54 protein-coding genes, 1 tRNA gene and 1 pseudogene (1 of these 56 running past the window's edge) are annotated in these 57,671 nt (G+C 55.1%); 28 read left to right on the top strand and 28 right to left on the bottom strand.

Going from position 1 to position 57,671, the window contains the following annotated elements:
* From ACRQU7_RS00280 to ACRQU7_RS00250, 7 genes are all read right to left on the bottom strand, one after another.
* Window positions 1-449, bottom strand: partial view of a zinc-dependent alcohol dehydrogenase gene (locus ACRQU7_RS00280; protein WP_444642797.1) — the 5' portion only. The gene continues 568 nt to the left of window position 1, outside the view; only the first 449 of its 1,017 coding nucleotides appear in the window; the start codon lies at window positions 447-449; the stop codon falls past the left edge of the window.
* Between the two features lie 222 nt (window positions 450-671).
* Complete coding sequence (locus ACRQU7_RS00275) at window positions 672-1,937, bottom strand: PTS transporter subunit IIC (RefSeq protein ID WP_444642795.1); 1,266 nt, start codon at window positions 1,935-1,937, stop codon at window positions 672-674.
* Window positions 1,938-1,965: 28 nt separating this feature from the next.
* Window positions 1,966-2,262 (bottom strand): PTS sucrose transporter subunit IIABC, encoded by a 297-nt coding sequence (locus ACRQU7_RS00270; protein WP_444642793.1) that lies wholly within the window; start codon window positions 2,260-2,262, stop codon window positions 1,966-1,968.
* A gap of 4 nt (window positions 2,263-2,266) precedes the next feature.
* Complete coding sequence (locus ACRQU7_RS00265) at window positions 2,267-2,740, bottom strand: PTS sugar transporter subunit IIA (protein WP_444642791.1); 474 nt, start codon at window positions 2,738-2,740, stop codon at window positions 2,267-2,269.
* 65 nt (window positions 2,741-2,805) lie between these two features.
* Window positions 2,806-4,539, bottom strand: coding sequence for a phosphoenolpyruvate--protein phosphotransferase (gene ptsP, locus ACRQU7_RS00260; protein WP_444642789.1), 1,734 nt, complete (start codon window positions 4,537-4,539; stop codon window positions 2,806-2,808).
* A complete protein-coding gene (locus ACRQU7_RS00255) occupies window positions 4,539-4,799 on the bottom strand; it encodes an HPr family phosphocarrier protein (RefSeq protein WP_444642787.1) in 261 nt (86 codons plus the stop codon). Before ACRQU7_RS00255 ends, ptsP begins: the two co-directional genes overlap by 1 nt.
* A gap of 361 nt (window positions 4,800-5,160) precedes the next feature.
* Window positions 5,161-5,586: a VOC family protein gene (locus tag ACRQU7_RS00250; RefSeq protein ID WP_444642785.1), complete on the bottom strand. Its 426-nt coding sequence runs from the start codon at window positions 5,584-5,586 to the stop codon at window positions 5,161-5,163.
* A gap of 224 nt (window positions 5,587-5,810) precedes the next feature.
* Between ACRQU7_RS00250 and ACRQU7_RS00245 the strand changes: the two are divergent.
* A pseudogene (locus tag ACRQU7_RS00245) lies at window positions 5,811-6,569 on the top strand (IS30 family transposase); the annotation flags it as partial.
* 161 nt (window positions 6,570-6,730) lie between these two features.
* Here the strand turns inward: ACRQU7_RS00245 and ACRQU7_RS00240 are convergent.
* The 3 genes from ACRQU7_RS00240 to ACRQU7_RS00230 all read right to left on the bottom strand — a co-directional run bounded on the left by ACRQU7_RS00240 (window position 6,731) and on the right by ACRQU7_RS00230 (window position 11,278).
* Window positions 6,731-6,807: transfer RNA gene (locus tag ACRQU7_RS00240), tRNA-Arg, on the bottom strand.
* Between the two features lie 61 nt (window positions 6,808-6,868).
* Window positions 6,869-8,788 carry an alpha-amylase family glycosyl hydrolase gene (locus ACRQU7_RS00235; protein ID WP_444642783.1) on the bottom strand — a complete coding sequence of 640 codons (1,920 nt, stop codon included), beginning with the start codon at window positions 8,786-8,788 and terminating at the stop codon, window positions 6,869-6,871.
* Window positions 8,789-8,815: 27 nt separating this feature from the next.
* Entirely contained in the window at window positions 8,816-11,278 is a 2,463-nt protein-coding gene (locus tag ACRQU7_RS00230) for a glycogen/starch/alpha-glucan phosphorylase (RefSeq protein ID WP_444642781.1), read from the bottom strand.
* Between the two features lie 642 nt (window positions 11,279-11,920).
* Here ACRQU7_RS00230 and ACRQU7_RS00225 point away from each other — a divergent pair.
* From ACRQU7_RS00225 to ACRQU7_RS00095, 27 genes are all read left to right on the top strand, one after another.
* A complete protein-coding gene (locus ACRQU7_RS00225; RefSeq protein ID WP_444642779.1) occupies window positions 11,921-12,442 on the top strand; it encodes a cell division protein ZapA in 522 nt (173 codons plus the stop codon).
* Entirely contained in the window at window positions 12,429-14,495 is a 2,067-nt protein-coding gene (locus ACRQU7_RS00220; protein ID WP_444642777.1) for a DUF3656 domain-containing U32 family peptidase, read from the top strand. Before ACRQU7_RS00225 ends, ACRQU7_RS00220 begins: the two co-directional genes overlap by 14 nt.
* 10 nt (window positions 14,496-14,505) lie before the next feature.
* On the top strand, window positions 14,506-14,967 hold the full coding sequence (dut, locus tag ACRQU7_RS00215; RefSeq protein ID WP_444642776.1) for a dUTP diphosphatase: 462 nt from the start codon (window positions 14,506-14,508) through the stop codon (window positions 14,965-14,967).
* Window positions 14,964-15,230: a DUF4321 domain-containing protein gene (locus tag ACRQU7_RS00210; RefSeq protein ID WP_038322360.1), complete on the top strand. Its 267-nt coding sequence runs from the start codon at window positions 14,964-14,966 to the stop codon at window positions 15,228-15,230. The genes dut and ACRQU7_RS00210 overlap by 4 nt, the downstream gene beginning before the upstream one ends.
* Window positions 15,231-15,240: 10 nt before the next feature.
* Window positions 15,241-15,813: a Maf family protein gene (locus ACRQU7_RS00205; RefSeq protein WP_038322361.1), complete on the top strand. Its 573-nt coding sequence runs from the start codon at window positions 15,241-15,243 to the stop codon at window positions 15,811-15,813.
* A 120-nt stretch (window positions 15,814-15,933) separates the two neighbouring features.
* Window positions 15,934-16,947 carry a rod shape-determining protein gene (locus ACRQU7_RS00200; protein WP_444642775.1) on the top strand — a complete coding sequence of 338 codons (1,014 nt, stop codon included), beginning with the start codon at window positions 15,934-15,936 and terminating at the stop codon, window positions 16,945-16,947.
* Window positions 16,948-17,033: 86 nt separating this feature from the next.
* Entirely contained in the window at window positions 17,034-17,963 is a 930-nt protein-coding gene (gene mreC / locus ACRQU7_RS00195) for a rod shape-determining protein MreC (protein WP_141826764.1), read from the top strand.
* A gap of 1 nt (window position 17,964) precedes the next feature.
* On the top strand, window positions 17,965-18,477 hold the full coding sequence (gene mreD, locus ACRQU7_RS00190) for a rod shape-determining protein MreD (protein WP_444642773.1): 513 nt from the start codon (window positions 17,965-17,967) through the stop codon (window positions 18,475-18,477).
* A gap of 42 nt (window positions 18,478-18,519) precedes the next feature.
* Complete coding sequence (locus ACRQU7_RS00185) at window positions 18,520-20,688, top strand: penicillin-binding transpeptidase domain-containing protein (protein WP_444642771.1); 2,169 nt, start codon at window positions 18,520-18,522, stop codon at window positions 20,686-20,688.
* Between the two features lie 117 nt (window positions 20,689-20,805).
* A complete protein-coding gene (locus tag ACRQU7_RS00180) occupies window positions 20,806-21,552 on the top strand; it encodes a nucleotide-binding protein (RefSeq protein WP_038322366.1) in 747 nt (248 codons plus the stop codon).
* 34 nt (window positions 21,553-21,586) lie between these two features.
* On the top strand, window positions 21,587-21,991 hold the full coding sequence (locus tag ACRQU7_RS00175; protein ID WP_038322367.1) for a methylglyoxal synthase: 405 nt from the start codon (window positions 21,587-21,589) through the stop codon (window positions 21,989-21,991).
* 274 nt (window positions 21,992-22,265) lie between these two features.
* Window positions 22,266-23,558, top strand: a complete 1,293-nt coding sequence (gene hisS / locus ACRQU7_RS00170) for a histidine--tRNA ligase (protein ID WP_444642768.1) — start codon at window positions 22,266-22,268, stop codon at window positions 23,556-23,558.
* Between the two features lie 141 nt (window positions 23,559-23,699).
* A complete protein-coding gene (aspS, locus tag ACRQU7_RS00165; RefSeq protein WP_444642766.1) occupies window positions 23,700-25,484 on the top strand; it encodes an aspartate--tRNA ligase in 1,785 nt (594 codons plus the stop codon).
* 733 nt (window positions 25,485-26,217) lie between these two features.
* On the top strand, window positions 26,218-26,892 hold the full coding sequence (locus ACRQU7_RS00160; protein WP_444642764.1) for an epoxyqueuosine reductase QueH: 675 nt from the start codon (window positions 26,218-26,220) through the stop codon (window positions 26,890-26,892).
* Window positions 26,893-26,970: 78 nt separating this feature from the next.
* Window positions 26,971-28,119: an MFS transporter gene (locus ACRQU7_RS00155; RefSeq protein WP_444642762.1), complete on the top strand. Its 1,149-nt coding sequence runs from the start codon at window positions 26,971-26,973 to the stop codon at window positions 28,117-28,119.
* 160 nt (window positions 28,120-28,279) lie between these two features.
* Entirely contained in the window at window positions 28,280-28,687 is a 408-nt protein-coding gene (locus ACRQU7_RS00150; RefSeq protein ID WP_444642760.1) for a winged helix-turn-helix transcriptional regulator, read from the top strand.
* Window position 28,688: 1 nt separating this feature from the next.
* Window positions 28,689-29,702 (top strand): L-glyceraldehyde 3-phosphate reductase, encoded by a 1,014-nt coding sequence (mgrA, locus tag ACRQU7_RS00145; RefSeq protein ID WP_444642758.1) that lies wholly within the window; start codon window positions 28,689-28,691, stop codon window positions 29,700-29,702.
* A gap of 355 nt (window positions 29,703-30,057) precedes the next feature.
* A complete protein-coding gene (locus tag ACRQU7_RS00140) occupies window positions 30,058-32,391 on the top strand; it encodes an anaerobic ribonucleoside triphosphate reductase (protein ID WP_444642756.1) in 2,334 nt (777 codons plus the stop codon).
* Window positions 32,381-32,902, top strand: a complete 522-nt coding sequence (nrdG, locus tag ACRQU7_RS00135; RefSeq protein ID WP_444642754.1) for an anaerobic ribonucleoside-triphosphate reductase activating protein — start codon at window positions 32,381-32,383, stop codon at window positions 32,900-32,902. The genes ACRQU7_RS00140 and nrdG overlap by 11 nt, the downstream gene beginning before the upstream one ends.
* 128 nt (window positions 32,903-33,030) lie before the next feature.
* Window positions 33,031-34,245 (top strand): BTAD domain-containing putative transcriptional regulator, encoded by a 1,215-nt coding sequence (locus ACRQU7_RS00130; RefSeq protein WP_444642752.1) that lies wholly within the window; start codon window positions 33,031-33,033, stop codon window positions 34,243-34,245.
* 33 nt (window positions 34,246-34,278) lie between these two features.
* Entirely contained in the window at window positions 34,279-35,349 is a 1,071-nt protein-coding gene (locus ACRQU7_RS00125) for a transglutaminase-like domain-containing protein (protein WP_444642750.1), read from the top strand.
* A 49-nt stretch (window positions 35,350-35,398) separates the two neighbouring features.
* A complete protein-coding gene (locus ACRQU7_RS00120) occupies window positions 35,399-36,469 on the top strand; it encodes a type II secretion system F family protein (RefSeq protein WP_141826750.1) in 1,071 nt (356 codons plus the stop codon).
* 18 nt (window positions 36,470-36,487) lie between these two features.
* Window positions 36,488-36,814 carry a hypothetical protein gene (locus ACRQU7_RS00115; RefSeq protein WP_444642748.1) on the top strand — a complete coding sequence of 109 codons (327 nt, stop codon included), beginning with the start codon at window positions 36,488-36,490 and terminating at the stop codon, window positions 36,812-36,814.
* Window positions 36,815-36,830: 16 nt separating this feature from the next.
* On the top strand, window positions 36,831-37,295 hold the full coding sequence (locus ACRQU7_RS00110; protein ID WP_444642746.1) for a DUF4860 domain-containing protein: 465 nt from the start codon (window positions 36,831-36,833) through the stop codon (window positions 37,293-37,295).
* A 13-nt stretch (window positions 37,296-37,308) separates the two neighbouring features.
* The gene (locus ACRQU7_RS00105; RefSeq protein ID WP_444642744.1) at window positions 37,309-37,752 is read left to right on the top strand and encodes a hypothetical protein; all 444 of its coding nucleotides are present in this window, start codon (window positions 37,309-37,311) and stop codon (window positions 37,750-37,752) included.
* A gap of 12 nt (window positions 37,753-37,764) precedes the next feature.
* The gene (locus ACRQU7_RS00100; RefSeq protein ID WP_444642742.1) at window positions 37,765-38,382 is read left to right on the top strand and encodes a hypothetical protein; all 618 of its coding nucleotides are present in this window, start codon (window positions 37,765-37,767) and stop codon (window positions 38,380-38,382) included.
* 18 nt (window positions 38,383-38,400) lie between these two features.
* The gene (locus tag ACRQU7_RS00095; RefSeq protein ID WP_444642740.1) at window positions 38,401-39,483 is read left to right on the top strand and encodes a type IV pilus twitching motility protein PilT; all 1,083 of its coding nucleotides are present in this window, start codon (window positions 38,401-38,403) and stop codon (window positions 39,481-39,483) included.
* Between the two features lie 42 nt (window positions 39,484-39,525).
* Here the strand turns inward: ACRQU7_RS00095 and ACRQU7_RS00090 are convergent, their stop codons facing one another.
* The 18 genes from ACRQU7_RS00090 to dnaA all read right to left on the bottom strand — a co-directional run bounded on the left by ACRQU7_RS00090 (window position 39,526) and on the right by dnaA (window position 57,671).
* Window positions 39,526-40,968, bottom strand: coding sequence for a DUF4340 domain-containing protein (locus ACRQU7_RS00090; RefSeq protein WP_444642738.1), 1,443 nt, complete (start codon window positions 40,966-40,968; stop codon window positions 39,526-39,528).
* Between the two features lies 1 nt (window position 40,969).
* Window positions 40,970-42,670 (bottom strand): Gldg family protein, encoded by a 1,701-nt coding sequence (locus ACRQU7_RS00085; protein WP_444642736.1) that lies wholly within the window; start codon window positions 42,668-42,670, stop codon window positions 40,970-40,972.
* 12 nt (window positions 42,671-42,682) lie between these two features.
* The gene (locus ACRQU7_RS00080) at window positions 42,683-43,387 is read right to left on the bottom strand and encodes an ABC transporter permease subunit (protein WP_444642734.1); all 705 of its coding nucleotides are present in this window, start codon (window positions 43,385-43,387) and stop codon (window positions 42,683-42,685) included.
* Window positions 43,384-44,367: an ABC transporter ATP-binding protein gene (locus ACRQU7_RS00075; RefSeq protein ID WP_444642732.1), complete on the bottom strand. Its 984-nt coding sequence runs from the start codon at window positions 44,365-44,367 to the stop codon at window positions 43,384-43,386. The genes ACRQU7_RS00080 and ACRQU7_RS00075 overlap by 4 nt, the downstream gene beginning before the upstream one ends.
* A gap of 291 nt (window positions 44,368-44,658) precedes the next feature.
* The gene (locus ACRQU7_RS00070; RefSeq protein WP_038322383.1) at window positions 44,659-44,913 is read right to left on the bottom strand and encodes a hypothetical protein; all 255 of its coding nucleotides are present in this window, start codon (window positions 44,911-44,913) and stop codon (window positions 44,659-44,661) included.
* Between the two features lie 10 nt (window positions 44,914-44,923).
* Window positions 44,924-45,469: an NUDIX domain-containing protein gene (locus ACRQU7_RS00065; protein ID WP_444642730.1), complete on the bottom strand. Its 546-nt coding sequence runs from the start codon at window positions 45,467-45,469 to the stop codon at window positions 44,924-44,926.
* Between the two features lie 353 nt (window positions 45,470-45,822).
* Window positions 45,823-46,458, bottom strand: a complete 636-nt coding sequence (locus ACRQU7_RS00060; protein ID WP_444642728.1) for a lysozyme inhibitor LprI family protein — start codon at window positions 46,456-46,458, stop codon at window positions 45,823-45,825.
* Between the two features lie 15 nt (window positions 46,459-46,473).
* Window positions 46,474-49,020: a DNA gyrase subunit A gene (gyrA, locus tag ACRQU7_RS00055; RefSeq protein WP_444642726.1), complete on the bottom strand. Its 2,547-nt coding sequence runs from the start codon at window positions 49,018-49,020 to the stop codon at window positions 46,474-46,476.
* On the bottom strand, window positions 49,020-49,571 hold the full coding sequence (locus tag ACRQU7_RS00050; protein WP_038322386.1) for a YcxB family protein: 552 nt from the start codon (window positions 49,569-49,571) through the stop codon (window positions 49,020-49,022). The genes gyrA and ACRQU7_RS00050 overlap by 1 nt, the downstream gene beginning before the upstream one ends.
* Window positions 49,572-49,583: 12 nt before the next feature.
* Window positions 49,584-50,150, bottom strand: a complete 567-nt coding sequence (locus ACRQU7_RS00045) for a YcxB family protein (protein WP_038322387.1) — start codon at window positions 50,148-50,150, stop codon at window positions 49,584-49,586.
* A 21-nt stretch (window positions 50,151-50,171) separates the two neighbouring features.
* Window positions 50,172-50,831: a YcxB family protein gene (locus ACRQU7_RS00040; RefSeq protein WP_444642723.1), complete on the bottom strand. Its 660-nt coding sequence runs from the start codon at window positions 50,829-50,831 to the stop codon at window positions 50,172-50,174.
* 133 nt (window positions 50,832-50,964) lie between these two features.
* Entirely contained in the window at window positions 50,965-52,905 is a 1,941-nt protein-coding gene (gyrB, locus tag ACRQU7_RS00035; RefSeq protein ID WP_038322389.1) for a DNA topoisomerase (ATP-hydrolyzing) subunit B, read from the bottom strand.
* Window positions 52,906-52,963: 58 nt separating this feature from the next.
* Window positions 52,964-53,362, bottom strand: a complete 399-nt coding sequence (locus ACRQU7_RS00030; RefSeq protein ID WP_444642721.1) for a hypothetical protein — start codon at window positions 53,360-53,362, stop codon at window positions 52,964-52,966.
* A gap of 9 nt (window positions 53,363-53,371) precedes the next feature.
* Entirely contained in the window at window positions 53,372-53,644 is a 273-nt protein-coding gene (gene remB, locus ACRQU7_RS00025) for an extracellular matrix regulator RemB (protein ID WP_038322390.1), read from the bottom strand.
* Window positions 53,645-53,659: 15 nt separating this feature from the next.
* Window positions 53,660-54,727 (bottom strand): DNA replication/repair protein RecF, encoded by a 1,068-nt coding sequence (gene recF / locus ACRQU7_RS00020; RefSeq protein ID WP_444642718.1) that lies wholly within the window; start codon window positions 54,725-54,727, stop codon window positions 53,660-53,662.
* Window positions 54,724-54,942 (bottom strand): RNA-binding S4 domain-containing protein, encoded by a 219-nt coding sequence (locus tag ACRQU7_RS00015; RefSeq protein ID WP_444642716.1) that lies wholly within the window; start codon window positions 54,940-54,942, stop codon window positions 54,724-54,726. The genes recF and ACRQU7_RS00015 overlap by 4 nt, the downstream gene beginning before the upstream one ends.
* A 2-nt stretch (window positions 54,943-54,944) precedes the next feature.
* Window positions 54,945-56,051 carry a DNA polymerase III subunit beta gene (dnaN, locus tag ACRQU7_RS00010; protein ID WP_141826729.1) on the bottom strand — a complete coding sequence of 369 codons (1,107 nt, stop codon included), beginning with the start codon at window positions 56,049-56,051 and terminating at the stop codon, window positions 54,945-54,947.
* Between the two features lie 306 nt (window positions 56,052-56,357).
* Window positions 56,358-57,671, bottom strand: a complete 1,314-nt coding sequence (dnaA, locus tag ACRQU7_RS00005) for a chromosomal replication initiator protein DnaA (protein ID WP_444642714.1) — start codon at window positions 57,669-57,671, stop codon at window positions 56,358-56,360.

Below are 57,671 nucleotides of genomic sequence, written 5' to 3'. Positions count from 1 at the left end.
AGCGGTTCCAACAGGGCCCCTTCCTCGAAGCTCAGGCTATCCGGCAGCCGGAACACGCACTTTCCGGGCCAGGAAATAAATTCTTTCAAGGCCCCCGGAGTGCCCTTGCTGGCCAGAAAAGATAATCTTTCACAGAAATTGTATTGCCCACTTCTGCAATAGCGGCAATGCCCACACCAGTTTCCGGGCTCCAAAGCGACCCTGTCACCCACCTTGAGGCGGGTAATATTTTTTCCAGCCCTGGTGATAACCCCCGCCGCCTCATGTCCTAACACAAGCGGATAAGCCAGATGATGCGGCAAAGTTTTCGCCCTGAAATAATTGACATCCGAGCCGCAGATGGTTACTACCTTCATTCTGACAAGAACGCTGTCGTCACTTATGGTTGAGTTTTCCTGAACGTCTTCCACTTCTATCCGTTCAACATCTTTCAGCAAAGCTTCTTTCATAGAACCACCTTCTATCATTGTAGAACCATGTTATTCTCCGAATAACAGACGGAAAGGGGATTCACGCACAGACCTTTTGATTCAACGATCAGCAGGGCAGGGTGCCATCAAGGCCGGATTTCCAACCCTGGCTGATTTCTCGTGCCGGCTTTCACCTGTTCAAACCGCACTGCTGTGTGCAATGAATCCCTTTCCACTAATCAAGACGGATTGGAATAAGGCTTACCCAAACAAATGACGGATTTGTACCAAAATCCAGAGCAGGATGTTTCCGCCTTCATCCCAGTTCGTAAAGACGGCACCGGCTGCAATCTTATCCGTAAATACGCCGGTCAGCTGGCAAGCTCCCGTCATGATTCCGGCCATGCTGGAGGCAATCAGGGTAGCGGGTATAATCCATAGGGTCGCTACTATGACTGTATGTACCACGTTTCCTTTGGTGTAGGGGACCATGCCGCCGACCCAGTAGGGAAGGGCCGCCAGAGAGGCGACGGGAAGGAAATTGCAGCCCGGCAGGAATGCCGCCAGCAGCATGGAGATCGGGTACATGATGATCACAGTCGACATGACGGAGGGGTCGCCGAGCAGGATAGCGGGGTCGACGGCGATCCACAATTCGCGTCCCGGGAACTTTTCTTTCATGAATTTGGAAAGTGCGTTTGAAATGGGGATGATGCCTTCCGCGATCAGCGACAGCATTTTGGGAAGAATAACAAGCACCGCCGCCAGCTGAATGGCAAGCTGGAGAACCTGGGTTACGTTAAACCCGGCGATGATCCCCATCAGGACGCCCATAATGGCGCCGATCACGGACATTTCACCGAAAATACCGAACTTTTTCTTAATCTGCTCCGGGGACGCGTTTACATCGCGCAGGCCGGGGATGCGTTCAATTATTTTCATGACATATTCCGCGAAGCTGGCGGTGAAAGTTCCGGAAGTAGCGACAACGGATACTCCTTCCAGGCCGTTGAATTCCTGAATTTTTTTCGCGTGGTGATCCGCCAGAAACATATTGATTACCAGAAGCAGCAAGCCGGAAGCAACGCCGATGAAGATGTTTCCCGTAAGGGCCCACATCAGGGCGGCGACAAATTCGCCATGCCAAATGTTCCACATATCCACCCATAAAGTCTTTGTGAGTTTAAAGATAACGCACAGCATATTCAGCGCGATGATGCCCAGAATTACCCAGACGACACCCGGCCATCCCCAGGCGACCGATACGTTTCCGTAACCGATATCGATCACGCGGAAGTTTACCCCCAGCCTGTTGGACAGCGCGGTCGTCACGGGCGTCATGGCGCTGATGGACAAGTCGATGATCACATTCAGCCCGGTCAGACCGATGCCGAAGTAGAGTGCGCTGCGCAGACTCTTTGACAAGCCGCCTCCGAAGATCATGCACAGCGCGAACATGATGATGGGTACGAACACAGTACCGCCTAAGCCGAAGAACCAGTCGAACGCCTGTTTTACCATTTCCATATTTTTTCCCCCTTACTATTTCAATGCCTTATTCTTTACGAAGGCATTCTGCGACTTTATCGATTGCCTTTTCCATACCGGACTCATCGCCGGTCAAAAACGCGATAGCATTCACGACCGGGAACGAATATTGCTGGCGGATATTCATGGTGGACACAAGTACCGAAATCCGGTCCTGAAGTCTTTCCACCTCGTCGATTCTCCCCGTTTTTACCTCAAAGTCGGAAAAGCCCTTTTTTTCCAGCCCCTCTTGGATTCCCTGGGCGGCAACGACAGATGTCAACGTCCCCGCTCCGCATACAACCAAAATCAATTTTTTACTCATTGCTTTAACCTCCCACTAAATTTTGTTGCAGAATCTGTAAAATCTCCTGTTTGTCCTCGGACGCTACTATTTGCTTTACAATCGCCTCGTTCTGGATCATTTTGGTAATCGAAGACAACAGTCCGAAATGTTCGTGTCCTCCCGCCGATGCGAACATCAGGACAAGCGTCACGTCAATGGACTCATCGGGATCGTCCATCCTTCGGAAGGCTACCCCATCCCGTAAAGTCGCCACCCCAATGCATGTCCGGTTGACGTGGATGGACTGGGTATGCGGAATGGCGACATTGTACTTCCCGCAATCCAGCCCCGTAGGGAACTGCTGTTCGCGCTCTATTATGGCGTCGCAGAAGGATTCCCGGACAAAACCGTTCTCATACATCTGATTGCTCAGCTTTCGCAGCACCTGGCCGTTTTCTTCGGCCCCGACATGGATCAAAATAAGATTTTCATCGATTACGAGATCATTGCTGCTCAATTTTTTCTCCCCCTCTTTCCTTGTCCCGCTTATGCGAAGTCTTTCGCAACGAACCGCTCCCCCCTTTATGAGCACCAATCCCAGTACTGGTCGGGAAGGCTGCTTCTGACCAGGTCCCGTACCTGGGCCGCCGTGTCCAGGCAGACAGCCTTTTCGGCCAGTTCTGAAAGCAGGTCCCGGTCCAAAAGGCCAATCAGCTTTTTAACCAGTAAAACGGACGGCAGGTTCACGCTTATATTTTTGATTCCCATCCCGATCAGGATAGGAAGGGCGGTCGGGTCTCTGGCCATTTCCCCGCAGACGCTGCATGTCTTGTTACAGCCGTTCACCGCGTCGCTCGTCCTTTGAATCAGCCACAGCACCGCGGGGTTCAGATGGTCATAAAGATAGGCGACTTTTCCGTTAAGCCGGTCGGCGGCCAGAGTATATTGAGTGAGGTCGTTGCTCCCTATGCTGAAAAAATCGACCTTTTGGATGAATTTTTGGGCCAGGATTGCCGCCGAAGGGGTTTCGATCATGATTCCGATCGGGGTTTCCTCCTGAAACGGAAGGTTTCGCTTTCTGAGCTCCCGCTTTGCTTCCTCCAGAACGGACAGGGCACGTTCCAGCTCGTCGACGGAGGCGATCATGGGAAACATAATTTTGACGTTCCCGGACGCGCCGGCCCTGAGAGCCGCGCAAAGCTGAGTTTTCAGAATTTCCGTCCGGTCGATGCAAATCCGGATTGCGCGGTACCCCAGCGCCGGATTTGCTTCGTGGCCCAGATCAAGGCAATCTGCGGCTTTGTCCGCGCCGACGTCCATCGTGCGGATTGTCACGCTCCTGTTCGCCAGCTTTTTCGCGACGCTCTGATAAATGGCAAACTGTTCATCCTCACCGGGAAACGTTTTTCGATTCATATATAAAAATTCCGTTCGAAACAGGCCGACGCCGTCCGCACCGTATTCTATGATTTTGTCAGTCATGGAGGCATCTATGATATTGGTAAAAACATTGATTTTGGTTCCGTCGCGTGTTGCCGGAACCGTCCCTCTTAAAGTATTTAGGAGATCGCATTTTTCCCTGTTTTTTTCACATTCTTCCATTGCTTTTCGAATGCATTCTTCCGTCAGGCCGCTCTGTATTTCTCCGGAAACGGCATTCAGGAACACCGTCTGCCCATCTTTGATCCCGCCGACGTCTCCGCAGCCGACAACAGCGGGGATGCCCATATTTGCGGCCAAAATCGCAACGTGAGAGGTTTGGGACCCCTTTGCCATAATCAGGCCCTTGACCATATCGTTTGCATTGATCAAAACGGAAGGCGGAAGATCGTCGGAAACAAGAATCGCTTCTTCCTGCAGGTCGGAAAGGTCCATGTCGCTGTAGCCTGTCAACCGGCGGATCAGCCTTTTGCTGACATCCTTCAAATCCTGCGCCCGCTCCATCAGCATGGGATTGTTCAGCGAGAGCAGCGCTTTCTGCTGTTCCGAAGAGGCCCGCGCGACGGAGGCGGGGACGCTGTAACCCGCCCGGATATTCTGTTCTATGGAACCCGTAAAGATTTTGTCTGTCAGCATCACCGCCTGCATGCGGAACATTTCAGCTTTCACTTTTTTTCCGGCTTGGGCGTATTTTTCACTTACCAATACCATCTCGTCATTGAGGTTTTCTACTGTACCGTACATCTGCCGGACAGCCTGCTCCGGATCTCCCTGAAGTTTTTCTTCCGGACTATATTCGGGCATGTCCTGAAGCACAATAGCCTTTCCCACCACTTTTCCGACGGATACCGAAATCCCTCGCAATAGCATTACCATTATTCCTCCAGTGTACGTATAAATTCGCAGATTTCATTTACTGCTTTCACTTCATCCTCTCCCTCCGCCCGGACTTCCACATGGGTTCCGGGCATCAGTTCCCCTGCCAAAAGGCTTAATATACTGGTGGGGTCCACCGTTATGTTGCCGTTGACGATCTGCAGTTTACTGCTGAATCTTTTCGAAAGCGTGACCAGATTAGAGGCTGGCCGCGCATGGAGACCGGTCGGATTTTGGATTACGATCTTTTTGGAGTGCATTTTTATTTCTCCTTTTTTAATAAAGTTTCATTGTCTGTAAGCGGGGCATTACGGCAAAGCCGGAAAATGCAAACTTTCTTTTCGTATTCACATCAGGCGGAGTGCCTCCCATACTTTTTCCCTCTGCCCCAGATCGGAAGGAGGGAAATTTCTTTATTGCTGAGATGTCATAGATGTCATATTGTTATGACATCATGTCTTATGTTTATAATAGTCTATATTGGATTGAATGTCAACATAAAATATTAAAAACTGTTATCGTTATTAGGAATAGTTGCCTATGAATCCTGTGATATGCCCACGCGCCTAAAAGGACTCGGGGTTTCTTGCATATTGAATTTCCTCTCAATTTTGTGATTTTCTATAACAACGCAAAATGGGCACTCTCAATAATTGATTTCATTTGGCATAAACAAAAAGGGTGTCCGGCGGGGTCAAACATCACTCTCCAATTGTCAGAAAATTGTTCATCTGCGATGGCCGCTCCACAATGGACTGCATATTGCACTGCTTTTTCTAAATCATTAACGACGAAATCCATATGTGCCATTTGCTGTTGAGCTTCCGGTTCTGCTGGCCATACAGGCGGTTGATACTCAGAATCCCGTTGAAACATGATACCAGGATATGTTCCCTGATTGGTTCTCGGGGCATATACACATGCCCAATCCTCATCGATAACCAAGCTTTCCCACTTGAGCAGCGCCGCATAAAATTTTGCCAATTCATGCGGGTCTTTGCAATCCATTATAAATGAGTACAATTTTATTTTCAATTCATTATCCATAACGCTAATCCTCCTATATAAAGAATCCTTACTGCAGCTGCCTATTTTTCGGTATGATGCAATATCTTTGAATCATGATATCATATTTATATATCTTGAATTTACAATGTAAGTGCAACAGTAAAAAAAGAATGACTCAGAGTAATGAATCCGATACCATAGTGTTTGTGAGGACAACTATGGGAGGATACGAAGACAATGAGTCAATATCATCATCTTAGCATGTAAGGAACTTGTTTCTTAAAATGCAGTGGTCGCCGGAACAAATATCAAATCGCCTCCGACATGAACACAGCGTGTTGAGAATCAGCTATTCTACCATCTATCGGGCAATTTACGCCGGATTGTTCGACACGCCGGCGCAAAGGCATTCCGAGGGGAATCGGGGTGCAATCAGGAATCTGCGCCATCGGGGGAAAACCAGACGGCGCCAAGAAACCGTTGAGACCAGAGGCAAAATTGTAATCAGTAACCGCATTCAAGAGCGCCCCAAAGGAGCTGACGACCGGCAAGTTATTGGGCATTGGGAAGCGGATACTGTGGCTGGGAAAACAGGCTCTGCTTGTCTTGTAACCATCACGGATCGGTGCAGCCGGTATCTGCTGGCCGGAAAGGTACAAAAGCGATATTCGGCTCTGGTTGCAGACAAGATGATCTCTTTGCTGTCCGCTTTGCCTAAGAAGAAACGCAGAACCATCACGCCCGACCGGGGCAAAGAGTTTTCTAAGCACAGCTGCGTAACGAAGGCATTGAGCGGAGTGCAGTTCTACTTCCCGGACCCCCACGCGCCCTGGCAACGGGGCACAAATGAAAATACTAATGGTCTGCTTCGAGAATATCTGCCCAAGTCTTTTGACATCGCACTTTCTTCAGAAAACCAAATTGCAGACTTCATTAAAAAACTCAATCACAGACCCCGTAAATGCTTAGGTTGGAAAACTCCCTACGAAGTCTTTTTTGAGAAATCGTTGCACTTGACTTGACAATTCAAGATATAAAAAGAGACATACTATCCCCTGCGGGGAAGTATGTCTCTTTTAGCGCGTTTTTCGTGCCTACGACGGCGGCCGCCCACCTGTACCGGGATTTTCGCCTCGTGGCAGACAAAAAATAAGGACAGGGGCAAAAGCCCTGTCCTTATTTTTGGCGCGCCCGGAGGGACTCGAACCCGCGACCTCTTGATTCGTAGTCAAGCACTCTATCCAGCTGAGCTACGAGCGCATTTTGCGGCTTTGTTTTAAGCCGCCTAAGTATCATATCACATTTAGCGGGGATTTGCAACTTATTTTTTCAATCCGACGGATTCCTTCTGAAATCGCCCGCACTCCGGCCCGACCGCTTTTGCCGTTTCCTTTTTCAGCAAAACGGCACAGTCCTCCGGATTCAGATACAGCATATTGTTCCCGTCCGGCACCACGCCGATCACCGCGCGGGACTGCCGCCATTCTTCGGGAACCCGCACGCTGCGGCCTTCCGCCCCCGCGTTGACGACGCAGAGCAGGCTGACCGCTTCGTCCCGGCGGAGATACCCCATGCAGGAGCCGTCGGCAAGGAACGGAAAAAAATCCCCTTCCCTGAGCGCGGAACAGTTGCGGCGCAGTCTGCCCAACAGGCGGTACCACTCCACCAGTTCCTTCTCTTCCCGCCCCCACGGGTAACAGGCCCGGTTGAACGGGTCGCGGTAGCCTTCCATTCCGGCCTCGTCGCCGTAGTAAATACAGGGTACGCCGGGCAGGGTGAACTGCATCAGCGAGGCAAGCCGCATCAGGCGCAGGCCGCGGCGGCGGCGCTCCCTTGTCAGGTGTGCGGCGCTCTGCCACTCGCGTCCGCGCCCGTCCAGAGGCTCGCCTGCAAGCATGGTGAGCGCGCGTTCGGTGTCGTGCGTGCCGATATGGTTCATCAGCAGGCGGACGACCTGAGGCGGGTAATTTTCCAGAATGCCGAGGATGATTTCCATCATATCCCCGGCATCCGCCCCGGTCAGAAAGCCCAGAATCGCGCTGCGGAACGGGTAGTTCATCACGCTGTCGAGCTGGCTGCCCAAAAGGTACCGGCGCCTTTGTCCATAGGCCGTCTTATTGGACGCGTCCTCCCAGACCTCGCCCAGAATCAGCGCATCGCTCTTTTGCGCTTTTGCCGCCGCGCGAAGTTCGTCCAGAAAGAAATCCGGCAGTTCGTCGGCAACGTCCAGCCGCCAGCCCGCCGCGCCCGCGGAAAGCCACTTCCGGATGATGCCGTTTTCGCCGTTGATATATTCCCGGTAGGAGGGCTCGCTCTCATTCACGCAGGGCAGGGTAATGAAATTCCACCAGCAGTCGTATTCCTTCGGCCAGTGCTGGAAGTTGTACCAGGGATAGTACGGCGAATTTTTGGAATGGTACGCGCCGGGGGCGGCGTAGCGGTCCTGCCGGTTAAAGTAGACGCTGTCGCTGCCCGTGTGGTTGAAAACGCCGTCCAGCACCACCCGGATGCCCGCCTTTTCGGCGGCGGCGCACAGTCGGGTGAAATCCTGCTCGTTTCCCAGCAGGGGGTCTATTTTGGAATAGTCCGCCGTGTCGTACCGGTGGTTGGAGTGGGACTCGAAAATCGGGTTCAGGTACAGGCAGGTGACGCCCAGCGACTGAAGGTAGGGGAGCTTTTCCTCGATTCCGCGCAGGTCGCCGCCGAAATAGTCGGTGTTGGTGATCCTGCCGTCCTCATTGGGCCGCCAGTCGGGCTGTTCCTGCCAGCTTTCGTGCAGCTTCCGGTCGGCGGGAACGCCGGTTTTCGGCTGCGCCGAGCGGGCGAACCGGTCCGGAAAGATCTGGTACAGGATGCCGCCGGCAAGCCAGTCCGGGGTGGCAAACTCCCGGTCATAGGCCGTCAGCTGCCAGAAGCGGGCCGCATCGCTGAAAACGCCCTCTCCGCCGCGGCCGCGCGTGATCTGCAGGGTTCCGCGTTCGGTATCAATCTGGAACCGGTAAAAGAAAAGCCCCGGTTTTTCCGGCGTAAAGTGGCACTCCCACCACTCGCCGTCGTCGCCGTTCATACCGCACCAGAACATGCCCCGGACCATTTCTTCTCCGGTAAAGCCGTCCTTTATCGTCAGCCGCGCCGCGCTGCAGTGCAGCGCACGCGGCAGGGTAATCTTAAAATGCACCGGTGTGCCGTCCGCCACCGCCCCAACGGGGTCGCGGAACACCGGATCGCGGGAATCAAACATGGATATTCCTCCCAGGAAGCTTTCCAGTTATTTGCTCTTTCTGCCCGGACGTACGCGTCTGACCGGAACCTCCTGCTTTACGGCTTCTTCCGGCAGGGGCTGGGCGTGCCAGATTTTTTCCGCGTACTCGCGGATCGCGCGGTCCGCCGCGAAACGGCCCGCGTTCGCGGTATTGACCAGGCACATGCGCTGCCAGCCCTTCGCGTCGCCGTAAAGGGCTTCCGCCCTTTTCTGCGCGTTCGCGTAGGAATCGAAATCCGCCAGCACCATATAGGGGTCGTGATTCAGCAGGGAATCGGCGATATCGTTGAATTTTACGCAGCAGAAGCCGGTGTTCAGCTCCTCGACCGCCTGTTTAATGGCCGGGCTGCCGTTGAAGTACGTCCTTGGGTCATAGTTCGGCTTGAGCGCGTCGACCTCCGCCGCCGTCATGCCGAACAGAAGGATATTGTCGTCGCCTACCGCATCGTGGATTTCGACATTCGCCCCGTCCAGGGTACCGATGGTGACCGCCCCGTTGATCATGAATTTCATGTTGCTGGTGCCGGAGGCCTCGGTCCCCGCGAGCGAAATCTGCTCGCTCAGGTCGGCGGCGGGGGTCAGCAGCTCCGCGAGCGTCACGCGGTAGTCCTCCAGATAAACGACCCTCATCTTCTGATTGACCCGCGGGTCGTTGTTGATGGTATTGCCTAGGTCAACGATCAGACGGATCATCTGTTTTGCGAAGTAGTAGCCCGGCGCGGCCTTCGCGCCGAAAATATAGGTATGGGGGGTGAATTCCGCGTCGGGATTCTCCCGCAGCCACTGGTAGACCGACAGGATATGCAGGGCGTTCAGATGCTGGCGCTTGTATTCGTGCATGCGCTTGACCTGTACGTCGAAAATGGAGTCCGGGTCCACGTCCAGACAGTTTTCCCTTTTGATATACTCAGCGAGGCGGAGCTTGTTTTCCCGCTTGACCTTCGCCATCTGCTCCAGAACGGAAGCGTCATCCGCGTAGCGCGCAAGCTTCTGCAGCTGCGCGGCATCGTGAAGGTAGCCGTCGCCGATCAGCCCGGTAATCAGCTTCGAAAGCCCGGGGTTCGCCTGGTTCAGCCAGCGGCGGTGGGCAATGCCGTTGGTCACGTTCGTGAATTTCTCCGGCATCTCGGTATAAAAATCATTGAATACGGTATTTTTCAGAATATTGCTGTGGAGCTGCGATACTCCGTTGACGCTGTGGCTGCTGACGACCGCGAGGTTCGCCATTTTGACGTAGCCGTCGTTCAGCGGGGCCATACGGCCCACCTTGTAGCCGTCCACGCCCTTTTCGTGCATCTGCGCGCAGAAACGGCGGTTGATCTCCTCCACAAGCTGGTAGATGCGGGGCAGGCGGGATTTGAACAGTTCGACCCCCCAGCACTCCAGCGCCTCCTTCATGACCGTGTGGTTCGTATAGGCGACGGTACGGGTGACGATATCCCAGGCCGCGTCCCAGCCGTAGCCGCACTCGTCCAGCATCACGCGCATCATTTCCGGGATAGCGAGCACCGGATGGGTGTCGTTCAGGTGGATGGCCACCAGATCGGGCAGGTTGTCAAGCGTGCTGTATTTGAACAGGTGGCGGCGGATGATATCCTGAATGGTCGCGGAAACCAGAAAATACTGCTGCGAAAGGCGCAGGCTCTTTCCCTCCATGTGGTTGTCCTCGGGGTAAAGCACCTTGGTGATGACCTCCGCCATGGCGTTCTGCTCCATGGCGCGCAGATAGTCGCCGCTGTTGAACAGCTTCATGTCGAATTCGGTGGAGCTTGCCGCCCAGACGCGCAGGCGACTGATGCCGCGCCCGTCCATCCCCGCGACGTACATGTCGTACGGCACCGCGGTCACCTTTGTAAAATCCTTATGGTTCACCACATGGTACTGGTTGTTCCAGAATTCCTCGATATGTCCGTTAAAGCGGACCTCCACGCTTTTTTCCGGCACCGCCTGCATCCAGATTTTCCCGCCCGGAAGCCAGAAATCGGGCAGCTCCGTCTGCCAGCCGTCCACCAGCTTCTGGCGGAAGATGCCGTACTCATAGCGCAGGGAATACCCCGTGGCGGGGTAGCCCTGTGTGGCCAGGGCGTCCAGGAAGCAGGCGGCAAGCCTGCCCAGCCCGCCGTTGCCCAGCCCGGCGTCCGGTTCCTGCTCGTAAAGACAGTCCAGCTTCAGCCCCAGCTCGCCCAGCGCTTTGCGGAAGTCCCCCTCGATCCCGAGGTTGAACAGATTGTTTTTCAGCGAACGGCCCAGCAGGAATTCCATACAAAGATAGTAAACCTGCTTGGTATGGGTTTTTTCCGCCTCCGCCATATATTCGCTCCGGCCCGCGGCCATCAAATCGCGCACGGTGAGCGCGACCGCTTTGTAACACTGTTCGTCGGTCGCGTTTTCAAGGCTGACGCCGAAAACACGGTCGAGCGTAGACAGGATCGTTTCCTTGATTTTTCCGACCGGCTGTCTGTAATTCATAATGATGTCCTCCATAAATAAGGGAAACGCCGCGAAAATTCCGGCGCTTCCGGATGGTATGCCGATGATTTTCCCGTTTGGGATTCCGATATGCCAATATCGAATTTGTGTCTATTATATACCAATATCCGCAGTTTTTCAACAGCAGCGTCTGGAAGCGCGGATTTCACCGAAAAATTCGGAAAACAAAAGGCCCAGAGCCGATTTCTTCTGTTTTCTCCCGCGAAATCTTTCTTTTGTTATTACAACGTATTTTCGGCTTAAAATTGTACAATATTCACAAAACAATAAAACAAAGAAAAGCATATCCGCCGCGCCGAAGGGAGTGAAGCTCGCGGGAAACCGGACTCCCTCAGTCAGGCTTCGCCTGCCGGCTCCCTCAAAGAGGGAGCCGAAAGAGGACACCCTACCTCCCTCCGTGAGGGAGGTGTCGCGCCCGGCGCGGGGAGGGAGTCTCGGAGCATCCTACTCACATTCAGCATAAGCCAACTGGAAGCATCGCCGTAGGCGCTTGCCGACCGCACGGTCCGCATCCCGACCGGCAGGTCCGTAAAAAATAGTGAAAGCTCTTTCATATTATGTTATAATATACTATAATGTAAACAATTCTAAATTCGCTGTTGTGTGAAAGGGTATGACTTCATGAGTAAAAACAGAGTGAAATTGAATATTTGCGGCTGTGAGTGCGTCATCAGCTCGGACGACAGCGAGAGCTACGTACGCTCGATCGGCGACGAAGTGGAGAAGGCCATGGATGATATCACGGGCAAAAATGAACGTGTTTCCATCACCATGGCGGCCGTTATTACGGCGCTCCGCTACTGTGACGAAGCCCACAAATCCGCGGGCGGGGCGGACAACCTCCGCTCCCAGATCAAGGATTATCTGGAGGATTCCTCCCACGCGCGCATGGAGGCCGAGGAAGCCCGGCGGGAAATCGAGCGCCTGAAACGGGAAATCCAGACCCTTCGCGCACGTCTGTCGGAGGACGGAGAGCCTGCCGCGGACATGCCCGCGCCGGAGGTCCGCGCACAGAAACCGGTCGTTCCCGGCTCCCCCGTACAAAGGCCGCAGGCGGGCAGCTATTCCCGCGTGAATCCGGACATCACCGCCGAACAGGAAGGCTTTATGAGCTTCTTTGAAAAGAAAAATGACGAACAGTAACATAGAGGTTCTGGCCCCTGCCGGGTCGCCGGAAAGCCTGACCGCTGCAGTGCGCGCGGGGGCGGACGCGGTGTATCTGGGCGGAAGCGCGTTCAGCGCGAGGGCCGGCGCCAAAAACTTTGACAGCGGCGAGTTAAAATCCGCCGTGGAGTACTGCCACGCCCGCGGGGTAAAGGTCTACCTTGCGGTCAACACCCTGCTTTTGCAGGACGAGCTGCAAAAAGCGCTCGATTTTGTTTCCTACGCCTGCACCCTGCCTGTGGACGCGCTGATCGTACAGGACACGGGCCTGATCCGGCTTTTGCAAAAATGCGCGCCCGGCCTGCGGCTGCACGCCTCCACCCAGATGAGCATCCACACCCCGCTGGGCGCTTCTGCGCTTTTCGAAGCGGGAATCAAGCGCGTGGTGCTTTCCCGCGAGCTGAATCTCCGGGAAATCGGGGAAATCCATCGGGCAACCCCCGTGGAGCTGGAAGCCTTTGTCCACGGCGCGCTGTGCATGTCTGTCAGCGGACAGTGCTACTTCAGCTCCGTGCTCGGCTCCCGCAGCGGGAACCGCGGCCTTTGCGCCCAGCCCTGCCGGCTGCCGTTTTCCGTTACCGGCGGAACGGGGCACGATCTGAGCTTAAAGGACCTTTCCATGATCAGCCGTATGGACGAGCTGAGCCGCGCGGGCATTTCCAGCGCGAAAATAGAAGGCCGTATGAAGCGGCCGGAATACGTCGCCGCAGCCGCGCGCGCGAGCCGGCTGGCGGCGGACGGCGAACCGGTTCCCCCGGATTTGGTGAAAAACCTGGGCGCGGTCTTTTCCCGCTCGGGCTTTACCACCGGATATCTGGACGGGAAGCTGGGCCGCGACATGTTCGGCGTGCGTTCCAGGGAGGACGTGACCGGCGCGACCGGCGCGGTTTTCGCCGAACTGCACAGCCTTTACAACCACGAATACCAGAGGATTCCGGTTTCTTTCCGCCTGACCATCCAAAAAGAGCAGCCTTTGGTGCTTTTTGCCGCCGACCGCGACGGCCGGACGGCCCGCGTTTCCCTCGGTGAAACGCCCCAGCCCGCGCTCAGCCGCGCGATCGACGAAGAGCGCTGCGCCGAACAGCTCAAAAAGACGGGCGGCACGCCGTTTTACGCCGACGAAATCGTCTGTGAGATCGCAGAGGGGCTTTCCGTCCCGGTTTCTTCCTTAAACAGGCTGCGCCGGGAGGCGCTGGAAAAGCTGGAGCAGCTGCGCACATGCCGCGCGGAGATTCCGTTCCAAATGTGCCGGATTCCCGAAGCGGGCACCCACACGGCAAAAAAGCTGCGGCTGCGCTCGCGGTTCGCAAGCACCGATCTTCCGCCCGCGGCAAAGCAATGTGAACTCGTTTATCTTCCGTATGATACGGATTTGGATATTCTTCAAAAATTAAAAGCAGACGGCTATTCCGTCGCACTGGAAATCCCGCGCGGCATGTTCGGGATGGAAAAAGCCGTCCGGGCTCGGCTTTCCGCCGCGAAAGAAGTCGGATTTTCCGACGTCTGGGCGGGGAACCTCGGCGCGGCGGCGCTCGGCCGCGAGCTGGGGCTGACCGTACACGGCGGCTTTTCGCTCAACATTACCAATACGGCGGCGCTTCTCTGGCACAGTGAATTCGGGCTGGCGGACACGGAGCTTTCCTTTGAGCTGACGCTCGCGCAGGCCGCCGCCGTCGGCGGAGAGCTGCCGAGGGGTCTTCTGCTCTACGGACGGCTGCCGCTGATGCTGACGCGCAACTGCCCCGCGGCGAACGCGGGCGGCTGTAAAAACTGTGAAACCGCGCCGTTTCTGACCGACCGGAAGGGAATCCGGTTCCCCGTCCAGTGTTACGGCGCTTGCAGCGAGGTCCTCAATTCCGTTCCTCTCTATATGGCCGACCGGCTTCGGGAGGTACGCAATCAGGATTTCGGTGTCCTGCGTTTTACCACCGAATCCGCACGGGAGGTGGAGGAGATCATCGGCCGGTATCTGGCCGGTTCCCCGGACGACGGGGAACACACCCGCGGGCTTTACTACAGGGGAATAGAATAGGGGTATCATAATGACCGACCATATTTTAAAAATGAAAAAACTGAGGCAGAACGCCGTCACGCCGACCCGCGCAAGCGAGGGCGCCGCCGGGTTCGACCTGTACGCCTGTCTGGACGCGCCGCTCACCATTGAGCCGCGCGGGCTTTACAAAATTCCCACGGGGATCGCCATCGCGCTGCCGGATGAAAACACGGTCGGGCTGATCTTTGCCCGCAGCGGGCTGGGCGTCAACCACGGCGTTTCCCTTCCCAACGCGGTCGGTGTGATCGACAGCGACTACCGCGGCGAAATCCTGGTCGGAATGACCAACTGCAGCGACAAACCCTACACGCTCCAGCCGGGCGAACGCTGCGCGCAGCTTGTGGTGACGCCGGTGCTGCTGCCCGTTCTGGAAGAAACCGACGATCTTGGCGAGACCGCGCGGGGCACGGGTGCTTTCGGCTCCACGGGAAAGAGAGGGCTGCAAAAATGAAAAAGGGCGTTCTGAAAACAATTTTGTTAATTATTCTGCTTGTATTGGCGGTGGTTTTGGGGCAGATTATTGGTACGGCCTGCGCCGGAATCCATTATCTTTCCTGGCTGGGCGCCGCGGCGGACTTCGGACTGTCCACCACCGAGCTGAACCTCTCCATTATAAAAATCACCTTCGGCATCCGGCTTGGAATCAACGCGGCGCAGTCGATTCTGGCGCTGGCCGCGGTCATCGCCGTTATTCTCATCAAAGTGAAGGAATAGGAGGATACCCATGTTGCTGCTTGCATCTACTTCGCCGCGCCGCAGCGAGCTGCTGAAAATGGCCGGCTACGAATTCACCGCCGCGCCCTCGGACGTCAGCGAGGGATATCTGCGCGGAACCCCTCCCATGCAGATTGTCGAGCTGCTCGCCGCCCGGAAAGCGGAAGCGGTGGCAAAACAGAACCCGCAGGACACCGTCCTCGGGGCGGACACCGTCGTTGTTTTCAAGGGCCGCGTGCTGGGCAAACCGAAGGACGCGGAGGAAGCCAAAGCGATGCTCCGACTCCTGTCCGGAAACGTCCATCAGGTATACACCGGCTACTGCATCATCAGCGGCAAAGAGCTGATCCGCGGGCACGAGTGCACCTCGGTGGAATTTTACCCGCTGAGCGAAAACGAAATCAGCGCCTACTGCGAAACAAAGGAACCGATGGACAAAGCCGGCGCATACGCCATACAGGGGCGGGGCGCGCTGTTTATCAAGCGGATAGACGGGGACTTTTACAATGTAATGGGCCTGCCGATCGGCAAAATCAACCGTATTCTGACCGGGCTTAAAAATTCATCGAAAGAAAATTCATAAATATTGCGCGCTTTCTGAATTAATAGTTGAGAAATGACTCTTTTGAGGTTATAATAAATACTATCTGAAACAATGAAGCGATATTATTTTTTTGCCAGGTTTGAAAGGGGAAAATGACTCATGTTTTCAAAAGATATAGGAATAGATTTGGGCACCGCAAATACTCTGGTTTTTATGAGGGGAAAAGGAATCGTCATGCGCGAGCCTTCGGTGGTCGCCGTTGACGTCCGTACCGATACCGTTCTGGCCGTGGGCGCGCAGGCCAAGGAAATGATTGGCCGCACCCCGGGCTCCATCGTCGCGGTCCGCCCGCTGAAGGACGGCGTCATCGCCGACTTCGACATCACCGCCACGATGCTCAAGCACTTTATCCGCAAAGCCGTGAAATCCAACGCGTTTTCCCGCCCGCACATCATCGTCTGTATTCCTTCCGGCGTAACGGAAGTGGAACGCCGCGCGGTGGAGGACGCCGCCCGTCAGGCGGGTGCCAATAACGTCGAGCTGATCGAGGAACCCATGGCCGCGGCCATCGGCGCGGGACTGCCCGTGAGCGAGCCGACCGGCAGCATGGTCGTCGACATCGGCGGCGGCACGGCGGAGGTCGCCGTGATCTCGCTGGGCGATATCGTCACCTCGGTTTCGGTCCGCGTTGCGGGCGATAAATTTGACGAATCGATTATCTCCTACGTAAAAAAGAAGTACAACCTGCTGATCGGCGAGCGCACCGCCGAGGAAATCAAAATCAAGATCGGCTCCGCTTTCCCGACCGAGGACAACGAGGACGCCACAGTGGAAATCAAGGGGCGCAACCTGGTGGACGGCCTGCCGAAAAATGTGACCATTTCCGCCGAAGAGGTGAGGGAAGCGCTGAGCGACCCGCTGGCGCTGATTATTGACGCGGTGAAATCGACCCTGGAAAAAACCCCGCCGGAGCTTTCCGCGGATATTATAGACCACGGCATCATGCTGACGGGCGGCGGCGCCCTGCTGCGCGGGCTGGACAGGCTGGTCGAACAGGAGACCGGAATGCCCGTCCATATTGCCGAAAGCCCGCTGGATTGTGTTGTTGACGGAACGGGCAAGCTGCTTGAAATCACCATGCCCTCCTCGTATTACAAAAACAACAGAAAATAAGGGGATCACTTCAGCGGAGGGTGAAAGCTCTCCGCTTTTTGCACTTTCAGGAGATCGCGCCAAAGACTTGAAAAGGAGGTGCCGCGTTGAAAGATTTTTTCCATTCCAGGGGATTTAAGGTTCTCATCACCGTTGTGTTCATTATGTTCGGTCTGATGCTTTATACGGCGAGCACCGGCAGTTCCCTTACCGCGAACCTGCTCAGCCTGATTTCCACCCCGATGCAGAGAGTCAGCACCGTCGTCACCAACAACGCCGCCGTCGCGGCGCAGAACGCCACGCGCACCAACGAAGAGCTGGCGGCGGAAAACACAGCGCTGAAAAAGCAGATTGAAGAGCTCAACAAAAAGCTGATCAACTACTACAGCTATCAGCAGGAAAACGCCCAGCTGCGCAAATTTCTGGAGCTGAAGAACGAAAACAAGGATTTCAAACCGGTCTCCGCCGCGGTCATCGGTCGCGACCCGAACGACCTGTTTTATAATTTCCAGATCGACAAGGGGTCCCTTGCCGGTATTTCCGTGAACGACCCCGTCATTACCGAAGGCGGCGTGGTCGGCTGGATTTCCAGCGTAAACGCCAGCTACAGCCGGGTCACCACGATTCTTTCCGCGGACACGAAAATCAGCGCCATCGACAAGGTCAACCGCGATTCCGGGGTCATCAGCAGCGACATCAAGTTCGCCGACAAGGGCGTTTTGAAGCTCGGCTACCTGACCGCGGACACGACGGTAAAGCCCGGCGACATCATTGTGACGAGCGGCCTGGGCGGTGTATTCCCCCGCAACCTTGCCATCGGCACGGTCAACGAGGTAAAGAACGACCCCTACGATGTTTCGCTTTACGCGGAGATCAAGCCCTTTGTGGATGTGAAAACCGTGCGTGACGTCATGGTCATTACCGCCTTTGAGGGACAGGGCCAGGCGCTTTCCGACGGCAGTTCTTCCGCTTCCTCGACTGCTTCCTCAGCCGCATCCTCGTCTCCTTCTTCCACCGTTTCTTCCGGGGGGAAATAAGATGGAAAAACTCAAGGTTCTCCGTTATTTCGCCTATACCATTGAAATACTGGTGTTTTACATGGTTCAGGAGACTCCCGGCCTTGTTCCCGACCTGTTTGGTGCACGGCCGGTGCTTTTGATTCCCATCGCGCTCTCCATCGCCCTGTTTGAGAAAGAGACAGCCGCCATGGCTTTCGGCCTGCTGTGCGGGCTGCTGATCGATTTCGGCGCGGGCGGCGTGCTGGGCTTTCACGGCCTTCTGCTCTCCGTCATCTGCTACAGCGTGGGGCTGATCGCCGCAAACCTGATCCAGACAAATTTTCTGACCGCCATGATTACCGCGGTGATTTCCACCGCCGGTGTCGTTTTGCTGCAATGGGTTTTCTTTTACCTGCTGTTCAGCTACTCTCACGCGGCCTACGCTCTGACCGCGCACTATATTCCGCGCTTCCTCTACACAACCGCGCTTATGCCGGTCACGTACTATTTCAACAGGGCGCTCGCCCTGCAGATACGGACGAAGGAAGAATAGGCCGTACAAAAATTCTTATTTGAATGAAAAGGAGGTTCCGCCTTGGACAAGCTGAAAGGACATTCCCGTTACTGGGCTATGGGGCTGATTATTTTCGCCATCATGGCCGTCTATACCCTGCGCCTTGTGGACTGGCAGATTCTCAATGGCTCCTCCTTTCTGAAGGAAGCGGACAAACTCAGGCCCTCTACCGTCGTCATGGACGCCGCCCGCGGCGAAATCCTCGACTCAAACGGCGTGGGCCTTGCCGTAAATAAAACCGGCTACGCTATTGTGTTCGACCGCGTCTATATGAAGTCCGACACGCAGAACAACACCATTCACCAGCTGATTCAGCTTTTGAACCAGCGGGGGGAAAAATGGACGGACATTTTGCCGATCAAGCTGAACGCCAAAGGGCAGTATGAGTTTGTTTCCGGCATGGACAAGGAAATCGCAACGCTCAAATCGGCGGATTACGCGAATGTAAATTCTTACGCCACGGCGGACCTGTGCATGGCCCACCTGATCGAAAAATACAAGGTCACCGGGTACTCCGCCGAGGAAGCGCGCAATATCGTTTCCGTGCGCTACAATATGACAAAATCCGCTTTCGGAATTTCGGCGCCGTACACCTTTGCCGAAGACGTCAGCCGCGACACCATCGCCATCATCAGCGAAAATTCCTCCCTGCTGCCCGGCGCGACGGGGAAGGTCACCACCGTTCGCCAATACCCGAACGGCAGCCTTCTGCCGCATGTTCTGGGAACCATCGGCTCCATTTCCCGGGAGGAATACGACGAGCTGAAGGACAAGGGCTACGCGTTTAACGACCGGCTTGGAAAGAGCGGCATCGAGCAGGCATTTGAAAGTATGCTGCGCGGCAAAGCCGGGGAAAAAGTGGTGGAAACCACGAACACCGGCGCGCTGGCCTCGGAAACGGTAAAGACCGCGCCGGTTTCCGGCGACACCGTTTATCTGACCGTGGACAGCAGAATCCAGAGCGTCCTCAACGTTTCCCTGGCCAACAACGTAAAGGCGACCCAGGCCAACGGGCGTAAGCTTTCCGCCCAGCGCTACAAGGGGATGTCGAGCGGCCACGGCGAGGACTGCGTCGCGGGCGCCGCGGTGGTGCTGCGGGTAAAGGATTTCTCCGTGCTGGCGGCGTCCACCTATCCGACCTACGACCTGACGGAATACCTGAACGATACCAATTATTACACGTCCCTGATCAATAACAAGGATAAGCCGCTGATCGACCGCGCTTTCAACGGCGTGTTCACCCCCGGCTCCATCATCAAGCCCTATGTGGCTCTGGCCGCGCTACAGGAAAAAGCGATTACGACCTCCACCCGTCTGGAAGGCAACAGCAAGTACACCCGCTTTGCGGACACCGGCCTGGTTCTGGGCAGTATCGGCAACTACGGCATGATCACCGCGAATTACGCGATCCAGAAGTCCAGCAACTCCTTCTTCTACGAAGTGGGGTACCGGCTGGGAATTACCAATATGAACCTGTACGCCAAGCGCTTCGGGCTGGGCGTAAAAACCGGGATTGAGCTGCACGAAAGCGCCGGAATCCTGGGCGGTCCTTCCGAACGTACCGCCGCGGGCGGCGGGGGATGGTACGACGCCGACACCGTCGAAGCCGCCGTGGGTCAGGCCGACAGCAAGTTTACTCCCCTTCAGCTGGCGACCTATACCGCCACGATCGCGAACAACGGCGTGCGCTTAAAACCCCATCTGGTCGGCAAGGTGACCGACTATTCCCGCAAAAACGTGATTTCACAGACCTCTCCCGAAACGGTGGACAATATCGGGGTCTCCCAATCCTACATCGATTACGTCAAGGAGGCCATGCGCAGCGTGGCGACCGCCGGTACGGCGAGCTCCACCTTCAAAAACTACGGGATCGCCATCGCGGCCAAAACCGGTACCGCGGTACAGACCCCGCACTCCGACAACGTTACCTTCGTGGCTTTTGCGCCGTACGACAACCCGGAGATCGCCGTGGCGGTCGTGCTGGAGCACGGCGCGACCAGCATGTATTCCAACGCCGTGGCCAAGGACATCCTCGACGCGTACTTTTACGGGAAAACCGTCGACGCCAGCGGCAACCTTGTTATGCCGTCCGCTTCCGGCACCGCTTCCTCCGGGGCCTCTTCGGGAACGGCTTCCGGCACGGCGTCGGGGAACCCGTCTTCCTCTTCCTCCGGCTCCTCCGCGGGCTGAGCGCCGCAGAGTTAAATTGTTAACAAAATATTAAATGTTTTGTTTTGTGTATTTACGACAATAAAAACGCTTTGACTACCAGGAATGTTTGTGGTAATATGAGAGCGAGGTTTTTATATGGGTGTCGCAACAGTCATCACATCGGGTAAGGGCGGTGTAGGGAAATCCACCGTAACAGCCGGCCTTGGTTTTGCTTTGGCAGCCAGGGGCAGGCGTGTTTTGCTGATTGACGGCGACGCCGGTCTGGGATGTCTGGATCATATGCTCGGCGTTGCGGAGCAGCAGGTCTTTGATATTGCGGACGTGGTTTCGGGCCGTGCCGAACCGGTAAAAGCCGTTTATTCGTGTCCCTTTTCGGAAAGGCTGTTTTTGCTGCCCGCCCCCGCGAGGGAGGACGATTTAATCAGCCCGGATATTATGAAGCAGCTCGTATCGGTACTTTCCCGGTATTACGACCACGTACTGATCGACAGCCCCGCCGGGGTGGGCGGAGGCTTTGCGAGCGCGGCGGCTTCGGCCCAGCGCGCGCTGATTGTCACAACACCCGATCCCATTTGTGTGCGAAATGCAAATAAAGCGCATTTTTTACTGGAACAGGCCGGGATAAAACAGCAGCGGCTGATTATCAACCGTTTCAGCGGGCATAATTTCTACACGCAGGGATTTTACCCGGATCTTGATTCTGTGATCGATTCCGCCGGGGTACGGCTCATCGCCGTGATTCCGGAGGACATGCTTCTGGCGGCCGCCGCTTCCAACTGTGAACCGGCCCCGCAGAAATCGGCCGGCGCAATGGCTTTCGGCCGGCTTGCCGCAAGGCTGGAAGGCGAACATGTGCCCCTGGCCGCGCTGCAGAAATTTTAATTCTACATATTCCTGATTTTAGGAGGAAATAAATATGAATATTGCTTTAATCGCCCATGACGCAAAGAAGGAACTCATGGTTCAGTTCTGCATCGCCTACTGCGGTGTTTTGAGCCGTCACCTGCTTTGTGCGACCGGCACCACGGGCAAGATGGTTTCCGAAGCGACCGGGCTTGAAATACAGCGCTTTCTGGGCGGCTCTCAGGGCGGCGACCAGCAGATTGCTGCGCGCATTGCCTGCAACGAGGTCGACCTGCTCCTGTTTTTCCGCGACCCGCTGAACCCGAAGCCGCACGAGCCGAACGACATGAACCTGCTGCGCCTGTGCGACATGCACAATATCCCCGTCGCGACCAACATCGCAACCGCGGAGGTCCTGATTCACGGTCTGGAGCGCGGCGATCTTGACTGGCGCAACATTTTGAATCCGAAAGCCTGATTTTTTATTTCGGCAATGACCGGAAGGAGTACCCAAAAGCTTGGCCACAGGGAGGGCGCGTCCCAGACTGTAAGCGCGCCTGCAGAAGAGCTTTGGGGAAGACATCCGCGAGCCGGCACGCCGCCCCGCGTTTCGGGGCTTTTTGAGGAGAGCTTCGGCTCTTGAAAAAGGGTGGCACCGCGAGGATCATTCTCCCTCGTCCCTTTGGCCGGGACGGGGGCTTTTTGCATTCTTAACCATTTTTACAGATTATTTTAAGGTAAGGAGAAACGCTATGGAACTGATCAAGGCACAAAAAGGGACGCAGGATTTACTGCCCGCCCAGACGGAAAAATGGCAGGTCGTGGAGGACGTGATGCGCAGCGAGGCCAAAATCCACGGCTTCGGGGAAATCCGCACCCCGGTTTTTGAAGATACCCGGCTTTTCCAGCGCTCGGTGGGGGAAACCACCGACGTGGTGCAGAAAGAGATGTATACCTTCAACGACAAGGGCGGCCGCTCCGTCACCCTCCGGCCGGAGGGGACCGCGGGCGCGGTGCGCGCCATGCTGGAGCACGGCATGTACAACGACGGGCTGCCGCTGCGCCTTTCCTACTTTACCTCCTGCTACCGCTATGAAAATACCCAGGCGGGCCGTCTGCGCGAATTCCACCAGTTCGGACTCGAGGTGTTCGGCACCCAGTCCCCCATGGCGGACGCCGAGCTGATCGGCACGGCGAAAAGCATTTTCAGCCGTCTCGGCGTACGGAACCTCAAGCTGGAGATCAACTCCATCGGCTGCCCCGACTGCCGTGCGAAATATTACGAGGCTTTGCGGGCGTATTTCAGCGACTACAGGGATCAGCTCTGCGAAACCTGCCAGGGCCGTCTGGAGCGCAACCCGATGCGGATTCTGGACTGCAAAAGCCCGGTCTGCTCCAAAATCGCCGCTGGCGCGCCGCGGATGCTGGACTACTTATGCGACGACTGCCGCACGCACTTTGAAAGCGTAAAAACCTACCTTGACGCAATCCATATCAAATATACCGTCAATCCCTCCATTGTCCGCGGGCTGGACTACTACACCAAAACGGTGTTTGAGTTTGTTTCCGACGACCTCGGCGCGCAGAGCACCGTCTGCGGCGGCGGGCGCTACGACGGGCTGGTGGAGGAAATGGGCGGACAGCCCATGCCCGCGCTGGGCTTCGGTCTGGGCATGGAGCGCCTGATGATGATTCTGGATGCGCAGAAGGTCGAATTCCCCGAGCCGGAGACCTGCGACCTGTTCATCGGGGCGCTCGGCGACGCGGCAAGGCTGGAAGCGTTTAAGCTGGCGCACAGCTTACAGGAATATTCCATCAGCGCCGCGTGCGACATCAACGACCGCGGGCTGAAGGCGCAGATGAAATACGCGGACAAGATCGCCGCAAAATATTCTCTGGTTCTGGGTGACGACGAGCTTGCAACCAAAAAGGCCGTGATCAAGAACATGAAGACCGGCGAGAAGTCCAAAATCGATCTGAGCAAGGACTTTGTGGAGCAGTTTGTCACGCTGCAGACGAAGGACGAGGACTCCATCGATTTTTAATCCATAGCAATACTCCCTCCGGCGCGCCGGAAGAAGTTGTGGCACGATATCTTCGTGGTTTTCTTTGACGGGAATACAAAAGCAATCACGTGATTTTATTGGCAGTCTGATATTGAATATCATTAATTGGAGGCTATTTTAATGGCAGAATTCATGACAGGAATGAAACGCACCCACTACTGCGGCGAGCTGCGCGCCGCCGATATCGGCAAAACCGTGACGGTTTGCGGCTGGGTACAGCGCCAGCGCGATCTGGGACAGCTGATCTTTATCGACCTGCGCGACCGCACGGGCATCCTTCAGCTTGCGTTCAACAACGCGACCGACCGCGCGATTTTTGACAAGGCGTTCTCCGCCCGCGCAGAATATGTTCTGGCGGCGACCGGTGCGGTGCGCGAGCGTTCCTCCAAGAACACCGAGATCCCGACCGGCGAAATTGAGATCGAGGTACAGGAGCTGCGCGTTCTGGCAAAGAGCGAGACCCCGCCGTTTGAAATTGCGGAGGATTCCAATGTAAAAGAGGATTTGCGGCTGAAATACCGCTATCTGGACCTGCGCCGTCCCGACGTACAGAATAAAATTATCGGACGCCATAAAATCGTGAAGGTCGCCCACGACTACTTCGACAACAATGGATTTATCGAGGTCGAAACGCCGGTCCTGATCAAATCCACGCCGGAGGGCGCGCGCGACTACCTCGTGCCTTCCCGTGTGTTCCCGGGCAGCTTTTTCGCGCTGCCGCAGTCGCCCCAGCTTTACAAGCAGCTTTTGATGCTTTCGGGCTTTGACCGCTACATGCAGATTGCCCGCTGCTTCCGCGACGAGGACCTGCGCGCGGACCGCCAGCCGGAATTTACGCAGATCGACCTGGAAATGTCTTTTGTGGATCAGGACGACGTGATGGCGATCGGCGAGGGCTTTATGAAGCAGGTCTACAAGCAGGTGCTGGATATCGATATCCAGACGCCGTTCCGCCGCATGACCTGGCACGAGGCGATGCGCCGCTTCGGTTCGGATAAGCCCGACCTTCGCTTCGGCCTTGAGCTGATCGACCTGACGGAGGACTTGAAGCAGACCGAATTCCGCGTGTTCAAGGGTGCGGTCGAGGGCGGCGGAAGCGTGCGCGGCATCAACCTGAAGGGCCTTGCCGACAAGCTCAGCCGCAAGGAAATCGACAAGCTGACCGAATGGGTGAAGTCCTACGGCGCAAAGGGCATCGCGTGGACAAGGCTGACCGAAGGCGGGGAGACCTCTTCCTTTGAAAAATTCCTTGCTCCGGAGGAAACCGCCGCGGTGCGCAAAACCATGGGCGCCGAAACCGGCGACGTGCTGCTGATCGTCGCGAGCGACGAGGATACCGTCGTGTACGCTTCCCTTGGCGCGCTGCGCTGCGAGCTTGCCGCACGGTTTGGCCTGATCGACAAAAGCAAGCCCTGCCTGCTGTGGGTCACGGACTTCCCGCTGTTTGAGTTCAGCAAGGAAGAAAACCGCTTTATGGCGATGCACCACCCGTTCACCGCGCCGCGCGCGGAGGATATCGACAAGCTTGAAAGCGACCCCGGCAATGTCTGCGCCATTGCGTACGACATGGTCTTAAACGGCAACGAGCTGGGCGGCGGTTCCATCCGTATCAACAACCCCGAGCTGCAGCAGCGCATATTCAAGGCGCTGGGCTTCACCCCCGAGGAAACTCAGAAGCGGTTCGGCTTCCTAACCGACGCGTTCCGCTACGGCGCCCCGCCGCACGGCGGTATGGCGCTCGGCCTTGACCGTCTGGTCATGCTGTTGCTCGGCTGCGACAACATCCGCGACGTGATCGCGTTCCCGAAGGTCGCCTCTTCCTCCGAACTGATGTCGGGCGCGCCGACGGACGTGGACGAAAAGCAGCTTACCGAGCTGGGGATCAGCATCCTTCCAAAAGAATAATCATCCGACGCTCCGCAAAACCGCGGAGCGTCGTTTCCATTTACAGCAAAGTTTTTGCTTTTTATCATAATGGAAATATTGTAGCAAATTCTATAACCTGTTATAATGAAGCAAAGCGGACCATGCGGACCTGCCGGTCAGGAAGCGCCTACGGCGATGTTTCCAATTGGCTTGCATTAAATCGGGAGTGGATTGCTCCGAAACTCCTTCCGTCGCGCCGGGCGCGACACCTCCCTCAAAGAGGGAGGCGGGGGTTCGACCTTTTTAGGCTCCCTCCTTGAGGAAGTTTAGCCCTTCCTTTCCGTATCCCTCCGTCAATGAAAACCACAAAAATATCGTATCCTATATAGATACGTTGGGGATACTTGGGGGTGCAGGGGGATTTTATGGAGCTCTCCCGCCGGGAATTAAAAATTCTCCTGCGCGTCCTTTGCCTACTTTCGTACAAGATCGAAAGTAGGGGCCCGCCCGGCCTGAGGGCAGAGCTGACGATCAACTCCCACTTGCGGAATGCGGACCTGCCGGTCGGGAAGCGCCTATGGCGATGCTCTAAAGGGAAGGACTCCCTCCGCCGCGCCGGGCGCGACACCTCCCTCACAGAGGGAGCCGGCAGGCGAAGCCTGACTGAGGGAGTTCCCCGGGAGCGTGGATGAGGGAGTCCGCATTTTCTTCCTTTGGTTTTCATTGACGATATATGGAAAAGCAAGGCTCCAAAACAGAAAAGGAGGGTATCATGGTCAAAATCAATTATCAGAAGCAGCTGGACGCTACGATTGCCGGGCTGCACGGCGAAACACCCTCCCTTTTGCTCCATGCCTGCTGCGCGCCGTGCAGCAGCTATGTGCTGGAATACCTTTCGGACTATTTCCGGATTACACTGTTTTATTACAACCCCAACATTTCCCCGGAGGACGAATACCGCAAACGCGTGGAAGAAGTGAAGCGTCTGATTGCGGCGCTCCCGGTGAAGAACCCCGTTTCCTTTCTGGAGGGAAACTATGACACCGGCCGTTTTTTCGCCCTTGCTAAGGGGCATGAGGACGAGCCGGAGGGCGGCGAACGCTGTTTTTCCTGCTACGCCCTGCGGCTGCGGGAAGCTGCGCAGACGGCAAAAGAGGGCGGGTTCGACTGCTTTACGACCACCCTTTCCATCAGCCCCTACAAAAACGCGGAAAAGCTAAACGCCATCGGCGCGCAGCTGGAAAAGGAATACGGCGTGCGCTATCTGTATTCCGATTTTAAAAAGAAAAACGGCTACCGGCGTTCCATTGAGCTTTCGGCAAAATACGATCTGTACCGGCAGGATTATTGCGGCTGTGTATTTTCCAAAGCGGAGCATGACCGCCGTTTAAAAGTTCAAAACTTTTCCACACAGGAAGGACAGCCAGTGGAAAACCTTCCGATTTGATCCTCGGCAGGAAAATCCGGCCCAAAATTTTCAATGGGCCTGGTTTTTGCGTCCGGATTCAGACGGGAGGTTTTTTCTTTGAATAAAAAGAATGTCTATCTGCTGTACGGCGTCGCCCTGCTTCAGGGCATGGTGTTCTATGCGCCCATTGCCACGCTGTACCGGCAGGAGCGCGGGGTGGGGATTTTTGAGATCACGCTGATCGAAAGCATCAGCATGGTGGTCAGCCTTGCACTTGAGCTTCCATGGGGCTTTCTGGCGGAACGCATCGGATACCGCCGGACTCTGCTGATTTGTAACTTTTTCTACTTTATATCAAAAATCGTCTTCTGGCAGGCAGCCGGCTTCGGCATGTTCCTGCTGGAACGGCTGATTCTTGCCGTGGTGATCAGCGGCCTTTCCGGCTGTGACAGCGCGTTTCTCTATCTTTCGGCAGGAAAGGCCGATTCCCTGCGGGTATTCGGCATTTATTCCGCCATGGGTTCCGCCGGAACTCTGATTGCCGCGACAGTATTTTCCCTTTTTCTGCACGGAAACAGTTCCCTGTCCGCGCTTTTTACGGTTTTCAGCTACGGGTTCTCACTCCTTTTAACAATCTTTTCAACAGAAGTTGAAAACTATGTTGAAAACTCCCACAATTTTAAAAAACAGGCAATCGAAATGCTCGCCGTCCTAAAAAAACAAAAGCGCTTTTTCCTGTTTTTACTGGCGGCGGTGCTGTTTGCGGAATGCAGCCATACGATTACGGGCTTTCTCAACCAGCTTCAGTATCTGCGCGGGGGAATCCGGCCGGAAACCATGGGCCTGCTGTATATTCCAGCAATTGTCGCCGAGCTGTTCGCCGCGCGTTCCCACCGGCTGGTCGGCCGGATGGGGGAAAGCAAAGCCTGTACGCTGTTATTTCTGACCGGAGGCGCGGCGTGTCTGGCCATGTTTTTTTCCGCGAATCCGGTGCTCTCCGTCGGGTGCGTGGTTCTTCTGCGCGCCGCAGCCGCCCTTTTTGTACCCATCCAGATGGAGGTGGAAAACCGCACGGTTTCCGACGGGAACCGCGCGGCCGTTCTTTCCGCCTACTCGGTCGCTATGGACGTGGTTTCCGTCGGCACCAATCTGCTGTTCGGCAAAGCGGCACAGGCGGACGTCGCGGGATCCATGCTGCTGGGCGCGGGCTTTTGCTTTGCGGCACTTTTGTCCTACGGAATCTGGCGGCGGGCGGGAAACCGGTAACACATTTTTGTTTACAATCTGCTTTGACGGTGCTATGATATGCTTATTATTCATGATATACTCAATATTATTGAGTGGGGCAGTCTTGAAAATCGGGCGTCTGGAACCCGCGTGGTAAAATTGCGGCTGTGCCGATGATCCGAAGCGTCGGAGGCAGAACATGAAAAAAGACAAGGAAAAGAAAAAGAAGCGCGCAAAGCGCCCGGAGCCAAAACAGGAGTCTGCGGAAAAAATTCGGGAAGGCGCGGCGGAGGAACCTTCCGAGGACCCTCTTTCGTATGCGCTGACCGCGGTGGGCGGCAAATGGAAGCTCCGGATTCTGTGGGCGCTGCGCGGCGGCACAAGCCTTCGCTACGGCGAAATCAAGCAGCAGATTCCCCCGATCACCGACATGATGCTCAGCCAGAGCCTGCGCGAACTGACGGCCTCCGGGCTGATTGTACGCCAGCAGTTCCAGCAGATTCCACCGAAGGTGGAGTACCGGATCACTCCCGCTGGAGGCGACCTGATTCCCGCGGTGGAGCTTCTGTGCGCCTGGGCTTCAAAACAAATCAAAGGAGAGAAATAACATGGAACGATACACCCTGGTCCCCCCTTACACCGCGGAGGAAACGCGTTATACGCAGATGCAGTACCGCCGCTGCGGCAGGAGCGGCTTGAAGCTGAGCGCCGTTTCGCTCGGCTACTGGCACAATTTCGGCACCTACGACCAGTACGAAACCGCCCGCGCGGTCACCCGCCGCGCGTTTGACCTTGGTATTACCGTTTTTGACCTTGCCAACAACTACGGTCCCCCGGCAGGCAGCGCGGAGGAGACCTTCGGCCGCCTGATGAAGGAGGACATGCACCCTTACCGCGACGAAATGGTCATCACCACCAAAGCGGGCTACACCATGTGGCCCGGCCCGTACGGTGATTTCGGCTCCCGCAAGTACCTGCTCGCGAGCCTTGACCAGAGCCTGAAACGGATGGGGCTTGATTATGTGGATATCTTTTACCATCACCGCATGGACCCGGAGACCCCGCTGGAAGAAACCATGGGCGCACTCGCGCACGCGGTAAAGAGCGGCAAGGCGCTTTACGCCGGGATTTCCAACTACAGCCCCGAAAAGGCAAAGGAAGCCGCTTCCCTTTTGAAGGAGATGGGCGTTCCCTGCCTGATCTGCCAGTCGCGCTACAGCCTGCTGGACAGAAAGGTGGAACAGGACGGGCTGTTTGAGGCGCTTTCCGGCTGCGGCATGGGCGCGACCGCGTTCAGCCCGCTGGCACAGGGCCTTCTGACCGGAAAATACAACAACGGCATCCCGCAGGATTCCCGCGCGGCGGGAGCTTCCGTCTTTTTGAACAAGGACCGCATTACGCCCGAAACCATCGAAAAGGTTGTCGCGCTCGGCAAGCTGGCGGCGCGCCGGGGCCAGACTACCGCGCAGTTCGCCCTTTCGTGGGTGCTGCGCCAACCGGTGATGGCCAGCGTGCTGATCGGTGCCAGCCGCGTTTCCCAGCTGGAAGAGAATATGGGCGTGCTGGACAATCTGGATTTCTCGGAAGAGGAAATCCGCGAAATAGACGCAATTCTTCGGTAACGGCGTATTAAAAGGTCAAATACTCTCTTAGGGCTCCTTCTTAGAGGGAGGCAGGGATTCAGCCCCCTCCCCGAGGGGGCTGACAGGCGAAGCCCGACTGAGGGAGTTTTACAAAAGCAAACCGGAAGTTACTTTGAGCCCCCCGGAAGGGGGGCTTTTTGCGCCTGATCCCGACTTTTATTACAACTGTATCAAAATGGTACATATAGCGTGATAATTCTAATAATTAAAAATTTAACGCTATATCTTGTGGAAATTACCCTTGACAAGTACCTGGTATTGCAGTAAAATTCAAAGTACCCACTGAAAAAAGGGGCAAATTACGGTATTTTTGCTTTGAAAGGAATGTTTCTAAATGGCTGTCAAAATACAGAAGCGCAACGGTGTGGTTGTGACGTTCGATAAAGAAAAAATTCGCAATGCGATTTATAAAGCCAATCAGGCGGTTGCGGAGGAAGAGATGGGCGCGCCCGTTCTTGACCGGCTGACGGGCAAGGTAGTCAGGACTTTTCAGGGCGACAGCGTCCCCACCGTCGAGCAGGTGCAGGATGCGGTGGAGGAAACCCTGATTGCCGCGGACTACGCCAAAACCGCGAAGGCTTACATACTCTACCGCGCGGAGCACACCAAAATTCGCCAGGCTGAGGGCGACCTGATGAACATATACAAGGAGCTGACCTTCCGCGACGCGAAGGATGCCGATATCAAGCGCGAGAACGCGAACATTGACGCGGATACCGCCATGGGAACCATGCTGAAATACGGCTCCGAGGGCTCCAAATATTTTATCAACAACTATGTCCTTCCCAAGGATATTGCCGCCGCGCACATTGACGGCGACATCCATATCCACGACGAGGATTTCTATATGCTGACGGAAACCTGCTGCCAGATCGATCTGATCAAGCTGTTCAAGGGCGGCTTCTGCACCGGTCACGGCGCGCTGCGCGAGCCGAACGACATCCGCTCCTACGCCGCGCTGGCCTGTATTGCGATTCAGGCCAACCAGAACGAGATGCACGGCGGGCAGTCTATTCCGAATTTTGATTATTCCCTGGCGCCGGGCGTCGCCAAAACCTTCCGGAAGGCTTATTTCAAAGCCCTTTCCCAGTTTTTCCAGGTTGCAAACGGCATGAAGGAAACGGACGCCGACGCGCTGGTCAAGACCATTCAGGCGGATTTGGGCACGGACATTACGCTTTCCACCGTCGACCGGTACGGCGATGCTTTGAAAAGCTATCTGCCGGAGCACCAGAAGAAAAACAGCTTTGAAGAAATCTCCGAAAAGGAAGCCGTACGCGCGCACCGGTACGCCGTAAAGACCGGCACCTCCAACACCGAGTCGGCGACCTATCAGGCGATGGAAGCGCTGATCCACAATCTGAACACCATGAATTCCCGCGCGGGCGCTCAGGTCCCGTTCTCTTCCATCAACTACGGCACCGACATCTCGCCGGAGGCGCGGATGCTCGTCCGCAATCTGCTGAACGCCACCGCCGCCGGACTGGGCGATGGCGAAACGCCGATTTTCCCCGTACAGATTTTTAAGGTAAAAGAGGGCGTCAACTACAACGCGGGCGACCCCAACTACGACCTGTTCAAGCTGGCCTGCAAGGTAAGCGCAAAGCGCCTGTTCCCGAATTTCAGCTTTATCGACGCGCCGTTCAACCTGCAGTACTATCAAGAAGGCGACTATAACACGGAAGTGGCCTATATGGGCTGCCGTACCCGCGTCATGGGCAACACCCACGACAGGACAAAGGAACTCACCTGCGGACGCGGAAACCTGAGCTTTACCTCGCTGAACCTTCCCCGCATTGCGATCGAAGCGAAGGGCGACCTCAAGGCTTTCTATGAAACGCTGGACAAACGGATGGATCTCGTCATCCGCCAGCTGATGCACCGCTTTAAAATCCAGTGCTCCAAAAAGGTATACAACTATCCGTTCCTGATGGGGCAGGGCGTCTGGATCGACTCCGAAAAGCTCGACCCGCAGGACAGTGTGGAAGAGGTCCTGAAGCACGGCACCCTGAGCATGGGCTTTATCGGCCTTGCCGAAACGCTGAAAGCGCTGACCGGCAAGCATCACGGGGAAAGCGCGGAGAGCCAGAAGCTCGGCCTTGAAATCGTTTCCTATATGAGAAAGCGGATGGACGACGAATCGGCGAAAACCGGCCTGAACTTCACCCTGCTCGCCACTCCGGCGGAAGGGCTTTCCGGCCGCTTCGTGCGCATCGACCAGAAGAAATACGGCAAAATCCCGGGCGTCACCGACCGCGAATACTACACGAACTCCTTCCATGTGCCCGTCTATTTCCCGATCAAGGCGTTTCAGAAAATCGAGCTGGAGGCGCCGTACCATGCAATGACCAACGCGGGCCATATCAGCTATGTGGAGCTGGACGGCGACACCTGCAAAAACATCGACGCATTTGAAGCGGTAATCCGCTGCATGAAGGAACACGGCATCGGCTACGGCTCGGTGAATCATCCGGTCGACCGCGATCCGGTCTGCGGCTTCAACGGGATTATCGACAACGAATGCCCCAAGTGCCACCGCTCCGAAAACGACGGCGGCCCCAAATTTGAGCGTATCCGCAGGATCACCGGGTATCTGGTGGGCACCACCGACCGGTGGAACAACGCGAAACGCGCGGAAGAGAGGGACAGAGTGAAGCATGGGCTCTAAGCTGAAAATCTGCGGGGTCGAGCCCGAGTCGATCGTGGACGGAAAGGGCTTCCGCTATGTGGTGTTTGCACAGGGCTGCCCTCACCGCTGCCCCGGCTGCCACAATCCGCAGTCCCACGATTTTAACGGCGGAAAATGGGCGGATATTGACGACCTGTTCGCCGAAATCTGTGAAAACCCACTGCTGAAGGGCGTGACCTTCAGCGGAGGGGAGCCTTTTTCCCAGCCGAAGCCGCTGGTGGAGCTGGCCAGGCGGATCCACGCAAGAAAGCTGGACCTGACCGTCTTTACGGGCTATACCTATGAGGAGCTTTGCGCGCGGCACGACCCGGACACCGACGCGCTGCTGCGGGAAGCCGACATATTGATCGACGGGCCGTTCCTGCAGGAACAGAAGGACCTGACCCTTGTGTTCCGGGGAAGCCGGAACCAGCGCGTCATCGATATGAACCGAACGAGAGAGACCGGCGCGCTGGTACTGGATGAAGTCGAAAAAGAAGCATTCTCCTGACGGAGAATGCTTCTTTTTTGTAAAAATATAGGCTTTTCTGTATCAAATTTCCCTTGTCAATTTAGTTTCCATGTGTTACCATGATTATATATATTCCGGCATATTTTTTCGGAAAGGGATGAGTGCTTATGCGGCCCGACGTTGTTGCACAGGAACAGATTCAGATCAAAATGCTGGGCGAATTTTCCATAACCATTAACGGCAATCAGCTTACCAATTTGAAAGGCCGCACCAAAAGGGTGTGGATGCTGATTCAGTATCTGATTGCGAACCGGCATAAGGAAAATTCCACCGAAAAGCTGGTGGAAGTACTGTGGCCGGACAATCAATGCAATGACCCGCTGAACGCTCTGAAAAATCTTGTTTACCGGGCCCGGGAGCTTCTAAAGGGCCTTTCGGGAAACGACAAAGCGGAATACATTCAGTATATCCACAATACATATTCGTGGAACAACAGTTATTCCTGCCTGATCGACACGGAGCAGTTTACGGAGTTTTACCGGCGGGGAAGCGACGTTTCCAAAACGCAAGAGGAACGGGTGGAGGCGTTTAAGGACGCCCTGCAGCTTTACTGCGGGGAATTTCTGCCCAAATCGGCCTACAGCAACTGGGTGATTTCCGCCAGCGCGTACTACGCGAACCTTTATAATCAGTGTGTGCTGCGCTGCTGCGGGCTGCTGATCGATCTGCGCCGTTTCGACGAGGTGACCCAAATCTGTGAAAACGCGCTGATTTATTCCCCGCTTGAGGAATCCATCCACAAGATGCTTCTGTTCGGCTACCTTTCCACCGGCCAGCGCAACAAGGCGCTGGACCACTACAACCATGTGATCGACCTGTTTTACAGGGAGCTGGGCGTGGACATTTCCGAATCCATGCGCGCGCTGTATAAACAGCTGGTCAACAGCATCAACAACGTGGAAATGGACCTGGGCGTCATTAAGAACGACCTGAAGGAAGCTTCCGCCGTGGAAGGCGCATACTACTGCGATTACGACATCTTCAAATCCATCTACCGGATTCAGGCGCGTTCGGTGGCGCGCACCGGAAGCTCGGTTTTTATTGTTCTGTTCACCATCAGAGGTCTGGATGGCGAGCTGCCGAAGCCGCGGGTCGCCAAGCTGGCTTCCGAACGGCTGAAAGCTACGATTATGGACAGTCTGCGCAAGGGGGACACGGTCGCTTCCTACAGCGCCACACAGTTTATCGTGATGCTGCCCCTCATCAGCTATGAAAACGCGGAAATGGTGGTGGACCGTATCCTTCAGAAATTCCGTTTCCGGTACCGCAGGGACAACGTGAAAATTTCCACCAGAATCAACGCGCTCGATTCAGCGGAGTAAATGATTTGAAACCGGGCTGAGGGGAGGGATGACATGCGGAAATATAAATCCATATTCCCTGTGTTTTTGCTTGCGTTTCTGCTCTCCGCCTGTGCCGGGCAATCTCCCGGCAGCGCTCCGGACCCGGCGTCCGGCGCCGTTTCGGTTTCGTCTTCTTTACAGGACATTTCCTCCGGGGAAGCTTCCTCTTCCGGGGCCGGCTCCTCTTCAACCGCCGAATTCTCCTCCGTATCGCCGGAACCGGCGCCCTCTTCCAAACAGGATCTTGTTTCGAGAGTTCTGAATTCCTCTTCCGAAACAGTCGTAATGAGTTCGTCCCTGCCGCCCACGGCAGCGCCCTCCCCGGCCTCCGCCGCAAAGCCGATGCCCGCCGTCACGGCGAAGATGCCGCAGGCTCCCGGTACGGAGGTTTTCAGCAAAAGCGGCGCTTCGGTCGATTACAGCGACGCCGGGCAGGGTTACGTCATGGTACGCTACAGCGGTTCTTCGGTCATCAAGGTATTGGTTTATTTCAACGGCGGTTCCTCCTATTACCAGTACAACCTTGCGGGAGACGGCGTCTATGTCGCCCTTCCCCTGCAGAGCGGCAGCGGAACCTACAAAGTGCGGTTCATGGAAAACGTTTCGGGGAACAGCTACGCCGAGCTTTGCTCCACGCAGCTGAGCGCCTCCGTTTCGGGCTGGGGGTATACGCTTTACCCCAACCAGTACGTCAGCTACGGCGCTTCCTCCGCGGCGGTGGCCAAGGCAAAAAGCCTTTGCGCTTCGGCCGCCAGCAACGCACAGAAGGTCGCTGCCATTTATCAATTTATTATCTCAACCATCAAGTACGATTATCAAAAGGCGGACAGCGTGAAAGCGGGCTATCTGCCCAATGTGGACAGCACGCTGTCCGCCAAAACGGGCATCTGCTTCGACTACGCGGCTCTGATGGCCGCCATGTGCCGTGCGCAGGGAATCCCGACGCGGCTGATTATCGGCAACACCAGCGTAGGATACCACGCCTGGAACGAGATTTATCTGGACGGGTGGAAGCGCTACGATTCCACTTTTGCCGCGGCCGGACAGTCCGCCGGGACCTATACGGCGGAAAAATACTATTAACCGCGGGAATCGGAACAAAAAAGCCAATAGGCGGTTTGGAGGATGAACCATGGATCAAAACCCGGCTGTCAGCCAGCGTAAAACAAAGCCTCTTTCCTCGGGCGACGTTTCTCTTTTCTGTTCTCAGGTGGTTCTTCTGCTGAGGGCGGGAATCCCCCTGCAGGAGGGCATCGGCACGATCAGCGAAAATATTGCGGATGAAAAGGGCCGGGAGCTGATCCACCGGATTCAGGCGGCAGTGGAGCAGAACGGCTCACTGTATCTTGCGCTGAACAGCACCGGCGCTTTTCCGAAATACATGGTCAACATGGTGAATATCGGCGAGAAGGCGGGCAACCTCGACAATGTGATGGAAGCTTTGGCCCTCTACTACGAGCGCGACGACAGGCTGCGCAGCTCCGTGCGCGGCGCGCTTCTGTATCCGTTTATCCTTGTCCTGATGATGGCGGCGGTCGTTTCCGTGCTGGTCATCAAGGTTCTTCCTGTTTTCAACGAGGTTTTTCTGGACATGGGCAGCGATGTTTCCGACGCGGCGGCCGCCGTGATGCGCGCGGGCAGCGCGATCGGCAGCTGGGCGCTGGCCCTGATTTTACTGCTTTCCCTATTCCTTCTGGCCGCGCTGATCCTTTATAAAACGGAAAAGGGATACCGGTGGATGACCGGCTTTTTAAGCAATTTCCCGCTGACGAGGCAGCTTTCGGAAAAAATCGCGCTGGCGCGTTTCGCGTCGGCCGTCTCCATGCTGCTTTCCAGCGGATACGATACCGAACAGGCGCTGGGGCTGGTTCCCGGTATTTTGAGCAGCCGGGCGGTCGCCGAAAAGGTGAACCGCTGCCGCGCGCTGATGAACGCCGGCTCCTCCTTTACACAGGCGCTGAGCGAAGCGGATATTTTTCCCGGCATCTATTCGGGCATGGTGCGCATCGGCTGTAAAACCGGCAGCCTTGATTCCGTTATGCGCCATCTGGCGGAGATTTACAGCGAGGACGCGGACGAGTCCGTCAGCCGCGCGGTTTCCGTCATAGAGCCCGCCATGGTTGCGGCGCTGTCGATCATTATCGGCGCGATCCTGCTTTCCGTCATGCTTCCGCTGATGGGAATCATGTCGTCGATCGGCTAGGGGAAAGGGGAGGATTGCTTGAGGCTTTACAAAAAGAAATTCGCTTACAGGGACCTTTTGCTTTCCGTCCTTATCTTCTGCGCTTTGCTGTATCTTTTCTGGTCCGGCCTGAGCAGCGCCCTTCGCGCGAACAGTGAGGAAAAGCTGCGCGTGACCCGCGCGGCCGTACAGAAGGCCATTGTCAACTGCTACGCGGTGGAGGGGTTTTATCCCCCGGATATTCAATATCTGGAAAACCACTACGGAATTGAAATCGACCACGGCAAATATGTCGTCCAGTATGAAACGGCGGGCAGCAACATCATGCCCTCGGTGAGGGTGCTGGAGAAGGGCGCCGAATCTTAACGGGGAGGAATCAAGATTGAACAGCAGAAATTCCCATTCCGTCCATACTGTTTTTATCCTGCTGATTTTTTGCCTGTTCGCGGTCTGTTCCCTGTTTCTGGTGCTGATCGGGGCAAATGTTTACCGCGGGATCGTAGGCAAAATGGACAGCAACAATGAAACGCGCGCCACCCTTTCCTATGTCACCAATAAGGTTCACTCGGCGGACAGCCGCGACGTTTCCGTGGAGACTCTGGACGGGCAACAGACGCTGGTGATCCGCTCCGATTTCAGCACACGGGAGTATAAGACCTACATTTATTATTACGGCGGCTATCTGATGGAATATTTCACAAGCGCTGAAAACGGCTTCAGCGTGGGCAGCGGCGACAGGATTACGCCGGTGTCCTCCTTTTCTATGGAGAAAAACGGGAACCGGCTGAGCCTTTCGGTCAGCGGCGAAAACAGCCGCGCGCTTTCGCTCAGTCTTTCCCTTACATAAAGCAGGTGATGGAATGAAACGGAGCTCGGTACAGATCAACAGCTTTTTTGTGGAGATCATTCTGGTCATCCTGTTTTTCGCCGTTTCCGTCACGGTCACCCTGCAGCTTTTTGTGCAGGCCAACAACCGCGCGCGGCAGAGCAGCGACCTGAGCGTCGCGGTGATTCAGGCGGAAAATATCGCGGAGCAGGTCCGTTCCCTCTCTTCGCCCGATCAGCTGCCCGAGGCGCTGAAAACCGCAAAACAGGAAAACGACGGAAGCTACCGCATCCTTTACGACCGCAACTGGAACCGGACGGATACCGACCCGCGCTACATCGCCGACGTCACCCTGAAAAAAACGCCCTCCGGCGGAGGGACCATGGTCAGCGTGAGCGTTTCCGTCAGCCGCCGCCAGAACGGCGGCGGCAGCAGTATTTATTCGCTGAGCTCCGCAAAATATCTGCCCGAAAGCTGAGGAGGTGCCCGTGTGAGAAGAAAAGGAAATTTTCATCTGGGTGTGGGCGCGTCCTCCATCCTGATGATTTTTGTTGTACTCTGCCTGACCACCTTCGGGATCCTTTCCTACGTAACCGCGAACGCGGACAATAAGATTTCCACCAAAAACGCGGAAACGGTTGAAAACTATTACACCGCAACCGCTATCGCGGAGCAGAAGCTCCAGAAAATAGACGAAGCGCTTCTGAGTGCAAGGGAAGACGCCGCGAAGGCCGCGGGTGGAATTGCTCTTATACAGTTAAAGGAATACAATCAGTATAAAAATCGTTCTGAATTACAATCAGTAACAGAAATTTTGGCGGGCAACGCCTCTGCGGAGCAGAAAAAGGCCGTTTGTTACCGCAGCTTTGCCCAGATGCTGCTCACCCGCCTTGACGGGGTCACGGTGGAACCCTCCGACGGGGATTCGCTGAACGTTCGCTTTCTGGCCGATGCGGGCGCGGGCAGGCAGATCGAAACACGGCTGGCCGTCGGCGCTTTTGACGACGCGGAGCGCTACCGGATTACGGAAAGAAAACTGACGCCCCAGGCGCTTGAAAGCGACGGCGGCGATACGCTGGAGCTTTGGCAGGGCAACAGCGCCCAATAAGCGCAATGGAGTGATTGCATGGAATTTGATATTATTGAAATCCTGAAAAGGGCCGTGGAGGAGAACGTATCGGATATTTTTATCATATCGGGCTGCCCCCTTTCCTTTAAGACGAGCGACCGCATCCATCCGGTGGGTATCGACGGCCTTGACTCCTACCGGCTGAAGCCGGAGGATACGAAGAAATGCATTGAGAAAATCTATTCGCTTGGCAGCGGCCGGGACATTCAGCCGTTTCTGAGAAGCGGTGACGACGATTTTTCCTTTTCCATAGAAGGGCTTTGCCGCTTCCGCTGCAACACCTATCTGCAGCGGGGGTCCATGGCCGCGGTGCTGAGGGTGGTCGCTTTCCGGCTGCCCGACCCGAAGGTCCTGCATATTCCCGATACGGTGATCGACCTGAACGAAATCAAGAAGGGCCTTGTGCTGATTACCGGCTCTGCGGGCAGCGGCAAATCCACCACGCTCGCGTGTATTATCGATAAGATCAACCATACGCGCAACAGCCACATCATCACCATAGAGGACCCGATCGAATACCTGCACCGCCACGACAAAAGCATCGTGAGCCAGCGCGAGCTCGCCCACGACACCCGAAGCTATGTGCGGGCGCTGCGCGCCGCCCTGCGGCAGGCGCCCAACGTCATTCTGCTGGGGGAGATGCGCGACTATGAAACGATCACCACCGCGATGACCGCGGCGGAGACCGGCCAGCTGGTGCTTTCCACCCTGCACACGGTGGGCGCGGCCAACACCATCGACCGGATCATCGACGTGTTTCCGCCCAACCAGCAGCAGCAGATCCGCGTGCAGCTTTCCATGGTGCTTCAGGCGGTGGTTTCCCAGCAGCTGATTCCCACGCTGGACGGCGGCCTGATTCCTGCGTTTGAAATTATGCTGGTCAATCCGGCCATCCGCAACCTGATCCGTGAATCCAAGGTCCATCAGATCGACAACACCATTTATTCGTGCGGGTGCGAGGGCATGGTGGCCATGGACATGGATTTGCTCCGGCTTTACCGGGAAAGAAAAATCTCCCGGGAAAACGCGCTGATCTACGCCGCGAACCCGGAGACCCTAAAAAAGAAGCTGACCAATTAAAAAGTCGGAGAGCATTGCTCCCCGACTTTTCTTTTTCTATTTTTATGCTTCGTCCTGCAGCGTTTTCGCGCCGGTCAAAATTTTCTGAACGTCGTCCTGCGTTACGATCCCGTAAACCGCGCCGTTCACTACCGCAGTGTAAAGCCGGTCGCCGGTCTTATAAAACGAGGCCGTGTCCGTCCCGCTTTTGTCAAAGTAGGCATACTCCAGCCTCAGTTCCGGAGTGCCGGTTGGCGTAGCGTCCGCCGCCTCCAGAAGCTGGATTCCCGTAACCTGCTGGAAATACGCGGTATAGTTTTTCTCATAGTCCAGCTTTTTCCCATCGGTTCCGGTGACCGCATAGGTATATTCGGTTTTATCCTGGGTGGATTTGGTTTCATCCTTGGTTCTGACGACGGCAAAGGTCTGAACCGTGCCGCCCGCCGTTACGGAAAGCAACTTTACCGCTGTGATGTCGGGCTTGAGAATGTCCTTGCTGCGGAGCGCGAACGCGTTCGTGCTTACCCACGCGTCAAGGCTTTCCGCCTTGACCAGATACACGGCGTCCACCTTGTCGAGCTTTACATAATAGGAGGAATCCTTCTTTGCGCCGACCAGAAGCCGATAGCTTTCCTTGTTTACCGTAAAATCGGCAATTGCGAAGGGTGCGTCAAGCCCGTAGTTTTTCAGCGCCGCGGCGTCGGGATTCACGGCCTCGACGGAGTCCGCAGTCAGGTCCGTCAGCGCCGACTCGACCGCGCTGAGCTTCTCGGCATCCGTGGGTGCGCTGACCGGGGAGGTAATCACGCTCTCCGTTCCACTTTTTTCAACGGTGACGGGCTGCGAAAAATTCGTGCCGCTCAGGGTTATTTTTGTAAAGTCGTTGACGCCGCTGCTGCTGGTAACCGCCATCACGGTCTTACTGACGAAATAGGTCTTGCTTTCCAGAATCCCGCCGTCAATACTGACGATATAAACATTGTCGGAATTTTCGCCGCACATATAGTACGCGCTGCTGTCCGTGGCGGAGGGATTTCCAATTTTATAATTATAGGCGCTTCCATCCTTGAAAGTGACTTCCACGGTGGCCTGCGGGTCCTTTAGCCCGAATTCGCTCAGGTTGCTGACAATTCCCAGATTTTTGGTGGCGACAAGGCTGAATCCGTTCTGAACAACCTGAGAGGCGGCGGTGTTGTTGATCGGCACGCCGCCGAGCTCTTTGACCAGATAGGTGATTTCCGCCGCAGTGCCGGAGGCGGCGGAAGAAGCGGAGGAAGCGGTATCTGATTTTTCAACCGGGACGAGCGTATAGCCGCCTTTTTTATTTTTTACGGACATGGAGACGATGTCCTGGCTCGTTTTGGAGACAAGCTCAATGGTCGAAGCGGAAGTCTCGGAAGAAGCGGTCTCCTGTTTATCCCCCGTCGTCAGCAGGACGGCGGCCACTCCGCCGAGTACCACGATACAGCCGGCGACAATTGCCAGATTTCTTGTGCTGGTTTTCATCTTACAGGCGCCTCCTCTTGCGGTACACACAAACGCCGGCAACCACTACGAGCAATGGGATCAGCAGGGTAAACACGCCGATGCCGAGCAGAACGCTCATTTCGGCGCTCAGGGTAATATCGGAAACATTGGTCTGTACGGAGGTCTCCGTAATGGCGGTGGCGGAATTGGTGGTACCGGTCGCGTAGCGGGAAAGGTCAACCACATATTTCGCGTTGCCAAAGGTGCTCGCGCCCAGAATCTCTCCGGCAAACATGGTGGTGCTGCCCAGCGCAATCACATTCGCCTTATATTCCTTCGTTCCGGACTGCACTTTATCCTGTGAGAGCACCGCCGTATTATATGCGGCCTTCTGCGGCGTATCGTCCGCCTTGGTGTTGTTGTCCACCAGATAGCAGGAATCGTTGGACTTCGCCAGCGAGTAAGTCGTTTTGGTTCCTCTGGTTTCAAACAGAAGGTTGATCGGGTTGGACTGTGGAGTGGTAAAGTAACCGTAATCCGACTGTCCGCCCAGACTCAGCCCCGTCTGCACGGTGGAAAGAATATAGCTTGGGTCATCGGTGTAATATTTGCTCTGATCGCTTTCCACAACTACGGCCTGCGGTACCTCGATGCCCCATTCCTTCAGGAAAGCGGAGAGCTTCGGCATGGCCTGCTGGCTGGGATGGAAGGTGATCAGCAGGGAACGGTCGCCCTCAATTGCGGAGCTGCTCAGGAAGGCATCCAGCTTTTTCAGCTCCGCGTCGGTATAGTCGGTGGTGGGGCAGCCCAGAACCACCAGACGGGTATTGTCGGGAATCGCGTCTGTCAGCAGGTTGAAATTCTTTGTTTCAAAGCTGTTGTTTGCCAGCAGCTTTTGATAGGTGGCCGTTTCCAGCTGCTCGCTGTGGCCCGTGTCAAACGCGGCGATCGCGACGGTGTCCGCGATTACGGAGTTGAGAGCGGAAGCAAGCGCGCTGTCCACCATGGAATAGGTTTCCGTCGACACGCCGTCTGAGCCGTACTGCACGTTGAACAGGTCGGTGTAGGCGAGCACGCGGTAGCGTTTGTCCGTCTTGACCAGGACGTCGCCCGCGACCAGATTATCGTTTTTATAGGTGCTTGCGAAGGTCGGATTCTTATCAAGGTCCATATACTCCACCTTGATATTGGTGTTTTTCTCGGCGATTTTCTCGGCGAGCTCCCCGACCTGGCTGTATTTGATGCCGTATTCCGACAGAAGCTGGTCGCCCTTTGTCTGCGCCTGTGTCGCCATAATATAGATGGTGGTCGGCACGTTCACTTTGGAGACGATTTCCGCCGCCTGAGTGGAGAGGGTATTTACTTTATTTTTTGTCAGATCCAAATTCATGGATGGATACCGCTGCGCCAGCACACTTACGATCACATTGATGAGAATGACGACGATCAGGAATCCGGCGGTAAACGCAGTGGAAATTCCACCACGGCGGAATTTTGTGCTTTTCGTGTACGCGCCGACCTTTTCGGCCAATTTGCCTTTTTTCTTCTTTTCTTCCGGTTCATTGGCGCCGTCGGCCTCTTCTGTTTCGGAGTCTGTGTTTTCTTCCGGAAAATTCCCGATGTTTTCCTTTTCTGCGGGTTCTTCCCCGGAGACAGGCTCCGTCTGTTTCGCCGCAGTCTCTTCGGCGGCTTCGGTTTCCGGAGTGGTCTTTTCTATTTCATGATTGTTATCCCTGTTCATTTTCATACCCCCTTAGCCCCATCTTCTGCTTTCAAGCTTGCGGGCGGTCAGGAAAATAAAGACCGCGATCACGCTGAGGAAAAAGACAATGCTTGAAAGATCAAAAATTCCTTTGGTAAACGGCTGGTACCGTGTGTTGAAGGACAGCCAGCCGATCAGCTTAACCGCGACCGGATTGCTGACAAGACTGGTAAGCTGATCCACGACCAGAAGAAGGATGGAAATGCCGAACGTTCCGATGGCGGCGACGATCTGGCTTTGCGTCAGCGAGGAAATAAAGATGCCGATGGAGATCATGGCCGCGCCGTACAGCAGGGAACCGAAAAAGTTCCCGAAAATCAACGCCCATTCCGGCGCGGAAAACAACCCGATCACGGCCACGGGAATCAGGGTGCCGACCATGGCAATGGCATACACGGCCAGCGCGGCCAGAAATTTGCCCGCCACAATGGAGGTGACGCCCACCGGCGCGGTCAGAAGCGCCTGATCGGTGCGGTTGCGCATTTCCTCACTGAAGCTGCGCATGGTGATGATCGGAATAATCATCATGCTCCAGATAAACATGGTGGCGTATACGCTGGAAATGTAGGAGGAGGAACGCAGCATCAGCACCTGGAAGAAATAATATCCGTACAGCGCCAGAATCATGGCGACGCAGACATAGCCGATAGGGGAGGTGAAATACGCTTTCACCTCCCGTTTTGTAATCGCTCTCATTCTTCTTCCTCTCCTTCCGTTATCGTTTCAGCAGCGGTGTCCTTCGTATAGGCCGCGCTGGTCAGGCGCAGGAACACGTCCTCGAGCGAAAGCCCGGTGTTGGACATGGACAGAATGGGATAATTTTTCGCCGCGGCCGCCCGGAAAAGCTCCCGGCGGACATCGCGGCCGTCGCGGGCCTCTACCTCGTACTCGAAAACGCCCGGCTCCTTTTCGCCGCAGCTCTGCACGGTTTCCACAAACTTGACGGATTTCAGGGCGTTTCTGACGTCGGTCTCGTTTCCCTCTATCCGGACGATCAGCTTATGGTCGGCGCTCAGGCTCTGGGAAAGGCTTTCCGGCGTGCCGTCCGCGACCAGCGTTCCTTTATTGACAATGATGATGCGCTCACAGACCGCCTGGATTTCCGGCAGAATGTGGGAGCTTAAAATAATCGTATGTTTCTTGCCCAGGTTGTGAATCAGGTTGCGGATTTCGATAATCTGCTTGGGGTCAAGCCCGACGGTGGGCTCGTCTAAGATCAGAACAGGGGGATTGCCCAAAAGCGCCTGCGCAAAACCGACGCGCTGTTTGTAGCCCTTGCTCAGGTTGTTGATGAGGCGGTGATACACGTCGTTGATTTTCACCAGCGTACAGATTTCCCTGATATGCTTTTCGCGCGGGAGTGTGACTTTTTTCAGGTCAAAGAGGAAGTCCAGATATTCCTTCACCGTCATATCCGGGTAAAGCGGCGGCATTTCGGGCATATAGCCGATCAGCTTTTTCACTTCGTTGGGATTGTCAAGCGTGTTGTACCCGCCGACCGTGACCGAGCCGGAGCTGGCCGACAGATAGCCGGTAATAATGTTCATGGTGGTTGACTTTCCCGCGCCGTTCGGTCCCAAAAAACCGACGACAGTTCCTTCTTCAACCGAGAAGCTGATGTTGTTCAAAGCGACGTTTTGACCGTAGCGCTTTGAGAGGTTTTTCACCTCAATCATGCAGATCCCTCCTGATGTTTCCATTATTTTCGTGACCGATGCAAAAGGCGAATTTTTATCCGACCCTCTCAAAGGGGAGCTGGAAAAAGAAAGCGTGATTTTGTCGACAGCCTGAGGCGGACAAAGCCTGCTGTAACGCCATTTTATTGTAGCAATTCGGCGCGGTCGGAATGTAAACTTTTTTTGAATGTTTCCATTCTATTTTATAAACTTTATGTGATGGCTATGTGAAAAGAGTCGGGAAATAAAAGAAAAGAGCCGCCTCGGGGACCGCAGTACCCGGACGGCAATTCATTTTTCCTGTTTTTCCTCGCTTTTTGTCCCGTCCGGCTTTGCGGCGTCGGCTTCCGTACCGCTTTTCCTGCCCTTCAGCCAGCGCAGGGCCTCGGGCGCATACGCTACGATCAGCCCAATTCCAAGGCCGATGGGCAGCCAGCTTCCCTGTGGGTTTCCGATGGCGAAAAACAGGGAGGCGGCCCAAAGGCCCAGATACATCATAAGACGTTTTTTCGGCTCGCTCAGCTCAGTGGGCTTTTTCTTTTTCATAGCGCACCCCTCAGATTTTTCCGTCCTTTAAAAGCCGCGCGGTTTTTAAAACCAGCACCTGTGTTTTAGAGTCAGGGATTTCCCCGTCCATCACCATGCGCACCGCTTCGTCCACCGGGATTTTTTCCGTTTCCAGAAACTCATCCTCGTCAAACTGCGTCTTGCCGGAGGTTTCCAGACGGCAGGCGTACAGATAGATGATTTCATCGGAGTAACCGGGGGAAGGATAAAGCTTTCCCATGTCGACATAGCGGGAGCCGGTGGTACCGGTTTCCTCAAGCTGCTCGCGCTTCATCGCTTCAAACGGATCCTCGCCGGGTTCCAGCTTACCCGCCGGAGTTTCCAGAACGACTTCTTTATAAGGATACCGAAACTGGCGGACAAACAGAATTTCATTCTTTTCTGTCAGCACAGCGACACTGACCCCGCCCGGGTGGTCAACGCACTCTCGGGTGGAAATTCTGCCGTTAATCAGCTCCACCTTGTCCACGTGAAGTTTGAGGATTCTTCCTTCATAAATATCGTTTCTACTCAGGGTTTTTTCGTTGAATTCCATTTTTTTCTTCCTGTTCAAATAATTCTTTTTAAGAATATATCTGTGCTTTTTTCCTCATAGAGAAAAAACACAGTATCCATTTCAAAACTTAAAGTATAAAACACAATAAATATAACGAAAAGTATTTAATTATATACCCATTTTTCCCTCAGTCAGGCTGCGCCTGCCAACTCCCTCAAAGAGGATACCTTAAAAGAACCCCTGCCTCCCTCCGTGAGGGAGGTGTCGCGCCCGGCGCGACGGAAGGAGCCTTCATAGGAGTGCCTTGCGGCCGATTCAACATATAACTGTCTGAGAGCGTCGCCGTAGGCGCGTGCCGACCGCATGGTCCGCGACGGAAGGAGTTGTCCCGCTTACTTGAACGCGTAGGCGTAATTTTGATCAAAGGAGTAAAGCTGACGGTAAATCTGCGCGGCGCGGCTGCGGTAATAATCCATGGTGGCGCTCGCGGCGTTGACCTGGGCCATGGTTCCGCCCGCGGCGTATGCGTCGTCACTGATTTTTTTCAGCGCTTCTGTCTTGCCGTTCACCCAGGCGGTCTGCTCCGCTTTGATCTTAGAAAGGGCGTCGCCCGTGGCCAGTTTCGTGACCTTGCCGTAAGCGGAGGTGACTTCTTTTTCCCAGATCCCGGCGTACTTATTGGAAAGGTCGACCATCTCCACATTGGAGAAGGCCTTGTTGGACTCCGCGATATATTGCTTGTCAATCGGATTTTTCTTAAACAGCGCGTTAAACTCCGGGCTGTCGGTCTCTATATCGATGACCGGGCCGGGCTGGGATTCGGACGGTTCGTTCGGCGTTACCACAGGAACGCTGCTGATCAGTTCACTCTGCGCGCTGCTGGCAGGCTGGGACTCCGCCTGAGAGGACTCGCCGAGCCCGCTTGCCGGGACGGAGCTCTGCCCGCCCTTCACCGACCCGCAGCCCGCGAACGCCGCGATCGTCACGGCAGCCGCCAGGGGAATGCAAAGCTTTTTCCAGTGATTCATTGACTGCACCCTTTCTTATTCCTCGGTGTTTTCCTGTTCCGTATCCGTTGAAAGATTCTCTTCCATGTCCTCCGATTCGTCCTCGCAGCCGGCGTCGGCGTCGCCCTCGTCCACGGGCAGTGCATCCACCGCGTCCTCTTCGTGCGCCGTGCGGGCCAGCGTGACAACCTCGCTGTTTTCGTTCAGACGCATGACACGCACGCCCTTGGCGGGCCTTGCGCATTCGCGGATGGAGTTGGCCGGGATGCGGATAATGATACCGTCGGAGGAAATCAGAATCACGTCGTCGTCCAGATCGACCACCTTGATGGCGGCGACCTCTCCGTATTTCTGAATATGATAGTTGGTAAGGCCCTTGCCGCCCCTCGACTGGATGCGGTAATCGTTAATGCTGGAAAGGCGCCCGTAGCCGGTTGCGGAAACGGTCAGCACAAGGCCGTCCGCGCGCAGCGAGCTCATTCCCACGACATAGTCGCTGTTCTTCAGGGTAATCGCTTTGACTCCGCGGGCGGTTCTGCCCATGGGGCGGACGTCCCTTTCATCAAAACGGATGGCCATGCCCAAGCGGGTCGCGACCAGAAGCTGCGTATCGCCGGAGGTCAGGCGCACCCAGGAAAGCTCGTCGCCGTCATCCAGATCGATCGCGATTACGCCGCCCTTGCGCGCGGTATCGTAAGCCGAAAGGCTGGTGCGCTTGATGATGCCGTTGCGCGTCACCATGCACAGATAGCTTTCGTCGTCGAATTCCGGCACACGGATCATGGAGGTAACCTTTTCATCCTGCGCAATCGGCAGCAGGTTCGCAATATTCATCCCCTTGCTCGTGCGGGAGCCCTCCGGAATTTCATAGCATTTCAGCCGGTACACGCGGCCCAGGTTGGTAAAGAACATGACATAGTCGTGGCTGTTGATGACAAACATGTCGCTCGCGACATCCTCTTCACGCCTCGTCATGCCGCTGACTCCGCGGCCGCCCCTGCGCTGAATATGGTAAGTATCGGTTTTCTGACGCTTGACGTAACCGAAGTTGGTCAGGGTCAGCACGCATTCCTCCTGCGGAATCAGGTCTTCAATATCTACCTCGCCGCTGACGGTCGCAATTTCCGTACGGCGTTCGTCGCTGAATTTATTCTTTACCGCGAGAGCCTCGTCCTTGACGATGCCGAGCAGACGCGTTTCGTTGCTTAAAATATCTTTGTAATCTTCGATTTTCGCTTCCAGAGCGGCGATTTCGTCTAGCAGCTTCTGGCGCTCCAGACCGGTGAGCGCGCCAAGCGGCATCTGTACGATCGCCTGTGTCTGCGGGTCGTCCAGCCCGAAGCGTTCCGTCAGGCGGGCTCTTGCCGTCGCCCTGTCCTTGGAACCGCGGATAATGGAAATCACCTCGTCAATGTTGTCAACGGCGATTTTCAGGCCTTCCAGAAGATGCGCGCGCTCTTCGGCCTTTTTGAGGTCGTACAGAGTGCGGCGCCTTACGACGCTTTCCTGGAATTGAATGTATTCCTGCAGCATTTCCTTGAGCGTCAGCGTTTTGGGTTCGCCGTTGACAATGGCGATCATGATGACGCCGAACGTCGTCTGCATCTGAGTATAGGAATAAAGCTGATTCAGAACGATCTGCGGGGAAGCGTCGCGCTTCACGCTGACCAGCAGGTGCATGCCCTCGCGGTCGGAGTGGTCCTCCACGTTGGAAATTCCCTCAATACGCTTGTCCTTGACCAGCTCGGCGATGCTCTCGACCAGCCTTGCCTTATTGACCTGATAGGGCAGCTCCGTAACGACGATATTGAAACGGCCGTTTTTCTCTTCCTCGATCTCCGCGCGGGCGCGCACCGTGATGCGGCCGCGGCCGGTGGCGTAGGCGGCGCGGATGCCCGCCCGGCCCATGATGATGCCGCCGGTGGGGAAGTCCGGCCCTTTGATGCTCTGCATCAGATCGTCCAGCGAAGCCTCGGGGTCGTCGATCAGCGTACACATGCCGTCGATGACCTCGCCCATATTGTGCGGGGGAATATTCGTGGCCATGCCGACCGCGATACCGGTCGAGCCGTTGACCAGAAGATTTGGAAAATGGCTGGGCAGAACGATGGGTTCCTTCAGACGGTCGTCGTAGTTCGGCTGGAAATCGACGGTATCCTTGTCGATATCCTCCAGCATTTCCACGGCGATCTTACTCATGCGGGCCTCGGTATAACGGTAGGCGGCCGGGGGGTCGCCGTCCACGGAACCGAAGTTGCCGTGTCCGTCCACCAGCATATAGCGCATGGAAAAATCCTGCGCCAGACGCACCAGCGCGTCGTAGACCGAAGCGTCGCCGTGCGGATGGTAACGGCCCAGCACGGAACCGACGGTGTCCGCGCATTTGCGGTAAGCCTTTTCCGGAGACAGGCCGTTTTCAAACATGGTATACAGAATCCTTCTGTGAACCGGTTTTAACCCGTCGCGCACGTCCGGCAGCGCGCGGGACACAATGACCGACATGGAATAGGCGAGAAACGACTGTTTCATTTCCTTTTCAAGGTCGACATTGATGATTTTTTGATTTTCCTGAAATTCGTCCATTAGCGGGCACCTTCCTGCTGATATTTTTCCTGAAGCTTTGTCTCAAGAATATTGTGAATTCTGGTACATTCGCTTTCGTTCATCGCCCTTTTGGGGATAAACTTCATCTCATTGATTCCTGTGTATATAATAAAAACCCTCGCGTCCTCATACGCTTTATACAGCATCTCATAGGGAAGGACAGCCGTATACCGTTCGGTTTGAAAGGTTATGGTTTCCTCTGAAAATTCCGTGGTCTGCGCGATAAATCTTTCACTGTTCGCCGTAAAGTAGCTCAGGGCGTGCCGCCGCACGGCGTACAGCACAATCGTATCGTAAAAGCATCCGATGATCACGCCGACCGCGGCCATGGCCGCGTAAATAAAATCCTGATAGAAATTCCCGTAAACAAAGGCCTTTAAAAGAAACGCGGCCAGAATCAGGACGGTTCCCGTAACCTTCAGAATGATTTTTTCGCTTTTCCTTACGGCGGCTTTTGCCGCCGCGGCCTTGAAGTCGGCATAATCGAATTTTGTGGTAAGGCAGCTTACCGAAATTGGGCTTTCAGGCAAATAAATCCCTCCTTAACGCCCGCTTTTTAGATAGCGCGAAGCAAACGCGCCGGCAAGGTGTGCGGATATTTTTTCAATCTGTTCGTTCGTAAGTCCCTGTTTTTTGATGATCAGCAAGTCCCGTTCCCGCCCGCCGGTCACGACAAAGGCGGATGGGGTCTCTATACACTTGCTGAAATCGGTCCAGTACTCCAGCATTTTTTCACAGCTGCTTTGAATCACCACGCTGTCCCGGAAAATTTCAATTTTCTGCGGCAGGGCCAGCAGCCGGTTGGAACGGTACAGCTCCGCCGCCCATTTCCGGATATCGTTCGGCTGGATAAAAAAGAACAAAAAGGCAAGCGCAAGTGCCAGGACAATTCCGCACGCGGGTCCCCAGCAGGTGAAAAATCTTGCGCGGTAAAACGGAATAAAGGAAGCGATGACGATGGCCGCAGAAAGACAGATTCCCGCCCGCACCCATTTTGTGTGGATAGGGGAAACAGCGCTCTGCGCGGTATAGTACGCCGCGGCGTATTCGTCGGGCCCAACCGTCTGTTCCACCGTATCGACCGGCCCTCCCTCGTAAAACGTCGGCATCTTTTCGTCTCCTTTCCTTTTTCAGCTTTTTGGGTGCGTCCCCGCCAGAAGCATTGCCTGAACCTCCGGCAAAACGGCCGGTTCCACACAGCGCAGCGGAAGGATCACCATATTTCGGTCGTCTATGTAAAGCACGATCAGATTTTCGATCTGAACACATTCGCTGGCCCCGTCGAGCGGAATTTCCCATCTTTTGCCGGGCAGCCCCATTTCGATATGGTCGGGGTAAATCTTCATGCGGATCTCCCTGCCGTCGGCGATTTTTGACGAATGCACCCGGATGACGGCCGTCGGGAAAATCGCGACTACCAGAACCAGCAGAATGCACACCACCGCCAAAGAGGCGTACCGGCTGTCGCCCGTCGAACGGAACTGCATCAGAAAGACGACCGCCATCGCGGCGCTCAGCACGACCGCAACGGCCGAAAGCCCTATCCTTGTACCGGTGTACTGGCTTTTCCAGAGAACCTTGAAGATTTCGCCGGAGGTCAGCGTATAGGTCAGCTTGATTCCCGTATTCTGTTCCTCAAACGCCAGCGCCGTTTCATCGGCGACCAGCTCCGCTTCGGAACCGTCCCATTCCACTTTGTCTTTCTCAGGTTGGTCCTCGTCGGGGGTCTGTTCCCCCCGGGGTTCAGGAGGTTTTGAGGCAGTTTCCTGTTCCTTCACAAATTGTTTCATGAGAAATTCTCCTTTTCGCTTATGTAGCACAAACTGTATTTTTCATACTAAAATATACGAATTGTAAAATATTTTCTGATTTTACCTGCATTTATGGAAAAATATCTGCGCAAAGTACGAAAAGGCCGCAGCCTTAGACATCGAGGTTCTTTGCGTACTTCGCGTTGCTTTCAATAAAGGCGCGGCGCGGCTCGACCTTGTCACCCATCAGAATGGTGAAGGCTTCGTCCGCGGCGGCGGCGTCTTCCACTTCCACGCGCAGCATGGTGCGGGTTGCCGGATTCATGGTCGTTTCCCAAAGCTGCTCGGCGTCCATTTCACCAAGACCTTTGTAGCGCTGAATCTCATAATTGCTGGCGAGCTCCGCCATTTTCTGGTCGCGTTCCTCGTCGCTGAACGCATAGTAATGATTTTTCCCCTTGCTCAGCCGGAACAGCGGCGGCTGCGCAAGGTAAACATGGCCTTCCTCCACAAGCGGCTTCATAAACCGGAAGAAGAAAGTCAGAAGCAGCGTGCGGATGTGTGAACCGTCGACATCAGCATCGGCCATGATGATGATTTTTCCGTAGCGAAGCTTATTCAGGTCGAATTCTTCGCCGATCCCGCAGCCGAGCGCGGTGACGACAGGCATCAGCTTTTCGTTGCCGTACACCTTGTCGAGCCTTGCCTTTTCCACGTTAAGCATTTTGCCCCAGAGCGGCAGAATCGCCTGATATTTGCGGTCGCGTCCGCCTTTTGCGGAACCGCCGGCGGAATCTCCCTCGACGATATAGATTTCCGTCTCGTCGGGATTACGGCTCTGACAGTCGGCAAGTTTGCCCGGAAGCGCGGCGTTTTCCAGAGCGGATTTGCGGCGGACCAGGTCGCGGGCTTTCCTCGCGGCGTCGCGCGCGCGGGAAGCGGCCAGCGCCTTGTCGAAAATTGCCCTTGCCGTCGCCGGATTTTCTTCGAGATAAGCGGTCATTTTATCGGTAATGAGGTTGCTGACCAGCGTACCGATTTCGGTATTTCCCAGACGGGCCTTTGTCTGGCCCTCAAACTGGGCGTCCTTCATCTTCACGCTGATAATGACAGTCAGCCCTTCGCGCACGTCGTCGCCTGAAAGGTTTTTATCGTTTTCTTTCAGAATATTATATTTTCTGGCGTAATCGTTCATCACACGGGTCATGGCGCGTTTGAACCCGTCCTCGTGCGTGCCGCCGTCGGTGGTATGGATATTGTTGGCAAAGGACAGCATCAGCTCGTTATAGGAATCATTATACTGCATGGCGACTTCCGCCGTTGCCGAATTATCGGGGGCAACGGAAGTAAAGTGGATGATGTCGGGATGGATGATCTCGACCGCTTTCTTTTTATTGATAAATTCCACAAAACTGCTGATACCGCCGTGGTAGCAGTAGTTGTCGTTTACAGGGTTGTTTTCGTCGCGCAGGTCGGACAACGCGATATGGATGCCGGCGTTCAGAAACGCCTGCTCGCGCAGTCTCGTCTGCAGGGTTTCGTAGTCGTAGACGGTGGTTTCCCTGAAGATTTCCGCGTCCGGCTTAAAGGTGACGAACGTTCCAGTTTTGTCCGTTTCGCCGCGCACTTCCAGCTGGGTGATGGTTTTTCCGCGCTCAAAACGCTGATAGTAAATCTTGCCCTCGTTGTAAACCTCGACCTCCAGCCATTCAGACAGCGCGTTGACGACCGATGCGCCGACGCCGTGCAGGCCGCCGGCCACCTTGTAGCCGCCGCCGCCGAATTTTCCGCCCGCGTGCAGCTCGGTGAAAACAACCGTGACCGCCGGGATTCCCATCTGATGCTGGATACCGACAGGGATTCCGCGCCCGTTGTCCAGTACGCTGATGATGTCCCCGGGCAGGATCTTGACTTCGATTCTGTCGCAAAAGCCCGCGAGCGCTTCGTCGATCGCATTGTCCACGATTTCATAAACGAGGTGATGCAGCCCGCGCGGCCCGGTGGAACCGATATACATGCCGGGGCGCTTTCTGACCGCGGCCAGGCCTTCCAGTACCTGTATCTGATTTTCGTCGTATTTTTGTTTTGTTTGCGTAATTTCGCTAAACTCCAAGTTTAACCCTCCAATTATAATACGTATCGTATACTCTCGTTAAACCGAAACGTTCTGTTCAGAATCTTCTGTCTCTTCTATCGTAAATTTTCTGTGTCTGCTGCTGGGGGGACGGCTGCTGCTGCCGGCCGGCGGGGGACTGTTTTCTGTGGACTGCCGGTTTTCTCAGCCTGACCAGGAAAAAACAGAGCAAATAAAATACAAAATACGGCAGCATAATGAAAAAAATGGAAGCAAGACTCAGCATTTTTACGGAAATCATCCAAACAAGGTAAATCAGCCCGCTGAGCACGATTGCGCCGATAGCAAAAAAGTGAACGGCGGGGTCGAGCTCAATATTGGAGTAGCCGCCGCACTTGGGGCATTTGTACTCGCCCTGTGTCTTGATCGACCAGGTGCGCAGCAGCGTCAGTTTATTTCCGCAGTGCGGACATCGTGCTTTTCTGAATTTTTTCATTTTTTCACCTTAAACATTTGATATCTCGTCAATAAACCCTGTCCTTTTCAGAAGGGTGGAAGAGGAGATTTGCGTGATATAAACGATGATCCGGCTGTTTTTATCACAGCAAAGCACAAAGGATTTCGGCATTTCCATGGAAACGTTGACGACCCGGCCCTCTTTCTGGGCCGCAGAAAGATAGTTTCTGGTCGATTTGGATATGGTAGAGGTTTCCATATCGAATATGCCCACAATATCACTGACTTTAATCACCGTGTCCTGCCCGAGATGAAGATACATAAAATAAAACCTTTCTCATTTTTTTATCAGGGTACCGCCGTCCATTTCAAACAGGGCGCCCTCCCGGAGCTGCTGAATTGCGCCGGGTTCACAGCAGGTTATAAAAACCTGACAGCGATCCAAATGATTGAGTAAATAATCCTGCCTGCCGGAGTCCAGCTCGCTCATTACATCGTCGAGCAGAACAACGGGTCTTTCTCCGGTCTGGCTGTAAAGCATCTCGGCCTCCGCAAGCTTCAGGGCAAGGACGGCGGAACGTTTCTGGCCCTGTGAGCCGAACGTCCGCGCGGAGCGGAGGTCTATGGCAATATCAATATCGTCGCGATGCGGGCCGACGCTGGTATGGCCCAGCGCCACATCCTCCCGGCGGGCCGCTTTCAGCGCTTTTTTTAGGTCTTCAGCGCTTTTTTGATAGGTTAAATCAATGATTTCGGTATGTTGGGAAATGCCGGCGTAAATCTCTTTGACCGGTTCTTTGATTTTACGGATATAATCCATCCTGCCGAGGACGATCGCTTCGCCGTAGGAAGCAAGCTTTTCATCCCAGATTTCAAGCGTATCCATCAGCTCGGCATGGCGGGGGATATCTTTTAAAAGGGTGTTGCGCTGGATCAGCGTGTGGTGATACCGCGAAAGAAGCGCGGCGTACCCGGGTTTGATCTGGCAGAGGGCGGCGTCCATAAAGTCGCGGCGCTGGGAGGGGCCTTCGCGCACAAGCGCGATATGCTCCGGGGAAAAAATCACGGAAAAAAACTTTCCGACCAGCCCGGAAGCGTTTTTTTGGGGAATCCCGTTCAAAAAAGCGTTTCTGCGCCCGTTTTCAATCGTGATTTCCGCCGTCTGTTCGCGCTCCCCGCTGAAAAATTCCAGACTGAGCTTTGCGCCGGCTCCTCCCTGCAGAATCAGGTCGGCGTCCTTCGTTCCCCGAAAGGAACGGCCGCCGGTAAAAAGCCAGACCGCTTCCAGCAAATTGGTCTTTCCCTGTGCATTTTTCCCATATATTATATTGATCCCATTCTGCGGAATTATCACGCAGCGCCGGATATTTCTGTAATTTTCAGCCTCCAGGTGCTGGATAATCACCCGTTACACACCTCATATGTCACATCGTTGTATTCGGCCTTGTCGCCGTTTCTCATTTTTTTGCCGCGCATGGTGCAGATTTCTCCGTTGACCTTCACTTCGCCGGACTGCACGACAAATTTTGCCCGGCCGCCGGTGTCCACCGCGCCGCCAAGCTTCAAAAGGGAGTCCAGCCGGATAAATTCGGTATCAATGACGATTTTTTCCGTCTTCATTTTTATGCCTCGCTCTTCAAACGGACCGGCAGCACCAGGAAAAGGAAGGAATCACCTTCGCGCGGAAGGATTTTCATTGGGCTCAAAGCGCCGTTAAGCTGTATTTTCACTTCATCGCCCTCGGTGTTGCGCAGGGCGTCGAGCAGATAGCGGTTGTTGAAACCCATTTCCACGCCCGCGCCGTCGATTTTCGCGGAAAGCTGGTCGTTGGCGTGGCCGATGGAGGTCGAGCAGGAAACTTTGATTTCCCCATCCTCAAACACGCAGCGCACCGGGCTTTTCAGCCTGTCGGTAATCAGAAGGGAAACGCGCTCCACGCTGTCGATAAACGAACGGGTGGGAACGATGATTTCCGTTGAGCTGGCGCCGGGGATGGCGGCCTTATAGTCGAGGAATTCCCCTTCGAGAAGGCGGGAAATCACGCAGTAGTTTCCGATCTGGAATAAAATATGGCGCCGGCCGATCTGGACTTCCAGCTCGGTGTCGTCGTCGCTCAGAAGCTTGAGCACTTCGCCGAGCGTTTTGCCCGGGACGACAAAGCTGGTTTCCTCGCCGCAGGCGGCGGTTTCTTCTCTTAAAGCAAGACGGTAGCCGTCCACGGAGATCAGGCGGATCTTATTTTTGCTCAGTTCAAACAGGGTACCGGTGTGGATCGGCTTCGCGTCGCTTTCTGCGACGGCGAAAATCGTCTGACGGATCATGCTTTTCAGGATGCAGTTCGCAATTCGGATCGAGGTTTCCCCGGTAATGGCCGGAAGCTCGGGGTATTCCTCCGCGGGGATTCCCACAATGGAGAAATCCGCCGGTCCGCTCTTAATGGAAGTGATTTTTTTCTCGTCGGTGGCAAGGTATACGGTATCCGCCGGCAGACGGCGGACAATGTCGCCGAACAGCCGTGCGCTCAGGACGATGCTTCCCGGTTCTTCCACTTGGGCCTCTATTTTTGTGGTCATTCCCAGTTCAAGGTCGTATCCGCACAGTGTAATTTCATTCTCGCCTGTTTTGAGCAGGATGCCTTCCAGAGCGGGAACGGATGATTTTGTGGACACGGCACGCTGAACATTCAACACAGCTTCGTTCAGCTGCTGCCGCTGGCAGGTTATTTTCATAAACTCACCCTCTGTTTCCTTTTTATAATAGATAGTATAGATTTAATTTAGTAAGAGTAGTAGGCGGCGCGGAAAAGTTGAAAGATTTTGGAAATACAGGCGCGGCTTGATTTTTTCGCCGTTTGCCGTGCGCGATTTCTATGTTAAGGTTTTGTTAACTTTTCGTATAAAATCAAAGTATTTAACCGGATGTTGAAAACTCTGTGGGGAATGTTGAAAACAAGTTAAATAATCCGGGAGGTCTGAAAACCTGTTGAAAACGCAGATTAACAGAAATTGTTGAAATGTCAACTTTTTTTCCACTTTTCAGCGGTCGCGGATATTCTTAATGATATCTTCGACGGTTGCCTTGGTTTTCGGGTCGCGCTTGATTCCCTTTTCTACCTGCTGGATGGCGTAGACAATGGTGGAGTGGTCACGCCCGCCGAATTCCTCGCCGATGGAGGTCATCGGGAGCTGGGTAATTTCCCTCACTACATAAATCGCCATCTGCCGCGCGCTCGAAATGTTTGCGGAACGCTTGGAGGAACGGATGTCCTCGCCGGTCGTACCGAATGTGCGCGCAACCTCGTCGATAATTTTTTCTACGGTAAAGGGGGTGGGCTGGTCGTTGTTGATGATATCGCTGATCGCCGCCTGCGCCGTGGTGATGCTGGGATCCTCTCCGGCAAGCAGGTAGTAGGCTTTCATTTTTTTCACCGCGCCCTCCAGCTGGCGGATGTTGTTTTTCAGCCGGTTGGCTATGTATTCCGCGACGTTGTCGGGAAGGTCGATTTCCAGAAGCTCCGCTTTTCTTTTAATAATGGCGATGCGCGTTTCAAAATCCGGCGGCTGGATATCCGCGGTCAGCCCCCACTCAAAACGGGTGAGCAGCCGCTCCTCCAGGGTGGCGATATCTTTCGGCGGCCGGTCGGAAGTCAGCACGATCTGTTTTTTTGCCTCGTATAACGTGTTGAAGGTATGGAAAAATTCCTCCTGGGTGGAATCTTTTCCGGCGATAAACTGAATATCGTCTACCAGGAACACGTCCGCTTTCCGGTAACGGCTGTGAAATTCCGCGGTGGTGCCGCGGCGGATCGCTTCGATCAGCTCGTTGGTAAATTCGTCGCCTTTTATGTAAATGATGTTCATTTCGGGATGGGTCCGGCTGATCTCGTTGCAGATCGCGTATAGAAGATGGGTTTTTCCCAATCCTGAATTTCCGTAAATGAACAGGGGATTATAAAGGGTTGCGGGCTTGTTCGCCACCGCCATGGAGGCGGCGTGCGCAAATTTGTTGGAAGAACCGACAATGTAGGTGTCAAAGGTGAATTCGTAGTCATCGTTGATGGCGGGCGTTTCGTCGTTCTGCTTTTCGACCCCCGCTTCTTCCGGGGTACAGACGCGAATCTGGATTTTTTGACCGAAAATCTGTGTGAATGCTTCATCAAGCATATCCATATAATAATGTTTGATCGTCTGCCGGTGAAGTTCGTTCGGGACTTTAATGACCGCAACTCCCTGCGCAAAGTCAAGATTGACCGGTTCTATGCGCTTGATCCATGTGGAATAGGCGATATCGGTGATCTTGCTTTTGCAATAATCGCAGACCAGATTCCAGACCTCGGTGAAGGATTCCAT

It is taken from the genome of Caproiciproducens puteiluti, assembly GCF_052442865.1.
In the GTDB taxonomy this organism is placed as follows: Bacteria; Bacillota; Clostridia; order Oscillospirales; family Acutalibacteraceae; genus Caproiciproducens.
The sequence above is the reverse complement of the archived record's forward strand: the minus strand, read 5'-3'. Positions and strand labels throughout refer to the sequence as shown.

What these genes read in the sequence shown, in the direction of transcription:
- ACRQU7_RS00160 (WP_444642764.1), top strand. Translation starts at nt 26,218, where the DNA reads ATGGTCAAAATCAATTATCAGAAGCAGCTGGACGCTACGATTGCCGGG.
- ACRQU7_RS00090 (WP_444642738.1), bottom strand. Translation starts at nt 40,968, where the DNA reads ATGAAAACCAGCACAAGAAATCTGGCAATTGTCGCCGGCTGTATCGTG.
- ACRQU7_RS00095 (WP_444642740.1), top strand. Translation starts at nt 38,401, where the DNA reads ATGGAATTTGATATTATTGAAATCCTGAAAAGGGCCGTGGAGGAGAAC.
- ACRQU7_RS00125 (WP_444642750.1), top strand. Translation starts at nt 34,279, where the DNA reads ATGCGGAAATATAAATCCATATTCCCTGTGTTTTTGCTTGCGTTTCTG.
- ACRQU7_RS00255 (WP_444642787.1), bottom strand. Translation starts at nt 4,799, where the DNA reads ATGCACTCCAAAAAGATCGTAATCCAAAATCCGACCGGTCTCCATGCG.
- nrdG (WP_444642754.1), top strand. Translation starts at nt 32,381, where the DNA reads ATGGGCTCTAAGCTGAAAATCTGCGGGGTCGAGCCCGAGTCGATCGTG.
- ACRQU7_RS00075 (WP_444642732.1), bottom strand. Translation starts at nt 44,367, where the DNA reads ATGATTGAGGTGAAAAACCTCTCAAAGCGCTACGGTCAAAACGTCGCT.
- ACRQU7_RS00175 (WP_038322367.1), top strand. Translation starts at nt 21,587, where the DNA reads ATGAATATTGCTTTAATCGCCCATGACGCAAAGAAGGAACTCATGGTT.
- dnaN (WP_141826729.1), bottom strand. Translation starts at nt 56,051, where the DNA reads ATGAAAATAACCTGCCAGCGGCAGCAGCTGAACGAAGCTGTGTTGAAT.
- ACRQU7_RS00270 (WP_444642793.1), bottom strand. Translation starts at nt 2,262, where the DNA reads ATGAGTAAAAAATTGATTTTGGTTGTATGCGGAGCGGGGACGTTGACA.
- ACRQU7_RS00045 (WP_038322387.1), bottom strand. Translation starts at nt 50,150, where the DNA reads ATGCCGACGTTTTACGAGGGAGGGCCGGTCGATACGGTGGAACAGACG.
- ACRQU7_RS00225 (WP_444642779.1), top strand. Translation starts at nt 11,921, where the DNA reads ATGAGTAAAAACAGAGTGAAATTGAATATTTGCGGCTGTGAGTGCGTC.
- mgrA (WP_444642758.1), top strand. Translation starts at nt 28,689, where the DNA reads ATGGAACGATACACCCTGGTCCCCCCTTACACCGCGGAGGAAACGCGT.
- ACRQU7_RS00250 (WP_444642785.1), bottom strand. Translation starts at nt 5,586, where the DNA reads ATGGATAATGAATTGAAAATAAAATTGTACTCATTTATAATGGATTGC.
- ACRQU7_RS00030 (WP_444642721.1), bottom strand. Translation starts at nt 53,362, where the DNA reads ATGAAAAAATTCAGAAAAGCACGATGTCCGCACTGCGGAAATAAACTG.
- dnaA (WP_444642714.1), bottom strand. Translation starts at nt 57,671, where the DNA reads ATGGAATCCTTCACCGAGGTCTGGAATCTGGTCTGCGATTATTGCAAA.
- ACRQU7_RS00015 (WP_444642716.1), bottom strand. Translation starts at nt 54,942, where the DNA reads ATGAAGACGGAAAAAATCGTCATTGATACCGAATTTATCCGGCTGGAC.
- ACRQU7_RS00120 (WP_141826750.1), top strand. Translation starts at nt 35,399, where the DNA reads ATGGATCAAAACCCGGCTGTCAGCCAGCGTAAAACAAAGCCTCTTTCC.
- gyrA (WP_444642726.1), bottom strand. Translation starts at nt 49,020, where the DNA reads ATGGACGAATTTCAGGAAAATCAAAAAATCATCAATGTCGACCTTGAA.
- ACRQU7_RS00140 (WP_444642756.1), top strand. Translation starts at nt 30,058, where the DNA reads ATGGCTGTCAAAATACAGAAGCGCAACGGTGTGGTTGTGACGTTCGAT.
- ACRQU7_RS00130 (WP_444642752.1), top strand. Translation starts at nt 33,031, where the DNA reads ATGCGGCCCGACGTTGTTGCACAGGAACAGATTCAGATCAAAATGCTG.
- ACRQU7_RS00275 (WP_444642795.1), bottom strand. Translation starts at nt 1,937, where the DNA reads ATGGAAATGGTAAAACAGGCGTTCGACTGGTTCTTCGGCTTAGGCGGT.
- ACRQU7_RS00070 (WP_038322383.1), bottom strand. Translation starts at nt 44,913, where the DNA reads ATGAAAAAGAAAAAGCCCACTGAGCTGAGCGAGCCGAAAAAACGTCTT.
- ACRQU7_RS00040 (WP_444642723.1), bottom strand. Translation starts at nt 50,831, where the DNA reads ATGAAACAATTTGTGAAGGAACAGGAAACTGCCTCAAAACCTCCTGAA.
- remB (WP_038322390.1), bottom strand. Translation starts at nt 53,644, where the DNA reads ATGTATCTTCATCTCGGGCAGGACACGGTGATTAAAGTCAGTGATATT.
- ACRQU7_RS00210 (WP_038322360.1), top strand. Translation starts at nt 14,964, where the DNA reads ATGAAAAAGGGCGTTCTGAAAACAATTTTGTTAATTATTCTGCTTGTA.
- ACRQU7_RS00105 (WP_444642744.1), top strand. Translation starts at nt 37,309, where the DNA reads ATGAAACGGAGCTCGGTACAGATCAACAGCTTTTTTGTGGAGATCATT.
- hisS (WP_444642768.1), top strand. Translation starts at nt 22,266, where the DNA reads ATGGAACTGATCAAGGCACAAAAAGGGACGCAGGATTTACTGCCCGCC.
- ACRQU7_RS00080 (WP_444642734.1), bottom strand. Translation starts at nt 43,387, where the DNA reads ATGAGAGCGATTACAAAACGGGAGGTGAAAGCGTATTTCACCTCCCCT.
- ACRQU7_RS00235 (WP_444642783.1), bottom strand. Translation starts at nt 8,788, where the DNA reads ATGTTTGATTCCCGCGATCCGGTGTTCCGCGACCCCGTTGGGGCGGTG.
- ptsP (WP_444642789.1), bottom strand. Translation starts at nt 4,539, where the DNA reads ATGGTAATGCTATTGCGAGGGATTTCGGTATCCGTCGGAAAAGTGGTG.
- ACRQU7_RS00065 (WP_444642730.1), bottom strand. Translation starts at nt 45,469, where the DNA reads ATGGAATTCAACGAAAAAACCCTGAGTAGAAACGATATTTATGAAGGA.
- ACRQU7_RS00150 (WP_444642760.1), top strand. Translation starts at nt 28,280, where the DNA reads ATGAAAAAAGACAAGGAAAAGAAAAAGAAGCGCGCAAAGCGCCCGGAG.
- ACRQU7_RS00220 (WP_444642777.1), top strand. Translation starts at nt 12,429, where the DNA reads ATGACGAACAGTAACATAGAGGTTCTGGCCCCTGCCGGGTCGCCGGAA.
- ACRQU7_RS00060 (WP_444642728.1), bottom strand. Translation starts at nt 46,458, where the DNA reads ATGAATCACTGGAAAAAGCTTTGCATTCCCCTGGCGGCTGCCGTGACG.
- dut (WP_444642776.1), top strand. Translation starts at nt 14,506, where the DNA reads ATGACCGACCATATTTTAAAAATGAAAAAACTGAGGCAGAACGCCGTC.
- mreD (WP_444642773.1), top strand. Translation starts at nt 17,965, where the DNA reads ATGGAAAAACTCAAGGTTCTCCGTTATTTCGCCTATACCATTGAAATA.
- ACRQU7_RS00180 (WP_038322366.1), top strand. Translation starts at nt 20,806, where the DNA reads ATGGGTGTCGCAACAGTCATCACATCGGGTAAGGGCGGTGTAGGGAAA.
- ACRQU7_RS00085 (WP_444642736.1), bottom strand. Translation starts at nt 42,670, where the DNA reads ATGAACAGGGATAACAATCATGAAATAGAAAAGACCACTCCGGAAACC.
- aspS (WP_444642766.1), top strand. Translation starts at nt 23,700, where the DNA reads ATGGCAGAATTCATGACAGGAATGAAACGCACCCACTACTGCGGCGAG.
- ACRQU7_RS00200 (WP_444642775.1), top strand. Translation starts at nt 15,934, where the DNA reads ATGTTTTCAAAAGATATAGGAATAGATTTGGGCACCGCAAATACTCTG.
- ACRQU7_RS00205 (WP_038322361.1), top strand. Translation starts at nt 15,241, where the DNA reads ATGTTGCTGCTTGCATCTACTTCGCCGCGCCGCAGCGAGCTGCTGAAA.
- ACRQU7_RS00230 (WP_444642781.1), bottom strand. Translation starts at nt 11,278, where the DNA reads ATGAATTACAGACAGCCGGTCGGAAAAATCAAGGAAACGATCCTGTCT.